A 55703-nucleotide genomic window follows, 5' to 3' on the forward strand; every position below is an offset into this window, starting at 1 on the left:
GGCGGGCATGAGGGTGAGGGCGGCGGTGGCGGCGCCGGTGGTGGCGAGGCCGGTGAGGGCGAGGGTGCGCAGGCGGGCGGTGCGGGTGCGGGTGGTGGTGGTCATGCGGAAGCAACTCCAGTGGGGGACGACGTCGGCGCCGCCGCGTGGGGTGCGGTGGCGGAGGGGCGGGGCCCCGCGCTGGAGTCCGCAAGCGGGTGGGCCGAGGGTGTTCGGCCCGTTCGCTGCGGTGGCTCCTAGCGACGACAGACATGGTTAGCGGGGGCGGGTGGGGGGCGCAATGATGTGGCGTACTACCCGCCTTCGGAGTAATGCCCGTTATGGGATGTTCTGGGATGGTTGTGTGCTGTTCGGGGCGGTGTGGTTCTACGATCCCGGGTAGGACGTGATGTGCGTCCTGTGCGCGGCGTCACCCCTCCAGGCCCCTCCAGCCCCCCTCCACGCCCCCAACAGCCCCCTCCAGGTCCCCGTTCGGTGTCGTCAGGGCGCCGTCCGGAGGCCCGTGCCGGGTGGTGCGGCCGAGGAGAGCCAGGTGATGACCCGGCTGACGTCCGAGCTGGTGACGATGCCGACGGCGTGGCCCTCCGCCAGGACCACCGCCCGGCGGGCGGGGCTGGCGTCCAAGGTGGGCAGGAGCTGGACCAAGGGGTCGTCGGGGGCGGCGGTCGGGATGTCGCCGATGGGGACCATCACGGCGTCGACCGAGGTCGGGGCGCGGTCCTCCGCGGGTACCTGTCCTGCCTGCCGCACGCTGACCAGCCCCACCGGACACCCGTCCGGATCCGTGACCGGGAAGGCGGAGTGGCGATAGCGCCACGACGGACCGCTGAGAAACTCCTGGACGCTCGTACCGGCCGGAACCGTCACCGGATCCGGGGTCATCGCCTGCCGCACCGGCACGGAGCGCAGTAGCTCACGGAGCTTGGCCTGACTGCCCTCCATCGTCGCCATGGCAGCCATGAACCAACCGATGAGCAGCAGCCAGATGCCGTTGACGAACCTGCCGGCCAGAGCCACGTACAGGCCGACGGCGACCAGGATCCAGCCCAGCACGCGCCCGGCGCCGGTGGCGACGTCGGTGGCGCGCAGCCGATTGCCGGTACGCCACCACACCAGTGCGCGCAGCAGCCGTCCGCCGTCCAGGGGGGCGGCGGGCAGCGCGTTGAACAGCGCGAGCAGGATGTTGATCGCCGCCAGCCAGGCCAGCGCCTCGACCATCAGCCCCGGGCCGCGCAGCGCATGGGCCCACCACGTGAACAGGGTGAAGACCCCGCCCAGTACCAGGCTCACCAGCGGCCCGACTCCCGCGATGCGCAGTTCCGCCGCCGGGGTGGGTGCCTCGCTGTGCAGACGTGCCGCACCGCCCAGCAGCCACAGCGTGATCTCGTCAGCGCCGACCCCGTTGCGGCGGGCCACCATCACGTGGCTGATCTCGTGGGCCAGCAGGGACAGCAGGAACACCAGTGCCGTCGCCAGGCCCGTCAGCCAGTAGGCCCAGGCCGGACCGCCCGGGTGGGAACGGGGCAGGCGCCCCTCGGCCAGCCCGAAGGCGATCAGCGCGATGATGACCAGGACACTCCAGTGGACGCCGACGCGGATACCCGCCACGCGGCCGAGCGAGAAGGTCGTGCCCACAGCCGACACCTCCTTCGTCGCCCTGCACGGGTACCCAGAGTCAGGCGTCGTAACTGCGACCGGGCCGCGTGGGCCGGGCTGGTCTCCACGCTCGTCTGCGCGCGGGTCTCGTCGATGGTCCCCTCGCCGGTGCCCTCGCTGGTCTCCGCGCTGGTCTCCTCGTGCGGCAGACCGTGGCTTTATGGTGGGCGTGAGGGACTCTGTCCGTCATTGAGCGGGGCGGCGTGCGCTGCTTCGTCGGCCGCGCTAGTCTGCCCGTCCGCCAGGGGCCGCCATGCGAGTGGAACTGATCCAACGGGCCGCCAACGTGCTCTTCGACGTGCCGGACGAGATGCACGAGGAGATCATCATGCTCATCGACGGGGTCACCAAGGACTCGGAGGCCCATATGCCGGACCTGGCGGCAGCGTTCGGCGAGTGGTGCTGGCTCGTCTACTCGGTGCACGGCGACGTGATCGAGGTGCTGGACGTCGGCTGCGCGCGGTGAGGCCGGATCCGGCGTTCACTCCGACACGGCGGTTCGGTCACCCGGCATCCCCGGCATCCGGCCGGGACTCGTAGCGCAGGCTGTGGAAGCGGCCGTCCTCCTCGATCCCGGCGGGGTCGCGGCCCAGTGCCCGTACGGCCTCGAGCGCGAACCGTCGTTCCCGCTCGTCGTTGAAGAGCCGCTGGGGGTAAGTGCGGGAGACGTCGAGGGTGGTCCGCAGACCGTGCGCGGCCAGGGCCCGGACGATCGGCTGGTAGGACACCGTCCGCAGCACGAACGCGCTGACCCATACGGGTCGGCGGGTACCGTCCAGCAGCGCGGTGAACGTGCGGGCGGTGATGTAGCTGCCGCCGCCCGTCAGCGTGATGAGGCCGACCTCGGCGAGCGCGCGGCTCAGCGCGGGACTGGGTGAGCCCTGTTCCAGGTCGTCGGTGAAGGCGGCGTCCAGAAGTCCCACCTCGACCGCGTAGTGCACGGCGGCGGCCGCGACGTCCAGGCCGAACGCGGGCACCGCGTCGGGCCGGCGCCGCTCGGCATAGAACACCTTGTCCCGCGCCGCCAGCTCGGCCGTCGACAGCGACTGGAGATCGGGCGAGGTGTACCGCTCGTACATCTCCGCCAGCGTCACGTCGTGATTGAGCAGCGCGGCGTTGATGCCGTACGAGCAGCACACGTCCAGCACCGCGGGCGGGTGGGGGTGGCCGTCGTCGAGCGCGGCCCGTTCGGCGGCGACCTGCCGGAAGATCGGCTGGGCGTGGTGCGGGATCTCGTACTCCAGCGGTGCCAGCCGCCGGAAGTAGGCGCGAGGGTCCGGCTGGTCGTAGATGTCGTCGAACCGCGCCTTGCCGCCCGCTGTGCCCTCGGTACCGCCAGAGCCCGACAGCGCCATGCCGTACACCTCCTCGCAGAGCGCACCCGTACATCCATGATGTCCCGTATGTCCTGCCTTCTGTGCCCCAGGATGACCGCCATCCAGGGGCAGCGCATGCGCAGTGAGCTGCTGCGCCTGCGTCGGTTGCGGGCACCGGCCGCGCGTGGTGCACCGCATCGCCACGCAGGCGCGATCGGGGCGCCGGACCTACCGTGGTGGAAGTGACGCCGACCAGCCGAACCGGCGTCGTGGAGGAGGCTGGGATGGAGGAGCACTTCGTGTGGGTGACGGCGCGCCGCATTCGGCCGGGCACCCTGGAGGACTTTGAGAAGGCGTGGCGTCCGGCCCCCGCTCCGCAGGGTCTGCGCCGGGCCTTCGCGTACTGGTCCGAGGACGGACAGGAGATCATCGGGGTGTCGTTCTGGGACTCCCAGGAGGCGTGCGACTCCTGGCGGACGTCCGAGCCCGAGGCGCAGCGCCGTGCCGACATGGCCCCGTACGTCGTCGAGGAACGGGAAAGCTTCTACCGCGGCCGTGAGCTGGCGATCCCCCAGCGGTAGCCATGGGCGAGCGGGGCCGTCGCAGCCGGCCTGGTCGGTCCGCGACCGTCCGCCCGTACGGCGCCTCCACAGCCGTCCGTGTCCGTGTCCGCGTAGCGCCCATGATCATCGGACCCCCTGCCGCCGACGGTATACGGCGCGCGCGGGCCGGCGCATGAGGTGCTCGGTATGGGGCACCCAGTAGCTATGGAAGGCGCGCCAGTCATTGTGCAGCCGCCGGGCACCGACGGTGGCAGGCGGGTCACGATCCGCGGTGAGCACGTGGGCATCGCGTATCACCTGCTCGACGTGGTCGAGTTTCTTCGCCGAGCGGGCCTGCCCGAGGTGAACACGACCGTCGACGACCCGGAACTGATCGAGTGGCGAGGCGGTGGGCCGACGGCGTGGACGGCGGCCGAGTGAGACGCGCCGGGCCGCCGCTGCGGGCGGCTCGCCGCCTCGGCCTCCTCCATCCCGATGCCCGAGAACCGACGGACCGTCGGCCACCTCGCGCCGCGGGCGAGCGGGGGAGACCGGACCAGGGGCTGGTCAACGAGCGTACCGGTGGTCCAGGCTGGCCTCTGCCCGATCACACGTCCGCAGGAGCCATCCATGCCCAAGCCCCGGTTCGCCGTCCTCGGCGCGGGCAGTATCGGCTGTCATCTTGGCGGCCACCTCGTCGCCGCCGGGTACGACGTGGCATTCATCGGCCGGTCCGCCGCCATGGATGTGCTGCGCGAACGCGGGCTCACCCTCAGTACCTCCGTCCGGCCGCCCGTCCACCTCACACCGGACCGGCTGACGCTGGCCACCGGCCCCGAAGCCGCGGCGGGCGCCGACTATGTGCTGATCACCGTGAAGACCGCCGGCACCGAGGCCGCCGCCAAGGAGCTCGCCGCTCATCTCGCCCCCGGCGCCGTCGTGGTCAGCTTCCAGAACGGGCTGCACAACCCCGCCACCCTGCGCGCCGCGCTCCCCGGCCACACCGTGCTGGCCGGGATGGTGCCCTACAACGTGGTGCAGTCCGAGCCGGGCACCGTGCACCAGGGCATGCCGGGCAGGCTCATGACCGAGCCCGACGACGCGCTCCTCGCCGCCTTCCGCGAGGCACACCTGGCCATCGAGGCGCGCACCGACATGTCCGAAGTCCAGCACGCCAAGCTGCTGATGAACCTCAACAACGCGATCAACGCGCTCTCCGGGCTGCCCCTGCGCGACCAGCTCGGCCGGCGGGCGTACCGCCGCTGCCTCGCCCTGTGCCAGCGCGAGGCCCTCGCCGCCTACCGCGCCGCCGGGATCACACCCGCCCGACTCGGTCCCACCGCGCCCGGCGTCACCCCGTACGTGCTGAACCTGCCTGACGCCCTCTTCCGCCGAGTGGCGGCGGCGTCCTTCCGCATCGACGCCCACGCGCGCTCCTCGATGTGGGAGGACCTGCAGCGCGGTCGGCGCACGGAGATCGATTCCCTGCAGGGCGAGATCGTCACCCTCGCCACAGCCCACGGCCGGAGCGCGCCCGCGAACGCGCGTCTGGCCGCTCTGGTCCACGAGGCGGAGTCCACCCCACACACCTGGACGGGACCGGAGCTGTACGCCGAGCTGCGCGCGGCACGCTGAACCTCAGGATTTGCCGCGTCAGGAATCCGCGCCATCGCGCATGCGCTCAGCAGATGGCATGCGTGTGCAGCCACGGCAGAGAGGCCCAACTGCCGTTGCCGCGTGCCGGGTCAGGTGCCGTCGATGCGGTCGAGCAGTGTCCGGGCCTCGGCGGTGCGGCGATGGTCCGGGCCGAAGGTGCTGAGGCAGGCGTCGTGGGCGGCCGCGGCCCGGGTGCGGGCCTCAGTGGCGCGGCCCAGCCCCAGGAGAGCGGTGGCCACGGCCATTTCGGCGGCACCGGTCTCCGCGCGGCGCTGCTCCGCGGGCAGGCCGCGGTGCAGTTCGTCGGCGCGCTCCGCCTCGGTGAGCGCCTCCTCGTGGCGGGCCTGGCCGTTGAGACTGCGGGCCAGCCCGAGCCGTAGGACCAGGGCGAAGCGGTCCTGTTCACCGTGCGCGGCGAGGCCCTCGCGGGCGAGCGTCTCGGCCTCGGGGTGGCGGTCCTGCGCGCAGAGGGCGTAGATCAGCCCGTTGCGGGCGGCCGTCGCTATGAGCGCCAACTCCGGCCCCGAGCCGCGGGCCGCGGCCCGGGCGACGGCGGCGCACTCCGCCTCGCATTCGGCGTGCCGGTCGAGCGCGCTCAGCGCCTGAGCCCGGTCCGAGCGCAGTTTCAGGGTGTGCGGATGCTCGGCGCCGAAGATCCGGCCGAAGACCGGCAGCAGTGCGTCGTACGCGGTGACGGCCTCCCCGTGACGGCCCTGGGCGCCCGTCGCGAGCGCGGCGATGCTCAGCGCCAGCGGTCCGTACCCGTCGTCGCGCGACCGGGACCGGGCCGCGGCCACGGCACGCGCCTCCACCTCCGCTTCGGCGTAACGCCCCGCCAGGTACAGCGCCATGGCCTGGGCCAAGGGGGATCCCGTCAACTGCCCAGCGCCGCTTCGGCCGCGCGATCGGAAGAGTTTCATGCCTGGAGCATACGAATGCTGCACACGCGCGTTGGGGGAGGGGGAGGGGGAGGGGGAGGGCTGGGGAGAAGCGGGCGGGGGACACTCGAAGCCTCGCGGTGCGTCGGGACTTCGCCGAACTCTCCGCCGCCAACGAGCTGGACATCGTCGCCGTCAGCCGCGAGGCCCGCGCCCGCCACGGCGCGGAGCTACGTGACCTGGTCCCCCGATGGCGGCTGCTGCTCTCCGAGCCGGCCTGGGCATACTGACGTGGCGTGCTGGACCAGAGCGGCCACTGACTGCCCCAGACCGGCGACCCAGCAGCCTCGGCCGCCCTCACATCCCGGCCATGCCGCCACCCGTGAGGCCCGGAGCCAGGCCCGGGACCCAGAAGACGGCAATGGCCAGGGCGATCGAGGCGATCCCCGTGGCACGGGCCACCAGGCGGCCGACGGGGGCGAGCTTCTCGGCGGTGATCACGGCGGCCAGGACCACCATGGCCCACAGGTTCATCAGGCCGAACGCCGCCAGCAGGACCATCAGCGACCAGCAGCAGCCCAGGCAGAAGGCTCCGTGGTGGGCCCCGGCGCGCAGATCGCGCGAGGGTCCGGGGCGTGCGGCGCAGTGCAGGATCAGTCCCAGCGGAGAGCGGCACCGGGCCAGACAACGGTCCTTGAGGGGCGTGAGCTGATAGACGCCGCTGATCGCGAACACGGCCGCGGCGACTGCGGTTCCCGCCGTGGCGGGAAGGTGCGCGGCGTGGCCCAGGCCGACGGCCAGCGCGTACGCCGGTAGCCCGGCCACGGCCCAGACGAGAAGGTAGCCGACCGTGAACGCGACCATGCGCGGCGCTCGGTGCGCGGTGATGGTGCGTGCGTAGAGCGAGGCGACGGCCGCTGTGGCGGGCAGCATCATCGCGGCCGTCATCAGCGTCCACACGGCCAGGAACGCCGGCAGCTCCAGGCCCATGGTGCCGGGTTCCGCCCGCATACCGCCCCAGCGCGCCACCATCCAGACCCAGGCGGCGGCCGCCATGACCAGCAGCAGTCCGGCGGGGCCCGCCGTGCCGCGGCGGACGGTGGCCGGTCTGCCGGTCACGCGGACCATGTGAAGGGCGCCGAGTGCCCGTTGCGACCGGTGAAGTCCCAGGACCGGCCGTACACGCCGTTGCCCGTCGCCCGGGTGGACCGGGCGATCGTCAGCGTGCTGTTCGCCGGGTGGAACATGCCGGTCAGGCCCATCACCGGACCGTCCTCGCCGAACTGCGGGGCGACCTGGTCCTCGATCTCGATGTCGATGGCGTCACCCACGCGCGCGGCGTGGCGGCGGCCGTCGTCGCGGTATTCGATGGGGGCACGCTCGACGCCGAGGACCTCGCCGACAAGGGGAGTGAGCGCCGCCATCGGCCCGCCGGCCTGGCCGGAGAAGATCCTGCCCAGCGCCTCCGCCTGGCCGTCGTCGGCCGAGGCGTCGACATACAGCGCCACCTGCCAGCCGCCGTCGGACATCACCTGGGGCGCCTCGATGAAGACGGCGACACTGCGGTCGGAGACGTCCACGCCGTCCACGGTGCCGCTGTCCACATGGAACACGAAGGTCACCTCGCAGCGATCATGGTCGGCCGGCGCGGTGAGGCCCGAGGTGGTGCAGGGACACACGACGTCGCAGTTGCAGCTCTCCAGATACGTGCCGTTCAGATTCCAGGGCATGGCACTGCCTCCCTGCCTCGCGTCCCCCCGGCGAAGGGAATGCATCGGGAGGTCGGTCGCCGTCCCGGTGCCGCTCCCTTTCAGGCTATTCCGACGCCCCCCGTCGCGCAGATCCGCTGCCCACAGCCCACCGACCTGGCCGGTCTGGGCCGGCGAACCGCTGAGCGGGCGGAATCGGTCTAGCCGTTGATGTCCAGGGCCGTTCCGTACAGTCGATCCACTCGCAGCCGGATCACGACGCGGCGCTCGGCGACTTGCTGCGCGAGGAAGGCGTCCTCGTTCTCCGGCCTGGCGGACGGCGCGATCATGGCGAGCAGTTCCCGTCCGACCGCGTCACCGGGCACCGTCGTGATCTCGGAAACCTCGGCGGACCCCTCGGCGACGGCGAACGACCACACGTCACCGCCCTGCACATGCAGCGCCGCCCGCGGATCGCGCCGCAGATGCTTCGCCTTCACACGGTCGGCCGTCGTGGACAGCCGCACGACGCGGGCCTCGGGATCCCAGGCGTAGAGCATGGTGGTCAGGTGGGGGTGGCCACTGTGCTTGACCGTGGCGAAGGTGCCGAACTGCTGCTTCGCCAGCAGATCGGAGAGGGCTTCGTCGGACAGGGGCCGGGGCGCGGGTCCTTGAGTCATGTCGTGATCAACTCCCGTCAGTGCGGCGGGTATTCCGCCGGGCGGACGCGCCGCGACGAGTGCGCTCCCGCCTACCCGGTGGCGGCGGGGGCGGGGCAGGACGCGACCGGAGTGACGGAGTCGGCCTTGGACAGGTCCACGGTCGTGGCGACTCCGTCCACCTTCAGCTCGACCGTTCCCCGGCGGGCCGAGACGACCTCTCCGCACACGGAGGTTCCGCCCTGCCGGATCAGCAGTCCTGGAGGATCTTTGGGCGGGGCGTACCAGGTGACGCCGACCGCCGTCACGAGAAGCGCCGTGCACAGGCAGGTCAGGACGATCCCCGTGCGCAGGAAGCGGGCGCTGGCCAGTGCCTCCTCGTGGTCCTCGACCTCGAGCGGCCGCCCGGTCGCGTCGTCGGTCCCGGACAGCCAACGGGCGTACGGACGACCGTGCGCCGCGCGCAGCAGGCCGAGGGCGCCGGCTCCGCCCACGACCAGCGCAGCCAGGAGCAGCAAGCCGGCGGCGACGGACCAGCCAGGGGCGATCTGCCCGACGTCGCTGCGGCCCTTGATCAGGCTGAACCCGACGAGTCCGGCCAGGATCGCGCCGAGCCCGTTGCGCCAGGCCACGGCGACCTCGCGCACCCGGGGGAGCTCCCGCTCCAGGGCCCGCCGCACCGACCTGGCCCGCCGCAGCTGGGCGGCCGTCGGTGTGGGGCCGGGCTGCAGACCGCCGCTCATCCGCCTGCTCCGGCGGGGAGCGTCAGGCTCCAGAAGGCGCCGCAGCCGGATGTGCCGTCGGGTGCGCCGTCGTACACCGCTTCGGCCGTGCAGTACATCACGACCGGACGGCCGGGCACGGGATCCGCCCCGGTGCCGTCGCCCTCTCCCGTGCCGTCCCGGAACAGCTCCTTCACCAGCATGAAGTCCATCTCCTGGCCGCAGCGCGGGCAGGGCCCGGACAGCATCAGCGCGGAGTCGAAGTCCTCCAGGCTGAAGGTGTCCGCGGCCCGCTGCGCGAACTGCGGGTCTGTGCCGTGCTGGTAGCGCAGGGGCGGGGGTGTGCTCATCGGTGCTCTTCCGTGGTGTCCCGTCGGGGGTGTCCGTGTGGTGGGCCGGGGTCGGCGTGGCCTGTGTAGGTGAACGCCCCCCAGTCGGAGAGGGCTTCGAAGGGGCGGGCGGGGGCCTGCGGGGGAGGGGCGAGCGGTGACTCCGTGGTGAGCGGGCCGCGCATCACCCGCAGCCGCCTGGCCAGTGCGCCGTGCGGCAGATCCCGTAGTCCGGTCTGGGCGGCCCGCAGCGCCTCCGCCGGCGGTGTCCCCTCCGCCCACCGGCCGACGAAGTCGGTCATCACCAGGCAGGCCGCGAGGTCGTTGACCGGCCAGGCCGCCGACACCACGCCCCGCGCCCCCGCCCCGATGAGGGTGCCCGGCAGGCCCACCACCTCGTCGGGCAGCTCCCGGCCGGCCACGGAGGTGGCGCAGGCGGAGAGGATCACCAGGTCGAGTCCGCCTCGCAGGTCCAGCAGATCCCGTACGGCGAGGCGCGCGCCGCCGCCGAGGACGAGCGCGGAGGAGAGGGGCTCGGCGGGGTCCGTCTCGGCGTGGCAGGCGAAGTGAGCGACCCCGCCGCCCTGTTGCAGCCAGCCCAGCACCCGCTCGGGCGTGGCCTCCTCGTCCACCAGCAGCAGGGACTCGGCGAACCGGTCGGCAGCCGCCCGTACCTCCCGCTCGGCAAAGGGCAGTTCGCGCAGGCCCGTGCCGTGCCCCACCGCCACTCCCAGATACCGAGGTGCCCCGGCGGTGCCGCCCCTGGGCAGCACGCGCAGACAGGGCGCGAATCCGACCGCGTGGCCGTCGAGCAGGAACCGGGACGGTCGGCCGGGGCCCGGTGCGTACGCCGTCTGCCAGGGCAGGTGCACCAGCTCGCCCACGGGGATCAGCGTGAACGGCGTGCCCTGTGTCGGCACCACCCCGGTCAGGACGTGCTCCCACGCCCACCGGGCGAACCGGTCGAGTCGGTCGAGCTGTCCGGAGTCATTCCATGTCCCGTCCTGCCACGGGGCGAGTGCGGTCGCCCCCAGGCCGTCGAGGGGCGTGGCCCGGATCGCTGAGCCGGTGACCGAGAAGGCGACGCCTGCGTCGGGGCCTGGGACGAGGTAGATGACCGTGCCGCTGCCGGTGCCGATACCAGTGGGCGTGGGAGCGGGGGAGTCTCCCGTGCCGTCCATGTCATTCGCGCCGGTCGCACCGTCGGCCACCGCCGTTTCGCCCAGCCCGAGGCGCTCGGCCAGCAGCAGTGCGCGGGTGCGTTCCAGGCGGGTGACCGCGCCCGCCGCGTCGCCGGCCCGCCACGCCGCCACGGCCACCGCCGCGGGCAGGCCGCGTGAGGTGCGCAGCCACGTCTCCTTGGCCGCGCGCTGACCCTGCTCGGCGACGAGCCGCCCCACGGCCCGCTCGGCGAGGTCGAAGGCGGCCACCGCCTGCGGATGCCGCTCCAGCCGGGACTGCCACAGCCCCCACTCCATGGCGCCCTCGGCCGCCGCGGCCGGATGCCGGTCGCGGGCCACTTCGTAGCCTTGCCGGTACAACTCCTCGGCCTCTCGCAGCAGTTCCGGGGCGGCGGTCAGCGCATGGCGCAGCCGGGCCAGTCCGGCCAGCACGAACACGGCCGACACCCAGGACCGTGACGCCGGGTCGGAATCCGCTCGGGCCGCTTCAGCGTGCTCGGTCGCCTCCTCCGCCAGCGCCGTCGAACCGGTGCGTTCCGCCTGCGCGCCCAGTGCGAGTGCCAGTCCGATACGGGCGTTCACAGCGGAGCCCGCCTCCGGCTCAGGCTCGGCGAGGGCCTCCCGCTGGGCGGCCACGGCGCGGGCCAGGTCCCGTTGATCGTCGGTGGCCTCGTAGCGCGCCTGGTGGGCATGGCCGAGGTTGCTCAGGACGGCTCGGCGTTCGGCCGGGTCCGCCGGCAGCACGGCAGCGGCCGTCAGCCGCTCCACGGCCTCGTCCAGGTCGGCGGCCGTACCACGCCGCTCGTATCGCTGGTGCAGGGCCACGCCCAGCCCGCTGTGCGCGGTGACGGTGTGCGGCGATCCCGGGCGGCGCCGGTCGACGGCCTCCTGCCACAGCTCGATGGCCTCGTCCAGGTCGGTCATCGAGCCGCGGGCGAGGAACCGCTCGTACAGACCGGCCGCGAGATTCCCCGCCGTCCTGGGCCGGTCGGGGAGTCCGCCCGGGCCGGCCAGCGCGCGGCGCAGTCGGTCCACGCCCTGGTCGAGGGCATCCGCGTCGGAGGTGAGGCTCGCGAGCCGGACCAGGGCGCTGCCCCAGGCGTCGTGGAAGGAGGCGACCAGCAAGCCGTCCCCGGCCGGCAGATGCGGCGCCGCGGCCTCCAGCCGCCGGCAGGCCGCCTCCAGTTCCGCCGCGCCGCCGCCCCCACCCTGTGCCTGGCGGGCGATCCGCGCCTCGGCCGCGGCGGCGACGGCCACGGCGGACAGCGGAGACCGAGGCAGCAACGTCGCGGCCGCCTCCTCGGCCAACTCGACCGCATGGCCGAGGAGTTCCAGCCCATCGGCCGTACGGGCGGCGGTTTCCCGGAGTACGACGGCGAGATTGAGCTGTGCGCCGGCACGTGCCGCCGAGCCCTGCGGCAGGTCCTCCAGGGCCCGTTCGAGCGCCGTACGGGCCCGCACCAGGTCGTCGGGGGCGCCCAGCAGGCGGTACCGCTCGAAGTGGGCGATGCCCAGGTTCACCGCGCGCGCCGCCGGGTTCTCCGCCTGGGCGACCGGCGCCGAGGGGTCGAGCAGCCGGATGACCTCGTCGAAGTCCTTCTCCGACTTCCGCCACATGGCGCGCACGAGCAGGGTGCGGGCGAGTCCCTTCTCCGGCGCCGCGCGCAGGCCAGGGTCCTCCTGGGCGAGGCACAGCGCCTGGCGGGCACGGTCCAGGGCCTGCGCCAGCAGCTGTTCGTCGTGGTCGAGTTCGGCCTGCTCGCGCAGGCATTCGCCGAGCACGTCGAGGGCGGAGATCCAGGTGTGGAGCTCCTCTAGATCACCGTCCGCACCAGCACCGTCCTCACCGACACTGGCGTCGGCGTCACCGTCCTCGGCCTCACCGGCCGCGGACGGCGCTTCGCCCGCCACATCGAGTTCCCTCTCCAACAGCGCCCTGGCCGCCTCCAGATCGCCCGGATCCCCGCCGGCCGCGAACCGGTCGACCAGGCACCGCCCGAGATGCCCGGCGGCCATGAGACGCGGCCAGGTGCCCTCGTCCGCCACGGCCAGCACCGCCCGGAACAGCCCGATCGCCGCCCGGGCATCTTCGAGGTCCCCGCGTTCGCTGAACCGGGAGTGCAGGGCGACACCGAGCCGGAACTCCGCGTCCGGCCGGTCCTCGCTGTCGTCGTCGAGTTCCGCCAGACCGGCGCCGAAGTGGTGCACGGTGCCGTCCAGGTCGCCCAGCCGCTCGCAGACCGCGCCCACCATCGCGTACCACAACTGCCGTTCCTGCGGCGCGAGATCCTCGGGCGGACCCTCCGCGGCCCGGTCCCGTACGGGACCCAGCACCCGTTCGGCGAGTTCCGGGGGCGGAACCCGCAGCTCCATCAACTCCCCCAGCGACAACCGCACTTCGCTCCCCCTGCGACGCTCGCACCCGGCCCACGTCCGTGCCGCGATCCTACGGCGCCGGGTAGGCCCGTACCGGCGGTCGATCACAAACTCGTCCCTCCGAGTGGCCTGTCGGAGGCGACCACTACCGTTCCTGTGACGTCGTACCGCGACGGCGGCTGACTCGGAGGGGTGCAGGGTGGGCGCTTCGGCCTGGGACTACTACGTGCCGTACCAGGAGGATCTCGGCGCCGCGCTGGAGGAGCTGCGGCACGAGGTGTTCCGCGCAGGTGACTACTACTGGGTGCGCGGCGGCGACTGGCTGCCCGAGGAGGAGCGCCGCCCCCGACCGGTGACCCTGGACGAACTATGGGCTGACGAATGGACGCAGCACTCCGGCACGCACTCCATCCTCGACGTCTTCCAGGTCCAGCACGAAGACGAGGAACCCGAGGCGTGCGCGGTACAACCGGTGACCGCCGAAGAAGCCCGCATGGCCACCGGCACCGAGCGTCTGACCCGCGCACACGTTCCAGCGATCCAGAACCTCGCCAGCGAGCGCTGGTACGGCCGCTGCGCGGTACTCCATGACAACCACGGCACGCCACAGGAGATCTACTTCTGGGGCTGGTCCGGAGACTGAGCCCTCTGCTGGAACTCGAAGGGAGCGAAGCGGAGGGGGACGTAAATTACTGAGAGTCGCGAAAGCGTCGCACATCGCATCCAAGGGGGCCGGTTGGGCAGGCACGGAATTGTTCGGAACCCTCGCGTGCTGATGTACCCGGAGGGTGTGGGAGGCGGACAGTGTGCGCGCTGAACAGCCCGAATGAACGAGGCGACAGATATTGGAGGGGCCGAGATGGCAACGCAGACGCAGAGGGCCGTGCTGGCGGGCGGATGCTTCTGGGGGATGCAGGACCTGATCCGTCGGCTCCCGGGCGTGACGGCGACCCGGGTCGGCTACACCGGAGGTGATGTGCCGAACGCGACGTACCGCAACCACGGGACCCACGCGGAGGCCATCGAGATCCTTTTCGACCCCGAGAAGACCGACTACCGCACGATCCTGGAGTTCTTCTTCCAGATCCACGACCCGAGCACCAAGAACCGCCAGGGCAACGACATCGGCCTCAGCTACCGCTCCGCGATCTACTACGTGGACGACGAGCAGAAGCGGATCGCCGAGGACACCATCGCGGATGTGGACGCCTCCGGACTGTGGCCCGGCAAGGTCGTGACCGAGGTCGAGCCGGTCGGCCCCTTCTGGGAGGCCGAGCCCGAGCACCAGGACTACCTGGAGCGCTACCCGGACGGCTACACGTGCCACTTCCCGCGCCCGGGATGGCGCCTGCCCGCCCGCGCCAAGGACTGACCGCTCGGCCGACCCGTCCCTGGAACGACGGGTGCCATGCCCCAGGTGTGCTGTTCGGGCAGGTTGCCCGACAGCGCCGGCTGGGGTGTGGCCGACCATTCGGCGCGGGCTGGTGGTGGTCGTACCGCGTCGGCGTCGACGAGCACGCTCCGTACCGTGACGTCCGAATGCCGCGCGTGTGGCATGGTGTCGGCCATGACATCTGAGCCGAGCGGTCCGGCGCGTCACATCGACCACGGACGGTGGCTGGCGCAGTTCGCGGGACGCATCCTGGTGGTGTGCCCGCGGTGCGCGGGCCGTGCGCTCGTCGTGCTCAGGCCAGATCTCGAGGCACCCAGATATTTCAGTCAGCTGATGTTCATGCCGCGCCGTCTCGTGTGCGCGGCATGCGGGGCCGTCGGCGAATGGGAAGCCCGGGTCAGGGGCACCGCTCGTGTGGGCGTGGCGCTGGGCGGCACCGAGGATCCGTTCTTCCGGCAACCCCTGTGGCTGCAGACCCGGTGCGTCGGGCACATCCTGTGGGCGTACAACGAGCAGCACATCGATGAGCTGGCGGCCTACGTCGGCGCCGTACTGCGGGAACGGGACGCCTCGCCGACGATGGCGATGTTCGCACGGCTTCCCGTGTGGATGAAGCGGGCCGACAACCGTGCCGAAGTCCTGGCAGGCCTGGGGAGGTTGCGGGCACTCGCTGAACGCTCGGCACCGGACGAGCGCTCTGATGCCGCGCATCCGAGAGACGGCGGGCCGCGTATACGCGGGGGCCTGTACTTCCGGTGATCAAGTATCACCAGGCACCGATGAACCACACATAGCCGCCCGTCGCTGCCCCGCACTCTTCAAGAAGTTCGGCGAGGTCAAGAAGTGCGGCAAGGTCACGCGAGCAGCCGCCGCGATGGCGGCGCACATGGTCCTCGCAGGCCTGTCTCACCCCTCCGGCACCCCGCGGCGACGGCCACTGGGGTGGTCCGCGGCGGCTACGGCATCTCTGAGCGGCGCGGGTGCGGGGAACCCGCCCCGGATCGGCGTTGAATCGCGCCGGAGATCCAGAACGCCGACGCGGCGCGCCGACGGGCGGGGATCTCCGCGCCACGCGCCGCATCGCTTGAGGGAGATTGCCATGAGCGGCATCACGACCTTGCCGACACCGTCCGGTCCCTACCTCGGTGAAGGGCTGCTGCCTGCCGACTTCTACGCCTACGAGGAACTGCTGTCGGACCGGGAACGGGAGAGGATCGAATCCGCCCGCGAGTTCCTCCGCACGCAGGTCGCTCCGGTCGTCGACGACTACTGGGTCCGGGCAGCGTTTCCCTTCCAACTCGTCGAGGGCTTCGGAAGGCTGGGTCTGCTGGACTGGGCCGACCCGAAGTCCCCGGAGTCGGAATCCAGGCCCAGCAACCTTCTCGCGGGCTTCATGGCGCTGGAGTTCGGGCATGCCGACGCCTCCATCGCGACGTTCTTCGGCGTGCACGCGGGTCTGGCCATGGGCACCATCCTCACCTGCGGTTCCGACGAGCAGAAGCACCGGTGGCTGCCGGCGATGAGCCGCTTCGAGAAGATCGGCGCCTTCGCCCTGACCGAGCCGCACGGCGGCTCCGACGTGGCCGGCGGACTGCGGACGACCGCGCGCCGGGACGGCGACGAATGGATCCTCGACGGAGCCAAGCGATGGATCGGCAACGCGACGTTCGCCGACCTGGTCGTCGTCTGGGCCCGCGATGTGGACACGAAGCAGGTACTGGGCTTCGTCGTGGAGAAGGGCACCCCCGGGTTCACGGCGACGAAGATCGAGAACAAGATGGCGCTGCGCATCGTCCAGAACGCCGACATCGTGCTCGACGGCTGCCGCGTCCCGGAGGCCAACCGGCTGCAGAACGCGAACTCCTTCAAGGACACCGCCAAGATCCTGCGCCAGACGCGCAGCGGGGTGGCCTGGCAGGCGGTGGGAGTGATGTTCGGCGCCTACGAGATCGCCCTGAGTTACGCGAAGGAGCGCGAGCAGTTCGGGCGGCCCATCGGGGGCTTCCAGCTCGTGCAGGACCTCCTGGTGAAGATGCTCGGCAACGCCACGGCGTCGTGCGGCATGGTGCTGCGCCTGGCCCAGTTGCAGGACGCCGGGGTCTACCGGGACGAACAGTCCGCACTGGCCAAGGCCTACTGCACCGCGCGCATGCGCGAGAACGTCGGATGGGCGCGTGAGCTGATGGCCGGCAACGGCATCATCCTCGACTACAAGGTCGGCCGCTTCGTCGCCGACGCGGAGGCTCTCTACTCGTATGAGGGCACGCGGGAGATCCAGACCCTCATCGTCGGACGCGCCGTGACCGGCGGCCTGAGCGCCTTCGTGAGGTGACGACGACGACCACCGAATCCACGTCAACCGCTACGCGCCTCCGGCGGGCGCGGACGTGTTCGGGATCCTTGCCCGACGTCACGTACGCGCCCTGCCCGAGGCGAGGAGGTCAGCGTTCGTCGCCCCCGTGGTCCCGGGGGCGGGCGGAGGCGCCGGGGCGGGTGTAGGCCTGCCGGGGAGTGAGCGGGTCGCGCCCGCCGGAGCAGACGACCACCGCCTCGACGGCTTCGCCGCAGTCGCGGTGGCGGACCTCCAGGGGCGGGCCCTCCGGATCCGCGGTGTAGCGGTCGCCCCACTGCTTGAGGGCGATCATCGCGGGCCACAGGTCCCAGCCCTTGGGCGTGAGCCGGTACTCGTTACGGGTACGGCTGCCCGGTTCCTGGTACGGCACGGTGTCCAGGATCCCGGCGGCGACCAGCTTGCGCAGCCGGTCCGACAGCACCGCCTCGGACATGCCCATGTGGCGGCGGAAGTCGTCGAAACGGCGCACTCCGTTCATCGCGTCGCGCAGGACCAGCAGCGTCCACTTCTCGCCGACGAGGTCGAGGGTGCGCCGCACCGTGCAGTTCTCGGTACTGGTCTCCAGCCAGGTCATACGGCCATCGTAGGCTGACTTCGGCATTGACAGCCAGAGAAGAGGGCAGCTAGCTTCGAATGTCGTAGTCAGCACATCCGGAGGGAACGTCGAATGCCGAGGTCACGCACATACGAGTGGGGGGACCCCAAGGTCTCCGCGGCCGCGGTCGGACGGGCGAGCGGTCTGGAGTTCCTCCGGGACGTGCTGGCCGGCCGTATGCCCGCGCCGCCCATCGCCGCGACCCTCGGATTCGCCCTGGAGGAGGTCGAGTCGGGCCGCGCGGTCTTCGCGATGGAACCGGGGGAGGAGCACTACAACCCCATCGGCAGCGTCCACGGCGGCGTCTACGCCACCCTGCTCGACTCCGCGGCCGGCTGCGCCGTGCAATCCGTCCTCCCGGCCGGCATGGGGTATACCTCGCTCGACCTGAACGTGAAGTTCCTGCGCCCGATCACCGTCGACACCGGCAAGGTCCGCGCCGTCGGCACCGTCCTCAGCCAGGGCCGCCGCACCGCCCTCGCCCAGGCCGAGCTGTTCGACGCGACGGACCGCCTGCTCGCCCACGCCACGAGCAGCTGCATGATCTTCCCGGTCCCCGCCCGCTAGGACCCGGAGCGGCCGCGCCGGGCACTAGCGTGACCGGGGTGACTGAAGCCAACAACGCAAACAGCGACGACGAGACAGTGATACTGCGTCCCGTGCGAGAGGGCGACCTTCCCGTACTGGAAACGTTCCTGACGAATCCGGAGGCCGGTGGGCCTTTTCAGTGGTACGGCTGGACGGACGTGAAGCGCTACCGGCGTCGCTGGTCGGAGAACGGACTGCTGGCCGATGACGGCGGACAGCTCATGGTGACCACGGGCACTGAAGGTCATGGAGTGGTGGCGTGGCGGAAGATCACCGTCTCGGCCACCTCGTACCACTGGAACATCGGAATCCAGTTGCTGCCGCAGGCCCGGGGCCGGGGGATCGGTACCCAGGCCCAACGGCTGCTCGTCCGCTACCTGTTCGCCCACACGCCCGTGGTCAGGATCGAGGCGGACACCGAGCGCGAGAACGTCGCGGAACAGCGCGCGCTCGAGAAGGCCGGTTTCCGGCGCGAGGGGGTACTGCGCAGCGTCACATTCCGGGACGGGCGCTGGCGGGACGGCGTGCTCTACAGCGTGCTCCGCGACGAGTTCCCCCTCACCTGAGAGACCGGCGGTGGAACCCACAGGCGCCGTCCGGATGGACGGCGCCTGCGACTTCGGGCGGCATCCCGCCACGGGGTGGGCCGCGGCGCAGCCGGCGGCCCCGGCCCCGGCCCCGGCCCCGGTCACATGGCGGACAGACTCCACTCCCCGGCCGAGCGCACCTGGTAGTAGCCACGGCCCGGCCACTGGAACGTGTGCTCCCCGGCGCGGACCTCGGCCAGCGTCACCCGGTAGGCGAGGCCCTCGTCGAGAGCCTCGAGCTGGAGCAGACTGGGGCCCGTGTACCGCAGGATGCCGGGGCCGGGTTCGCCTCGGTAGTGCACGACATCGGATCCTGCGCCGCTGATCCGGTCGTGGAATCGGGGGACTTCCCGCAGCGGTGCGGTCGTTGCCGTCCACGATTCAGGGCCGTCGGCGACCAGCGACAGCCGGAAGGCGGCCGACCTGTTCTTCACCGGCAGCGGAATCCGGGCGGTGACCGGAGCGGCGCCGCCGCCGGAGCCGCCACCGGACAGTCGGTAGAGGCGTGAGGAGCGCCCCTTGCCCCCTTCGAGGCGCAGGTGGACCTGTGCGGGCCCGCTGGTCCGGAGGACGAGCACGGCAGGGTGGTACGGCGGCATCGCCAGCTGGTGCAGCTGGTCCAGTTGGTCGCCGCCTCCCTCCCCGCTGACCTGCGCTTGGGGGACAGTGCCCGGCGTGGCCCAGCGAGGCTTGGCCCTGCGCGGCCGAGCGCGGACTGTGCTGTCTCCGTTGCTTCCGCTGCTTCCGCTGCCCGGGCCCGGCCCCGAAGGCCCGGCGCCCGTCCCCGAAGTGCCCGGGCTCGGTCCACGTGTGATCCGGTCCGGCACCGGCTCTGGCCCCGGAATGATCGTCCCGGAGCCCTCCGCCAGGCGTACCGCGTCCGCCGCGCACACGGCGATGTTGCGTACGACGCCCCCGGGAGGCGCCCAGCTGACCTGCTCGGTGGCCCGCCCGTGCCGGGCGTCGAAAAAGCACAGCGGCATGCGCTTCGGCAGGGGCCGGCCGGCGAGCAGGGCGTCCAGACAGGCCAGTGCGTGCCTGCCCTCGTCCAGTGCGCGCAGGACATCGAGTACGTCCGTCCGCATCCGGGCACCGGCGAAGTCCCGCTTCGCCTGCTCGTACGCGTCGAGGGCACGCGCCAGCTCGGCCCGCATCCCGTCCGTGGCGCCGGGCTGACCGGGCCTGAACGGGTGGACGTTCAGAGCCTCACCGAACGCGGTGATCTCGGCCTCGATCTCGGCGAGCGCCGACTCGTCGCGCTCACGCCCGCTCCACCGCCACAGTCGCCGGAACCCCCCACCCACCCCGCTCCGCATGGTCGCCATCATGCCCTACGACCCGGCAGGCACCACCTCAAGTCCGCCGACGCGACGGACCGTTGATCACACAGTGAGTCGCGCCGGGGGAGAGGATGTCGTGCCGACGCCGACGGGTCGGCGTCGGTGCTGGTCAGGCACGGTGGTACTGGATCGGAGAGGCGACTTCGCCGCCGAGTTCGTGGGCGGCGCGCTGTGCCCAGAACGGGTTGCGGAGGAGCTCGCGGCCCAGGAGGACGGCATCGGCCTGACCGGTGGCGAGGATGTCCTGTGCCTGGGCCGGCTCGGTGATCAGGCCCACCGCCGCGACGGGCAGGTCCGTCTCGCGGCGGACCCGTTCGGCGAAGGGCACCTGGTAACCCGGGCCGGTCTCGATCTTCGCGTCGGGCAGGTTGCCGCCGGTGGAGACGTCCAGCAGGTCCACGCCGCGGGCGTGGAGCTCCTTCGCGAAGAGCACCGTGTCGTCCGCGGTCCAGCCCGCCCGGTCGTCCTCAGGGTTCTCGTCGACCCAGTCCGTCGCGGAGATACGGAAGAAGACCGGCAGTTCCTCGGGCCACACGGCCCGCACGGCGTCGACGACCTCCAGGGCGAAGCGCGCCCGGCCCTCGAAGGAACCGCCGTACTCGTCGGTGCGGTGGTTGCTGTAGGGGGAGAGGAACTGGTGGATGAGGTAGCCGTGGGCGCCGTGGATCTCGGCGACTTCGAAGCCGGCGGCGAGCGCGCGCCGGGCGGCGTCGGCGAACTGCTGGACGATCTCGGCGATCTGATCCCGGGTGAGCTCCCTGGGCGTCGTCGACTGCTCGCTGTAGGCGACGGCACTGGGGCCGACGGGGATCCAGCCGTAGGGCTCGTCGGGGGCGATCGGGCGTCCGCGGTCCACCCAGGTGCGCTCGGTCGAAGCCTTCCGTCCGGCGTGGGCCAGCTGGATGGCGGGCACGGTGCCCTGCGTCTTCAGGAACGCGGTGATGCGCCGGAACGCGGCGACCTGGGTGTCGTTCCAGATGCCGAGGTCGTAGGGGGAGATGCGTCCCTCGGGGCTGACGGCCGTGGCCTCGGTGACGATCAGTCCGGTGCCGCCGGAGGCACGGGCCGCGAGGTGCGTGAAGTGCCAGTCCGTCGGAGCGCCGACGGCATCCCCTTCCGGGGCGGCACTGTACTGGCACATGGCCGCCATCCAGATGCGGTTGGGAATGGTCAGCGACCTGAGGGCATAGGGAGCGAAGAGAGAGCTCAACGGAAAGACTCCTAGTACGTGCCTGAGGCGGTCCTGCGACCGGGAGGTGGAGATCAACCTGTGCCGGCCTGCCGTACACGGAGAGATAGTTGCACACGCCTTATATTTGCGCAAGCTCCTAGTTGTGTGTGAATGCATCGACGCCCCGCCGACGAAAGCCGCACCAGCGCTCACCCAGGCCCCTCCACGAGATCCCAAAAAATCTTGGACGGCGATGTCGAGAACCTGTGATCGGCTCCGTCCCCGCTGTGAACGCGACAACAATGGGTCGCACCAGCACCGAGGAGAAGCACGATGGCCAAGTACCTGCTGCTCAAGCACTACCGCGGCGCTCCGGCTGCGGTGAACGACGTGCCGATGGACCAGTGGACGCCGGAGGAGATCTCGGCGCACATGCAGTACATGCACGACTTCGCGGCCCGGCTGGAGAAGACCGGCGAGTTCGTCGACGGCCAGGCGCTCGCGCCAGAGGGGACGTGGGTCCGGTACGACGGCGAGGGGCGCCCGCCGGTCACCGACGGACCGTTCGCCGAGACGAAGGACCTCATCGCCGGCTGGATGGTGATCGACGTCGACAGCCACGAGCGCGCCGTCGAGCTGGCCGGGGAACTGTCGGCCGCCCCTGGCGCGGGCGGCAAGCCGATCCACGAGTGGCTCGAGCTGCGCCCGTTCCTGACCGCGTCGCCCACCGTCACCGAATGCCATTGATGAACGAGGCCCTGCTGAGGAGCCTCACGCCGAGCGTGCTCGCCGTCCTCGTCCGCCGCGGAGCCGACTTCGCGGCGGCCGAGGACGCGGTGCAGGACGCGCTGGTCGAGGCGGTCCGCGTCTGGCCGGCCGACCCGCCGCGGGACCCGAAGGGCTGGCTGGTCACCGTGGCCTGGCGCCGCTTCCTCGACGCCACCCGGTCGGACGCGGCCCGGCGCCGGCGAGAGGACGTCGTCGACCAGGAGCCGGCGCCCGGGCCCGCGCCCGCAGCGGACGACACGCTCCAGCTCTATTTCCTGTGCGCCCACCCCTCGCTGACACCGTCGTCCGCGGTCGCGCTCACGCTGCGCGCCGTGGGCGGTCTCACCACCCGCCAGATCGCCGAGGCCTACCTGGTGCCCGAGGCGACCATGGCGCAGCGCATCAGCCGTGCCAAGCGCACCGTCTCCGGCGTCCGCTTCGACCAGCCCGGCGACGTCGCCACCGTGCTGCGCGTCCTCTACCTGGTCTTCAACGAGGGCTACTCCGGCGACGTCGACCTCGCCGCCGAGGCCATCCGGCTCACCCGGCAGCTCGCGGCCGCGCTCGACCACCCCGAGGTGGCGGGGCTGCTCGCCCTCATGCTGCTCCACCACGCCCGGCGCGCCGCCCGGACCGCGCCCGACGGCAGCCTCGTACCGCTCGCCGAGCAGGACCGCGCCCGGTGGGACACGCGCCTGATCGCCGAGGGTGTCGCCATCCTTCAGGCGGCCCTCGCCCGCGACCGGCTGGGCGAATTCCAGGCCCAGGCCGCCATCGCGGCACTCCACGCCGACGCTCCCACCGCCGACGAGACCGACTGGGTACAGATCGTCGAGTGGTACGACGAGCTCGTGCGCCTGACCGACAGCCCGGTCGTCCGGCTCAACCGCGCAGTCGCCGTCGGCGAGGCCGACGGCCCGCGCGCCGGCCTGGCGGCACTGGCGGAACTGGACGACTCGCTGCCCCGCCACGCCGCGGTGGCAGCCTACCTCCACGAACGCGACGGCGATCTGGCCACAGCGGCACGCCTCTACTCCGAGGCGGCCCAGAAGGCATCCAACCTCGCCGAACGCGACCACCTGACACGCCAGGCCGCCCGCCTCAACTCCCGCCGGCGTCGCTGACCGCTTGCGCCGCCCGGTGGCGGGAGCGGTCCCCAGCGGTCCCCTCGAAGTGAGGAGGCGGGACGTGCTCACCAGGCATGCCGTCGCGGGCACGACGTGGCACGTCGTCGCGTCCTACCGCTCCGGATCCCAGGCCACGAGCTGGTCGAAGAGACGTCGGTTGCCGTCGAGCTTCAGGGAGTCCAACGGAATACGGCCGACGAAGGGAGGACCAGCTCGTTGGCCGTGCCTCGGGCGGAGGCGTCAGCGGCGTCCGGGTCCTCATCGGCGGCGGGTGCGGGGGCGGGCACGGTGCCGGGTATGGGCAGGCGGGCGAACCGTGCGCTCGTCGGAGAGCCAGTGGCGCCAGGAGCGGCCCTCGGTGGCGTGGTAATCGACGGCAGCGGGCTCGTGCGGCCAGGCCTCCGTCGTCGTGCAGAAGGTGGACGGGAACTCCTCGACGCCGTCGAGCGCCACCTCGTCCGGCAGCGGCTGCGGGGCGCCCGGAGCGAGCTGGGCGTCGTAGGTGTGCACCGCGATCTCGTGGAGCTGGCGCCGGGCGACGGCGCCGCAGGTCCGCGGCGACTACGACTTACTCCACCACGCCCAGCAACCGCGATCCGGGCCGGCCTCCCACAGCGCGTCCAGGAGCCGCTGCGTCGACGCGGCCAACCAGGCCAGCAGGGCCTCGCGCTCCCGAGGTGCTGCCGGCTCGCCCTGCGGTGCGGCCTTGGCCGTGGCGTCAGGCCCCGCGGCGATGGTGGCGGCCCAGGCGCGGCGCCCGATCGATCGTCGATCAGCCGCAGCAGATCGGGAAACCCCAGAGGCTTTGGCACGGGGCGCCGAACCCCCAGCGGCTCCCAGCGGCATCCAGCGGGCGCAGGCGGCGGAAAGCAGCGGGCGACGACGGGTCGCGGTGCGCCACGGCCGCACCAACTGAGGCGACGGCATATTGGTTTGCCGCCGAACGACCCGGTCGGATAGGAAGCTTGCATGCTAAAGGGCAGCAAAGTTGGGCTCAGGGCCCGGCACGAGGACGACATCCCGATCCTGCGGGCCGAGCTCTATGACGACGTGGTCAACTCCTCGCGGGCCGAAGGCGGGCCGTGGCGGCCGATCTCGCCCGGCTCGAAGGATCCGCGGCTCGTCGTGGACGACAGCGAACAGGGGCGCGTCTCGTTCTCCGTGGTGGAACTGGAGGGCGGCACGCTGGTCGGCACCGCGGCGCTGTGGGGCATCGACAACCACAACCGTTGCGCGCACATCGGGCTGGGGCTGCTGCCGTCCTCCCGCGGCAAGGGCTACGGCACCGACGTGGTCGCGGTGCTGTGCCACTACGGTTTCGTCGTGCGCGGCCTGCAGCGACTGCAGATCGAGACGCTGGCGGACAATGACGCGATGCTGCGCGCCGCCGAGCGCAACGGCTTCGTCCGCGAGGGCGTGCTGCGCTCCTCGGCCTGGGTGATGGGCGAGTTCCTGGACGAGGTACTGCTCGGACTCCTCGCCCAGGAATGGAAGCCGGACTCGAAGGGCTAGGTCGCCGTCCGAACGCAAGCGCACGCGGTCAGGTCGCGTACGCGGCCGTCCTGGGCCGATTCTCGGCAGCCCCCGGACCGCTAGCAGGCCCCCGGACTACCGGTCCGGGGGCCTGCTCACTCATGTGCGAAGAAAGGACGGGACCTGCGGGTCAGGGCCTCAGGGCCGGCCTACCTCGAGCTGGCGAAGATCGTTTCCCGAGAGAAACTTGATCGCTTCCCGCCGCTCGGATGAGCTGACGCGGACTGGGCACTCTGCGCGCGTGCAGGCGTCCCTGAACGCAGGAGAGGAACCAATGCCGGTGCTCCCTGGGGACTGAGGTAGCCGAGCCGGACGTCCCAGCAGCCGTCTCGCCAGGTGAGGGAGACCGCGGACAGCGGTGGCACGGCGAGATGCCAGAAGGCTCGTGCCGGCACGGCCAGCGCATGTATGAGCGCGGCCCGGATCACGGCTGCTTCGGTGATGGCCACGGTGTGGCTCGTTCCGGGCGCCATGCTGCTCAGCCAGTCCGCCGTCCGGTGGCAGAGCCGGCGTACGGACTCACCGTCGTGTGGCGCGGCATCCGGGTCGGTGAGCCAGGCGGTGAAGCCGTCGGGGTCGGTTACGGCGACGTCGTCGACGGTACGACCGCGCCATGTGCCGAGGTCGAGATCGCGCAGCTCAGGCTCGGACACAGCTACCAGGCCCAGGGCGTCGGCGGTCTGCGAGCAGCGGAGCGACGGCGCCCGTACGGCCGACCCGCGGGGAGCGAGGGCTGCGCCCGCGGCACCCACCATATTCAGGCTGCGCCGGCTCAGGGGGGCGTCGCCGAGGAGCGGGTCCAGGGTGGGGTCACCACCGGGAGCGCACAGAAACGTCAGGTTGATCGTCATAAGACCGACCTCCTTCTTGACCCGGCATGACTCCGGAGAGGAGTGAAACCACGCGACGATCGCTTGATCAGCTGGGCCGGCGACCTGGTCGGCAGGGCGACCAGGGCAGCGGAGCGGCTTCGAGCCGGCACCCGGGCCAGCGGATCATCCCCACGACGGCGTGGGAGCGACATGCGCCACGAACCTGCCCAGGACTGGCCGACCCGTGCCGGACAAGCACTGGTCAGCCGCCCTCCCACAGAGCAGTCGGCCCCGGCAGCGGATGAAGCGGCCGCAGCCACGTCGTGACCCATGTGCTCCAGAGTCGGCGAGAGCCCTTCGCTGCAACATCCATCAGGTGACCGGAACCACCCCGCCGACCGGCCGACGCGGCCCGGCCACCCGGCCGAAGGGCGCGCCGACGTGCACGCAGAGGATCCGTACGACTACGCCCACCGCGGGCTCGACGACGTCGTCATCGTCGAAACAGGCCCGGCACGGAGGACCCCACGCACCTTGACCATCATCGTCGAGTGCTGGTCACCGGCCTGCCGCCGGCCTACCGCAAGGAGCCCGCGCGGGCGGATATCGACCTCGTGACCGGCACCAGCGGCCGCTTCCCGGGACACGGCCGCTGGGTGCACGGCCTCTGCCGCGACCGGTCGGCCGCCACCCGACCCTACGGCTCATCGACTGCGACCCCTCGCCGCACCTGCTGCGCCGCCTGGCCCGTCCCCACCAGGGAAGGGCGACCACCTGGCGCTCTGTCTCCCCGACCGGACGGATCGTCCGCCCCCGGTCCAGGAGCAAGTGAGAATTTCATCCGGCGGACGCCCCGCGGGGCGATCTCGTGTGGGCAGGGGGCAGGGGGCAGGGGGCAGGGGGCAGACGGTGTGCGTAGTGGATGCGGCGGCAAAAAGGCTGTCGTCCCTCACGTGATTCGTCTGGCAGCCGTCCCTCACACCGCGGTGCGCCCAAGGCATTGACGGCAGCCGGCCCTCTGGGACCGGGCCGGACTCTCACGACATGTAGACGCTCCAAAACCCTGCCGTTAACCTGCATGAGTCACGTCGGGGGGCATGCCAGGGGGCTGGCTGTATGGACATTGATGGTCGCATCGACTCGTTCATCGGCCGTGACCCTTTACGAGCCGTGGTGCTGTCATCCCTGCGCGGGAGAGACCTCTGCGTTCACCGCAACGCCCACCAGGTGTTCCCCGCCGCCAGCCTGATGAAGGTACCCCTGGCCGTCACCGTGCTGGAGCGCGCGGACGCCTCACGCGTAGTCAGACGGTCCGACTTGGAGCGCACCGCCTACCCGTCGCTGCTTGAGGTGTTCGACCCGCAGCACGAGTTCACGCTGGCAGAACTGTGCGGTCTGATGCTGGCCACGAGTGACAACCCCGTCGGCGCCTTCCTGACCGAACTGGTCGGCATGGATGCGGTGACGGACACGGCCGCACGAGCAGGCGCACAACAGACATACATGCGTACGGGATTTACCGACGTCGAGCTGGGCCCGACGTCCAGAGACAGCACCACGACAGCCCACGACATGGCCGCCATCCTGCGCTATGCGGCTACTCAGCCTCGACTGCACGGCATGATCAAGGCCATGCGCAACAGCATGCGCAACTTCCGTCTGCCGCTACGCCTTCCTGACGACATGCACGTCGCTCACAAGACCGGCAGCCTGCGTGGCCTCGCCCATGATGCCGGCATCCTCTATGGACTCAACAGTGACGTGATCGCCGTGTTCCTCACCGACAACCAGCAGGACACCGCCACCGTGGGCATCCAGATCGGTGACTGCATCGCCGATGTGTGGCGTCTGCTCGGCGAAATGGCGTAACTGGACTTGCGGACGGGAGTCCTTGGATGACTGACCAGCGCAACGTCATCGCGGAAGTCCGGCGCACGGTGCGCATCTATAACCTTCTGATACTTGTCATGGGAACGATCGCTCTCGTCATCTCGGTGAACCGCGCCCACGACGACGTGATCGTCAAGTGTTTGGAGGTGATCGGCAGCACACTTGTCTCGGCAGCCGTGGTCAGCATCATCTTCGGCCAGATCACGATCCGCGACACAACGCTTCAGGTTGATCAGGCCATCGACCACGCTCTGCGTGAAGTCCTCGAACCCATAAGGGAAAACCTCTTCGCGGGCGCCCTCGCCCGCTATCGGTGGGACTGTCACCTGGACGGCCTCGCAACCGACGGATACGCCGTTCAGGCCATGCGCGTCTCCTACCAAGTCTCAAATCTGCCCACGGAACTCCGCTTCGTCTGTGTTTCGTCACTGTCTGACGAACCCTTCAGCACACTGGCCGGCGACAACAGATACGTGTTCCGCTGGCAGATCGACGAGGGACTCGCGCTGACAGACCGAAACTGCTTCCGCGTCGATCACGTCCGCATCAACGGCCAGGAACTCCGGCAAGTGCCACCGCGTCAGACGGCCCTGCGCGGATCTCCCGCGATCGAATACCGATTTCCGCTGTCCGAGCAGCGCCGACATCACGGTCTCCACTACGTCGAATTCCACGTCGTTGCCCGAAAGTACCTCGGATCCGACCGCGAAATCCGGGTCCAGGCCACCACCTTCAGGCCCATCCTGGACGCGGAGTACCGCCTCACCGTGGGCGAGACCATCGGCTCTCAGATCCTGAACACGCAGGTGTCCGGACTGAGCCGACTCGGTGCGAGCGGACTGACCCAGCACGGCCGGACCTATCCCGAAGCGTTCGGTCAGGTTGCCGGCTACGCCATCTTCACCACGCCGCTGCAGACGGGAAGTACCGTCGTATTCACCGTCGACCGCGGCAACCGGCGTCGGACAAGCCCCACGGGCGGAACGAACTGAGTTACAGCCATCAACGGCGCCGGCGTCGGATCGCACTCGGTGGCCACCGACCGATCAGCCGCGTGAACAATGCTGCAGGCCGATGCACCTAGACGCGGCGGGCGATCACCTCCATGCATACGCGGTACCGCTCGCTGACCGAGTAGTGCAGGGGCTTGACGCCGTGCTCGTCCAGCAGGTCTAGAGACGCTGACGGCTGAAGTTGTGGAAGTGCTCGAGCTCTCCCCAGTAGGGGTTGGCGTTGCCCGCGTCGAGCAGCCGCCAGGCCGCGCAGTCGTAGCTGGGCATCGACGCGAAGATCACGCCGTCCTCACGCAGCAGGCGGTGCGCGGCGACCAGCCCGTTACCGAGGCCGACATCCAGCCAGCGGCCGTCCGCGACGTACTGCGCCACGCGCTCCACGATGCGTGCCGAGACATGGCGGTTCTGCTCGAACGACGCGCCCGGCAGCTGGCCCGGGTTGGTCGAGGAGAAGACCTCCGCGCAGACCTCACCGGAGAAGTAGCCGTCGGTGAAGACATGTTCGCAGGCGGCACAGCGCATCCACGTCATGATCGGCCCGACCACCGGCTTGTACAGCGGGTGTTGGGAGCAGTCCTCCGTCCGAAGCGTGGAGTTGCTCGGGGCGGAGCAGAGCGGACAGGCGTCGTACAGCACGCGCGGCTTGGGGATGGCCGGTGCCGTGACCTGGGGAGCCGTGAAGGATGAATCGAGGAGCATGCCCGGAAAAATATCCATTGTCCCAGTTCATGGCATGGCGACGCGCTCACGTCCTCATGGGCGACCGCCGAACTGCCAGTGGTGGACCTCGATCTCGGCATACCGGTCCGGGGTCAGAACGGCACGTGCCGTGTCCGGGTCGGGCGCCCTCACCAGGGCTGCCGTGCCCAGCCAGGTGGTGGCGTCGTCGGACAGCAGTGGCCCGTAGGCGATCAGTTCGTCCCGGTCGGCCGGCACGGTGAGGTCGGCGGCCGTTCCGTGGGCGTGGCCGAGGCCGAGGACCAGGTAGCGCCGGCCCACGGTCGGGCCGCCGGGGAAGTCCCACATGGTGCGCCCCAGCAGGTTGCGCCACCGGCGCAGCAGCACGTCCCGGTAGACGCCGGCCTGGTAGCCCGGCTCGTCGAACGCGAACGCGCGAGCGGCGGCGGGATCGGGCAGGTCGAGGATGTGGACGCTGCCGGTCGGTGTGTCGCCGTCGTCGGCGAGGGTCGGGCCGCGGGCGATCATTTCCTTCTGGTACTGGTCCATGTAGGACCAGTGCGCTTCCAGCAACTCCATGCGCAGCGCCAGGGAGCCTTGCCGATCGCGGTGATAACAGAGGAATTCCATACCGGCAGTCTCCCGGCCCTGGGTGCCTGGGCACAGCGGTTATTCGACGGGATCGATCTTGATGGCCCGCAGCGCGCGCCCCGCAGATCGGCTACCTGACTCAACGGGGCCGACGCCGCCACCTCAGCACCGGACCGCTGGGCCACCAGGACACCGGTCCACCACCTCACTGGGTCACCGGCCCGACCGCGGTTGATCGTGACCGGAGCCAGTCGGGACCCTCCTCGAAATCCCATACGCCACAGGCGTTTCAAAGGTCGGCGATTCGGCCAATCCGCGCCACCCGAGGGCGGCCCCATCACGGCGGCCACGCGTGCGACTCCTTGTGATTCAAGGGCTCAAGTGCGTCCGGAATCGAGTGCGTTCGAATCCCGTGGCGCGTCGTTATGCCGTGCACCGCCGAGCCATCCAGGTACGGCACCGACCCCACGGAGGGATGCAGGTGACTGTGACCGACGCCTCGACCGCAAACGCGGAGACGCCGCCGCCTCCACTCCCGGCCACCATCACCTTCGAGGGGAAGCACGGGAAGAATCCCCTGGCGGATGCCAGCTTCCGGGCCATGTGCCGACGCCTTCCCTCCGTGCTCGGGCACACGGCGCGGATGGCCTGGGCCGTCGACAGGACCGGCGTCGTACTGCTCCTCGCCTGCCAGTTGCTCACCGGCGTCGCGGCCGCCGTCGTCCTCGCGTTCACCGCGCAAGCGATGACCCGCATCCTCGCCACCGGCACCGTGTCCGAACGCCTGCACGCCGCACTGCCCGCACTGCTCGTCGTGACGACGGCCGCGGGCATCGGCCGGATCAGCAGCGCCCTGTCGTCCTACGCCGACGGGCGCATCACACCTCTGCTGATGACCGAAGCGGACATCGCCCTCGTCGCCGCCGTGTGCCGCGTGGAGTCCGCGGCGTACGGCGAGGACGGATTCGCCGACCGGCAGGAGGCCGCCGAAGTCGGGGTCACCCGGACCCGGATGATGGTGCAGGACGCTCAGCGGTTCATGTCCGCCCTGATCCGTATGATCGCGGCGAGTGGGGTCGTTACGGCGCTGCACCCCTTGATGCTGCCCCTGCTTCTGCTGGCCGTGCTCCCGGCCGGCGCCGGCGCCGTGCTCTCCGCCCGCGTCGACTACGAGACGCACTACCTGAACGTCGGCGACCGCAACGTACGCTCCATGATGCGCTGGTGGGCCACCTACTCCCGCTACGGCGACGAGGTCCGCGCCAACGGGATGACGAGCTACCTGATCTACTGGTACCGCGCCCTGTCCGACCGGATCGACCAACGCACCCTCACCGCGGCCCCGCGCATGCTGCGCATCGTCCTCGCCACCAGCGCCCTCGGCGGGATTTTCCTGCTGTGCACCTGGGGCACCCTCGCCTGGCTGGCCACGACCGGCCGGGTCGCCCTGCCCGTGGCGGCCACCGCCGTGGTCGCCGTCCAGACCACACTGGGCGCGCTCTCCCAGTTCGTCATCCACGGTGCCGCGATGTTCCACACCTCGCTCTACCTGGCCGACATGCGCTCCTTCCTCGACATGGCCGGCGAACGCGCGCCCAGACGAGGGGAATCGACCATCCCTGACCGCGTGGACGAGATCCGCCTCGACGAGGTCGTGTACCAGTACCCCGGCAAGGAGGAACCCGCCGTCGCGGGGGTGTCGCTCACACTGCGTCGCGGCGAGATCCTGGCCGTCGTCGGCGAGAACGGCTCGGGCAAGTCGACCCTCACCAAGCTCATCACCGGCATCCTCCTCGCCGACAAGGGGCGAGTCCTGTGGGACGACGTCGACCTCGCCCAAGCCGATCCCGACGCCGTGTGGAAGCGCACCGCACTCGTCCCGCAGGGCTTCGCGTGCTGGCCGGTGCGCGCCCGCGAGAACATCACCCTCGGCCAGCCGAAGACGTACGACGACGGACCGGTGTGGGACGTCGTCGACGCCATCGGTATGCGCGAGGTGATCGAGAAGCTGCCCCAGCAGCTCGACACCCTCCTCGCCAGGGAGCTGTGGGGTGGCGCCGAACTGTCCGGAGGACAGTGGCAGCGACTCGTGTGCGGACGAGCGTTGTACCGGCGGACGCCCCTACTCATCCTGGACGAGCCGACCTCGCAGATGGACGCCCGTGGGGAACACGGCATCTTCCTGGCGATCAAGCGGATCGCCGCCGAACGCATGACGATCGTCGTCACCCATCAGCTCGAGAACGCCCGGCTCGCCGACCGCATCGTGGTCATGGACAAGGGACGCATCATCGAACAGGGCAGGTACGAGGAACTGGCGAACGCCGGTGGCCTGTTCGCGGAACTCGTCGCCCTGGCCAAGGACCGGTGACCCGGTGACACCCATGGACGTCGCCACCTGGAGGCGCGTGCGCCGCTGGGCACCGCGTGGTTCGCGCCCCACCACACCACACGACACAGAATCGAGACCCACGTGACTGATACCTGGCAGACGATCACCCGCCTCGCCGTCCGCCTGGAGGACCATTCCACGCTCCCGCACGAACAGCGCATCCTCCTGCAACTGCTCAAGATCCAGGAGGAGGCCGGCGAGGTCGCCGAGGCCGTGATCGGCGCCATGGGGCAGAACCCCCGGAAGGGCCACTCGCACACCTGGGAGGACGTCGAGGCCGAGGTCTGCGACGTCATCGTCACCGGCATGGTCGCGCTGGCCCGCATGAATCCCGACGCCGCGACCGTGTTCGCACGGCACATGGAGCGCATCGCCGCGCGAGACCTGGGCGAGGCCACTCAGTGCACTCCGCAGTGAATCGGCTTGAACAAGAGGACCTTGGAGGGTTCCGGTGACCACACACGATTCATCCGGCAGCGCCACGACTTACCTGCCCCGCGAGGAGTGGATCAAGACACAGCCCCAGGCTCTCATCGCCTCCTGCGTTCTCGTGCACGACAGCAGGAGCCGGATCCTCCTGCTCCGCTACGGCCCGGGCGAGGCGAACGCCGGCACATGGTGGCTGCCGGGCGGGATGCTTGACCACGGCGAGGACCCCAGCAGCGCGGCGGTCCGCGAGATGCGCGAGGAGACGGGCGTCGACTTGGAGACCACGCTGCAACTGATCGGCATCGACCACCGCGTCGACGTCGGCGGCACAGGACCGGTGCTCGACTGCTATTTCTACGGCGGCACCCTCGACGAGTCCACCGCACTCCGCCTGAGCCCTGAGCACGACGACCACGGCTTCTTCGGTCTCGGCGAGTTGCACGAGGTGCTGGAACCCTCCCACGCACGCACTCTGCGCGCCCTGCACGCCGCCGCCATGGCCGGGAGGGCGGTCTGCCTCCGGGAGGGCCAGATGTCATAACGGATCCGCCGCCGGTGACGGTCCGCGCGGTGACGAGGGGGCCGGTCCTCTGCCAACTCGCAGCGCTCAGCGCGGAGGAGCGGGTAATGACGCTTGCCGCGCCACCCCTCTCGCCGGCACCGGCGGAGGGTGCCACGCCTGGCGGGAACGAAGTGAACTCGGTCGTGCAAGGCCGTTGACTCCGCGGACGCGTATTGGTTGAGTGGCTCATCCACTGAGCCACTGGAGGACGGCGTGGAGGCACTGCCCCGCGAGACCATCGTCGATGTCCTGGAAAACCGTCTGCGTGAGGACATCCTCACCGGACGCCACCCCGCAGGGAGTTACCTGCCGCCCGAGCGCACGCTCGCCGACGGGTACGGCGTCACCCGCACCACCCTCAAGCACGCCTTCGGCCGGCTTATGCAGGCCGGCCTGCTGGAGACCCGGCACGGCGTCGGCACCCGTGTGCGGGACTATCTGCGCCTGGGCGGCGCCGACTTGCTCCCCATGCTGGTACGGCACAGCCCCGACTGGATCGGTGAGGTCTTCGAAGTGCGGCGTAGCATCGGCGCGTTGATCGCCGAGCGGGCAGCGGCGCGGGCGACCGACCGGCAGCGAGCGGAGCTGCGTACGCTTCTGACGGCCGTGGGGGACGCGGCGGACCCCGATGCCGTACAGCTCGCGGACGTCGAGGTCCACCGGGCTCTCGCCCGCGCCACCGGCAACCGCGTCTACGTCCTGCTGACCAACACCCTCTTCAACGCCTATCTGCCGGTGCGTGCCGCGCTCAGAGGCCCGTTCATGGACGCGGCGGTCGCCCGCGGGCGCCTGGAGCCGGTGGTGGACGCGGTGGCGGCCGGTGACGAGGCCGGCGCCCGGCGAGCGGCCGAGCACTATCTGACGGCGACCGAGCGGATCATGCTGGAGGGTCTCGCATGAGCGCGGCAAAGACCTCGCGCAAGACCTCACGCGAGACCTCACGCAAGACCTCACGCACGGCCACGCGCACCGGCGCGGCCCCTCGTGGCACCACCTTCCGAGAGACGATGCTCGGCACGCTGCGACTCGACGACGAGGACCGCACCCGCCGGGTCCGCCTCGACCTGACGGTCTCCGCCAGCCACTTCCTGCGGCTCCTCGGTACGACCGAGGCCCGCGCCACCGGCCGGATACGCATCGCGGACATGACCGACGACCCGTACGCCGAGGGCGAGTTGGAGATCTCGCCGCTCGCCCGCCGCCGTATCCGCTACCGCATCACCTTCACCGCCGACGGCCGCACGCTCACCCTCGACGGCTGGAAGTCCGTCACCCCGCGCAGCCCCGTGGCCTCGATGACCGTGCTCCCGTACACCCTTCACGAGGACGGCGTGCGCATCGGCACCGGCACCCTTCGCTTCCCCCTCGGCACGCAACTCCTCCCCTTCCTGGCCAGTTTCCGCTTCCCGCGGCAGGAGGATCCCGCGGCGTTCCTCGCACCCCGCTGGCACGGCGAGCCGGGCCGAACCGAGGTCTGGTACACCACCCTCACCGACCCGGCCACCGGCACCGGACTGTGGCTGCACCACGAACTGACCGCGCCGGCCGACGGATCCGAGCTGTACGCCCACGGCTGGGCCGCGGTGTTCCCCAAGGACGGCCCCGTGCGGCACGCCCGGTTCGGCCCGGCCACGTGGACGCCCGACGAGTCCGGCTTCAACGCGGACGGGGTCGACGTTCGCGCCGGACGCCTGTCCGGAGGGGCCGAGGGCGGCGCCCTGCACTGGGACCTCGCCGAACGACCCGTCGGCGAGCCACTGTTCACCTTCCCCCGCTGGTCCTGGCGCCGGCCCCTGCTGCCCGCCGCCCAGATGCTCCCCGCAGCCCGGGCCCTGTACGACGGCACGTTCACCCATGACGACACGACGCTCACGCTCACCGCCGCCCCGGGGGCATCCGCCCGGATCTACGGTCACGGCAACGCCCGACGCTGGGCCTGGCTGCACGCCGATCTCGGCGGGGGAGACGTCCTGGAGATCGTCGCCGCCGTCTCGATGCGCCCGGGCCTGCGCAAGCTTCCCCCGTTGGTCTTCCTCCAGTTGCGTCGGCAGGGCCGCAGCTGGCCGCGCCGCCCCGAACGGTCGGCGGTCGGATGGGCCGGAGTCGGGCGTTTCCGTGCCGGCATCGCCCTGCCCACCTGGACGGTCACCGGGCGCACCGGCCTGCGCCGGATCCGGGTCGAGGTCACCCAGCCGGCGGACCGCACCCTCGCCCTCGACTACACCGATCCCGACGGCGGACACGCGACGTGCCGCAACAGCGAACGCGCCGACGCCCACGTCCTGTTGGAGCGGTGGTGGTTCGGCGGCTGGCGCACCGAGGCCGAGTGGACGCTGGACGGTACGGCCCACGCGGAGGTGGGCACACGATGACGCTCACCGGCCTCGTGTCCGCCCTCATCGCCGACGACGGCAGCACCGACTGGCCCCGCCGCGTCCCCGCCAGGCTGGAGACGGTGCTCACCACGATGCCTCTCGCCGCCCGGGCCGGTTTACGAGCAGCAGCGCGCGGCGTCGACGCATACGCCCTGGCGCGCACCGGACGCACCCTGAGCGCGCTCGCCGCACCCGAACGGGAGTCTGTACTGGGCGACTTGGCCGCTCGGCCCGCCCTCCTCCCGCTCCTGGACGTACTCAAGGTGCCCGTCCTTCTGGCGGCCGGAACGGAGCTGATGCTCGAGGACGGCCCCACACCGCGCGGCCTCACGCGCCCGGACCCGCCGCTCGACCTGACACCCGCACACAGCTGGCCTGCTCGCTCCACCGCCGATGCCGTGGTCATCGGCTCGGGGGCGGGCGGCGCGACGGCCGCGCGGAGCCTGGCCCGGGCGGGGCTCGACGTCGTCGTCCTCGAAGAAGGCCGGCACCACTCCACCGAGTCGTTCGGCCGGCGCACGCCCCTGGAGCGGTTCACCGAGCTCTACCGGGACGGCGGAGCGACCGTCGCCGTCGGCAATCCACCGCTGCTGCTGCCGACGGGCCGAGCCGTCGGAGGCACCACGGTCGTCAACTCCGGTACCTGCTACCGCACTCCGGACCACGTCCTGTCCCGTTGGAGCAAGAACTTCGGATTCACCCCCGCCGACGGCTTCGACCAGTACCTGGACGAGGTCGAACGCACCCTACGGGTCGCCACCCAACCCCTCGACGTCCTCGGCAACAACGGCCGTATCGCGCTCAGGGGCGCGAGCGAACTCGGCTGGCAGTCCGCGCCCCTGCGCCGCAACGCGCCCGGCTGCCAAGGCTCTTGTCAGTGCGTGGTGGGCTGTCCGACGGGCGCCAAACAGAGCGTGCAGCTCTCGGTGCTGCCCGACGCCTGTGCCGCGGGCGCCCGCATCGTCACCGGAGCGCGGGTCGAGCGGATCCTCGTCGACACGGACGGGCCCGGAGGTCCGCGCGCTTCAGGGGTGCGCGTACACCGGGGGAGCGGCGGGTTCGAGATCCTCGCACCCCTGGTCGTCGTCGCGGCGGGCGCGTTGCAGTCCCCGCCGCTCCTGCGTCGCTCCGGCCTCGGCCGGCATCCTCGCCTCGGCCGCAATCTCAGCGTCCACCCGGCCACGAGCGTCGCCGGACGCTTCGCCGAGCCGGTCACCGCCTGGCAGGGCGTGCTGCAGAGCGTCGGAGTGGAAGAGCACCACGCGCACGGCATCCTGATCGAGGCCACCGCCACCCCGCCCGGCATGGGCTCCTTCATCCTCCCGGGCGTGGGCAGTGAGCTGCGCCGCGAGCTGGAGAGCGCGGGCCACCTCGCCACGCTCGGCGCGATGATCGCCGACCGCCCCTCCGGTCGCGTCCTCGGCCGCGACCGCACACTGCTCCGCTACGACCTGGACCACCGCGACACGGGCCGACTGCTACGCGCCGTTCGCGCCATGGGCGAGCTGCTGTTCGCCGCCGGAGCCGAGGAAGTCCTCACCGGCATCCCCACCACGCCCCGCGTACGCAGCCTCGCGGAACTCGACGCGGCCCTCGCCGGCACGAGCGCGCGCCAACTTCACCTGTCGGCCTACCACCCCACCGGCACGGTCGCCGCGGGCGCCGACCCGCAGCGCTTCCCGGCCGACCCCTGGGGCCGGCTCCGCGGAGTACACGGCGTGCTGGTCACAGACGCCTCGGTGCTGCCCAGCTGCCCTCAGGTGAATCCCCAGCTGAGCATCATGGCGGCGGCACTGGCGCTCACGGAGGCGGCTGTCCGCGCATGAGAACCAGCAGGGCCCGGGGGACCCGGCTGAGGCGGTCATGGCGCTCGCTCATGCGCGAAGCCTCGGCCGGGCGGGGCGGAGGATCGCGAGGGCATCGCGTTCCGCCCCCCGATGGCCACCAATCATCACCGCTCCGGTGGCTCGTACCCGCCGCCGGCCGGATCCGGTCCGAGATGGCGGCGCACCGCACCGGTGCCCAGGTCGATCGTCGCGCGCGTCCGCATGGGGCCGTCACCGCGGCGGGAGAGCAGTACGACGTCGTCCACACGCGCGTGCAGCACACCGAGCCGGGCGGCGCATTCGGCCGCGAGGACGCGCGGGTTGCGGGTACGCCCGAGCGACAGATGCGGGGTGAAGGTGGGAAAGCGGTCCGTGCAGGACGGGAAGGGTTCTGCCAGCGCGCGCTGGAGGTCCGTCCAGGGCGCGGCGCCGGCCGCCGCGGGGTCGAGCCATACAGTGGAGTAGGACCGGTGGCGGAAGGAACGGACCCCGCCGAGCCGGATGTCGAAGGGCTCGCACTCCGCGGCCGCCGCAGCCAGCAGCGGGAGCGCCGCCGGGAGGTCCTCCTCCGGTACGAAGCCGAAGATCAGGTTCACGTGGGGCGGCCAGCGGCGGATCTGCGGGTCGTGCTCGGCGCGGATGGACTGGATGGCGGGCCACAGCCCGGCCGGGGGCAGCCACGCCACGGCGGTCCGGGGCGTAGGGGCCGACTCGAGGCGACCGAGGGCCCCGGCCGGGCCGGAGGCCTCATCCGGGCCGGACGTCGGAGGGCGGGACACACCGCCATCATGCCCCGGCCCGCAGGCGGCCGCCGCCCGATCGGTCGTCGGGCGGCGGGTGCCCGCTGAGCAGGCTGGCCTTCGGGTCGAAGGTCCAGCGACGGCATGCTCGACGCAGGCCGTCGGTAGGAGACGTAGACGTCCGCCTTCCCGGCACGCGCTCGCGGCGGTGCGCGATGACGAGGCCGGGTGCCTCGATGCAGCCGGTGAGCACGGCTTCAGCAGACCCAGGGACCAGGCAGGTCTTGACGCAACGTCTCAAGATCAGCTTCCGTGGCGCAGGTTGCCGGTTACAAGGTGAGCAGCGCGCGGCGGGCCATGTCCGGGCCCTGGAGCGGTCTGAGGACCAGGCGCACCAGGGCGAGTGGGTTGTCGTCGCCCGCGATGCGGTTGGCGCTCAGCTCACCGCAGGTCAGGCACTGGTGGATGAGCATCCACTCGCCGTCGGGGCGCGCGGACATGCCGAGAGCCTCCATGCGCCCCCGGCAGGCGGAGGCCCGGTCGCCCGGGATGCGGGCGTCGACATGCAGGCTGGCCAGGCAGTTGGGGCAGTGGTTGCGGTGCCCGGTGCCAGGCGCGTCGAGGGACACGTCGAGACGGCAGTCGGCGCACTTGAAGTCGTTCGCGCGGTGGCCGCCGTGATCGTGGAGCACGTCCTTGTGCCGCTGCGGACGGCGTCGGGTCTCAGCACGGCGCTGTGTGGTGTTGCGTCGAGGCATCGTCGTCTCCTCCTTCCCGGCCCGGGTCACAGCGTGCCGAACGCTTCGAGCGGGAACGGCGGTTGAGCGAGCGGACGGACGGCCATGCGCATGAGGATGAGCTGGTTGTCGTCCGCGCAGACGGGGTTGGAGGTGAGCTCGTCGCAGCGTACGCAGCGGTGGATGACCATCCAGTCACCGGTGCGCAGCACGGCGATGGCGATCGGCGACATCCGGCCGTGGCAGTCGCTCGGACCGCCCTCGACATGGTCGATGACGTGCAGCGAGTGGAGGCAGGACGGGCAGTGATTGCGACGCGTGCCGTCGGCGCTCGCGGCGGACACGGTCAGGCCGCACCACGCGCAGGCGAAGGTGTCGATCTTGAGAGTGTTGTACGAGTCGCTCTGGCGAGCGTTGGTGTTGCTGGCGTTGCCGGACACCCGGGTGCTCCTTGCTGAGAAGTGTGCGATGACAGCAAGAGCAGGCCGAGCGGCCTCGGTGAGAGGATGCGCGGACACACCACGCCTACGGAACGGGGCGCGGGGTACGGGCGATTCAGGGCACCGGGAAACCCACGTTCGGTTGCCGCGCGAGAACGGCGGCGGGGAAACGGACAGTTACGCGGTGCGGCGAGGCGCGCTCGGCGCGGTCCGGGGCATCAAGACACTCTTTCCAGGGCGCACAGGCCCGTCAATACGGTTCGCGATCTGCGAACTCCGATCACCGTAGCAAGATCACCGCGACGGGTACCAACGATTTTCCGCGGTCGCGTCCGAAGCAGAGCGGGCGCGAGACGCGCGGGGCCACATCGATCGTTCGCGCGCCGCCCTCCTGTCCATGGCGCATCAGGAGCACCCCGCCGCGGGTGACGAGCGGCGAGGGCGGGCCGGAGAGGACCCCACCCGGCCGGAGCGCGGCAACTGCGCCACAACTGATCACCGGCGGCTTTTGAGCGCCCTCCCACGGGGCCCCACGGCGGCGATGGGAGGGCGCGCGTGTCGGGCGCGACCAGTGGTGGGGACCGGGCGGAGGGGTGTCCACGCCCATCCGAACGGCCACCGTCGACTCGCCGGGCGCGGTCTCCGCACGGACGATGAGGGTGATTGGTCGTACATGACGTAGGGGATGACCTATGCTCCCAAGCTCCTCCGCCTGCCTCCGCACCATCGGTCACCGAGCCGCCGTGGCCGCGCTTGGCTGCGCCCTCGGGGCACTCGCCCTGGTGGGTTGCGGCGGTGGCGGTCAGAACACCGGCTCCTCGCCCCCGCCGACACCCAGCAGTCCCAATGCGGCCTCCTTTTCCGGGCTGCCGCCGTCGGCGCTCGCCTCCGCGGCGGCTTCCGCGATCGCCTCCGCCCACGCGTCCGCCTCGGCAGCGGCATCCTCCGCGGCCGCCCGCGCCTCGGAGTTCGAGGCCTCCGTGGACGCCGAGGCCGCCCGGGCCGGCGCCGCCGCCGAGAACGCGCTCAAGAACGTCCAGGGCCGTGGCAACGCCCTGTCCGAAGTCAGCCTGACGGGCATGCCCCGGAGCCAGACGAGCGGGCTGCTCGCCGCCCTGGTCACGATCACGAACAAGACGCACCAGAAGGCGTCCTACGCTGTGCAGGTCGACTTCGCGGACTCCGCCGGCAAGGTCGTCGAGACCAGGTTCGTGGGAGCGGAGAACCTGGAGCCCGGTCACACGGAACAGCCCATCGCCTTCAGCAGACACCCGCAGAGCGCCCATCTGACGGCGCGTCTCGCCAAGGCCCAGAGGTACTGACGTGCGTGAGGAAGCGCTGTGAGCAGCTTGGTCGTCGTAGGAGTGGACGGCTCGTCGTCGAGCCATGCCGCGGTGGTCCAGGCCGCCCGGGAGGCCCAGCGGCGCCGTGCGGAGCTGCGTGTGGTGCACGCCTTCAGCTGGCCGGTCGCGCCCATGTACGCGCCGCTGGACCCGTCGCCGCTCAACGGCCTCGCGCACGACGCGGCACAGGACGCCCGGCGCCTGGCGCCCGAGGTGGAGGTCGGCGAGGCAGTGATGATCGGCGGGGCGGTGTCGGTGCTGACGGCCGAGTCGCGCGCCGCGGACCTCGTGGTCGTCGGCCGCCGGGGCATCGGGGGCTTCGTCGGGATGCTGCTGGGTTCGACAGCGGCGTCCCTCGCCGCCCACAGCCACTGTCCGGTGCTGGTGGTCCGCGAGGAGACGGACGATGCCGGGCCGATCGTGCTGGCCGTCGACGGCTCCCCCGAAGGCGAGGCGGCGGTCGACTTCGCCTTCGCCGAGGCAGAGTTGCGAGGAGCCGAGATCGTCGCCGCGCACGCGTGGCTGCCGGACCACGCGTCGGCCGGTACGGGCGTGGAGAGCGTGGAGCGGCTGCTGGCCCACGCGGTCGCGGGCCGTGCCGAGCGGCATCCGGACGTGACGGTCAGACAGGAAGTGCTGAGCGGCGAAACCCGCGAGGTCCTGATCGAGGCGAGCAGGAAAGCCCAGTTGACGGTGGTCGGAGCCAGAGGGCGCGGCGGCTTTTCCGGGATGCTCCTGGGTTCGGTGAGCCAGGCGCTGCTGCACCACGCGCACTGCCCGGTCGCCGTCGTACGCGGCAGGGCCTGACCAGAGCTGTGTGCGCGGCCCTCAGGCGAAGACGACGCTGGATGCCGCCGGTACCGGCAGCGAACCGGCGCGGTGCGGGATGCCGGTCGCGGGGTCCACGTCCAGCCAGGTGACGTCGCCCGAGCGCTCGTTGGCCGCGTACAGGCGCGTGCCGGACGGGTGCAGGACCAGATCGCGCGGCCATCGACCCCCGCACGGCACCGTCGCGACCGGCTCCGCCTGCTCCCCGGCCGCGTCGAGGGCCAGGACAGTGATGGTGTCGGTGCCCCGTACCGCTGCCCACAGGTGGCGGCCGTCGGGCGAGACGACCGGCGCCGAGGGGGAGACGGCCGCGTCGGCGCCGTCCGGGAACAGCGGCGCCGTCCCCACCGGCTCGAGCACGCCGGCATCGGTGTCCCAGCGGCACACGATGACGGTCGGCTCGAGCTCTCCGAGAACGTATGCGTGGCTTCCGGACGGGTGGAAGGCGAGGTGACGCGGACCCGTGCCGGGCCGCAACGAAGTCTCCCCGTTCGGCGCCAGCCGGCCCTGCTGCGGGTCCAGGGAGAAGATCCTCACCTTGTCGGCGCCGAGGTCGACGCTGAGCACCCACCGTCCCGAGGGGTCGGGCAGCACCTGGTGCGCATGGGGACCGGACTGGCGGGCACGGTCCGGTCCGCTGCCCGCGTTGTGCCGCACGTCTGAGGCAGCCCGCGGGCCGCCGTCGGCGGCGAGAGGCAGCACGGTGACGCTGCCGGAGCCGTAGTTGGCGGTCAGCAGGTGGCCGCGGACCACCGAGAGATGCGTGGGGGACTCCCCTTGCACGGCCACGGGGGCACCGATCGGGCGGGGCCGCGGACCGGAGATGTCGTACGCGGCGACCGAACCGTGCGCCGTTTCGGAGACGGCGTAGAGGACCGGGCCCACCGCGGTGTGACCGACGGTCAGGTAGGACGGGTCGGGTACGGCATCGATGACGCCGGTTTCGGTCAGTGCTCCCGTCGCCGGTTCCACGGCGGCCACGACGATGCCGCGGCCGCCGTACGAGGTGAACGAACCGATGAAGGCCCGCTCCGTGTCCTTGCCATCCACAGCGTCCTCCGCCCTCGTCCTCCGCCCTCGCGCGCACGAAGCCCGACGCTAACGGGTTGTCCGCGCCGCCGGGGGCAGGCGGTGCGGGCGTGCCCGCGGCTTCAGCAAGATGGCCCCGGGCGACCTCCGGCCCGGATGACACGCCGGTTCCGGCAGCAGCCGGGGTCCACGGTGCGGTCGGGTCGCGAGCGGCCTCGGGCCTTGCGACAGTGGTAGGAGTGCCCGGCTGATGCCGGATGCCGGAGCCGATTCGGCCGACACGGGTGGCCCCGGCCGGGAGGAGGGACAGGCGCATGAAGGCGTTCGTGATGAAGGAGATCGGCCGGGTGGGCTTCATGGAGAAGCCGGTTCCGGAGCCGGGTCCGGTCGACGCCGTGGTGAAGACGACGAGGGCCCTGATCTGCACCTCCGATTCCCACACGGTTCACGGTGGTATCGGCCCGAGGCAGAACCTGACGCTGGGCCACGAGGCGGTGGGCATCGTGCACGCCGTGGGCAGCGAGGTGAAGGACTTCCGGCCCGGAGACCGGGTGCTGGTCGGCGCCATCACCCCCGACTGGGGCGACCTGGCCTCCCAGAACGGGTTCCCGTCGCAGTCGGGCGGACCGCTCGGGGGGTTCAAGTTCGCCAACCGCAAGGACGGGGTCTTCGCCGACTACTTCCACGTCAACGACGCCGACGCCAACCTGGCGAAGATCCCCGACGCCATCAGCGAAGAGGCGGCGGTCTACTGCGCCGACATGATGTCGACAGGCTTCATGGGAGCGGAGAAGGGAGACATCCCGGTCGGCGGGACCGTGGCCGTCCTCGCGCAGGGCCCGGTGGGCATGATGGCGACGGCGGGTGCCAGGCTCCGCGGCGCCGGCCGGGTCATCGGGGTCGAGTCGGTCACCGACCGGCAGAAACTGGCGCGGGAGTACGGCGCCGACGAGATCGTGGACTTCACCAGTGAGGACGTCGTCGAGCGGATCAACGAGCTGACCGAGGGGCATGGGGTCGACACCGCCATCGAGGCACTGGGCGCCGACATCACCTTCCAGACCGCCGTGAAGATCACCAAGCCCGGCGGCACCATCTCCGTGATCGGCTACTTCGGCGAGGGCGAGTTCATCCGCATCCCCCGCGTCGAGTGGGGCGTCGGCATGGCGGACAAGACGATCGCGACCGGGCTCTGCCCCGGCGGCCGGCTCCGCATGGAACGGCTGCTGCGGGTGCTGGAGGCGAAGCGCCTCGACCCGACCCACATGACCACCCACACGTTCTCCTTCGACGACATGGAGCGGGCCTTCGAGGTCTCGGACAAGAAGCTCGAAGACGTGGTGAAGGTGCTGATCACCTTCTAGCTGTGTCCTTCGGACCTGTGCAGCGCGCCGGACGGTGGTGTGCGGCGCCGCGAAGCGAGGAGCCATGTACGATCCCGAGCCTCCCTTCCGCGCGGTCCGCAGGCGGGAGGGCTACCTGCCGCTGGAGGACCTGGGCCTCATCGGGGACGGTTCGACCACCGCGCTGGTCGGCCTGGACGGCTCGATCCCTTGGATGTGCCTGCCCCGCTTCGACTCCGACCCCCTGTTCTGCGGCCTCCTGGACCACGCACGAGGCGGGCACTTCACCCTCGCGCCGGAGGACCTGGTGGAGGCCCGGCAGCGCTACGAGCCCGACACCGGTGTGCTGACCACCGAGATGCGCGGTGCCACCGGTCTGGTGCGGGTCACCGATGCGCTGACCGTGCGGCCCGGCGCCGACCTCACCGACGACGCTCCCGCCGCGCGGTGCGAGCTCGTCCGGTCGGCCGTCGTCCTGTCCGGGCGGGTCCGCCTCCGGGTGGACCTTGAGCCCCGCGGCGGCGGCACGGCGCAGGCACTGTTCAGCGGCCTGGAACTGCGGCCCGCGCGGCGACCGGATCTGCGCCTGCACCTGCGCTCCAACCGCCCCCTGTCCGGCCTGCACAGCACCCACGAGCTGAGCCAGGGCGAACGCCTCGACCTCGTGCTGTCCTGGGGCCGCTTCCACCGCCACCACCGGTTCGAGGCCGAGGCGATGCTGGCCGACACCGCCGACGCGTGGCGGCGCTGGATGCGGCACTTCGACTACTCCGGTCCCCAGGAGGCACTGGTCCGGCGTGCCGCCATCACCTTGAAGCTGTGCGACGACTGGGCCAACGGCGCCGTGGTCGCGGCGCCCACCTCCTCCCTGCCCGCGCCGATCGGCGGAGTCCGCAACTGGGACTACCGCTACGCCTGGATCCGGGACGCCGCCTACGCCGTGTTCGCCCTGCGGCGCATCGGCTTCACCGGTGAGGCGGACGCCTTCCTGGGCTGGGTCCTCGACGCCGTCGAGCAGAGCCGCAGCCCCCGGATCATGTACAACCTCGACGGCGGCCCCGTACCCGACGAGATCGAGGACACCGAACTGGCGGGCTATCGCCGCTCCGCCCCGGTGCGGTGGGGCAACGGCGCGGCCGACCAGCGCCAGCACGACGTCTACGGCGAGATCCTGGACTGCGCCGACCAGTGGCTGCGCACCGACCATTGGCTGGGCACGGGCAGACAGGTGCAGCCCGCGCTGTGGGCGGGCCTGGCGGGACTGGCCGACGCCGCGGAGCAGGCATGGCGCCAGCCCGACCAGGGGATCTGGGAGGTGCGCAGCGACGGCCGGGTGTTCACCTACTCGGCCGGAATGTGCCAGGTGGCCCTGGACCGGGCGGCGGCCGTCGGCGAACGGCTCGCCCTGCCCGGGCCGATCACCGCCTGGCGTGCCGCGGCCGACCGGCTGCGCCGGCTCATCCTGGAGGAGTCCTGGGACGAGGACGCGCAGACACTGAGCGCGCATCTGGACGGTGGCGGCGTGCTGGACGCGAGCCTGCTCGCGCTCCCGCTGCGCCATGTGGTGCCGGCCGACCACCCGCGGATGGCGGCGACCACCACGGCCATCGCCGAGCGTCTGGGGGCCGGTGACGGCCTGCTCTACCGCTATCTCCACGACGAGTCACCCGACGGCCTGCCCGGCGACGAGGGCGCCTTCGTGCTGTGCAGCTTCTGGCTCGCCGACAACCTGACCGCCCAGGGCAGGATCGACGAGGCCGAGAAGGTGTACGCCTCGCTGTGTGCCCGTACCAGCCCGCTCGGACTGCTGCCGGAACAGATCGACCCCACCTCTGGAGAGTTCATGGGCAACTTCCCCCAGGCGTTCAGCCATATCGGAATCATCGCCAGCGGCGTGAACCTCGCCCGGGCGAGGGCGGGCACCCGGTCATGATCAACCGGCTCGCCGTCTTCGGCGCGACAGGCGACCTCACCGCCCGCTATCTGCTGCCGGCCCTGGCCGCCCTGCGGGCCGCGGGACACATCGGCGACGGCTTCCAGCTGACCGGCGCGAGCCGGGAGGACTGGGACACCGGCCACTTCCGCGGATGGTGCGCCGACCGGCTCGACCGCCACGGCGGCTCCTACCCCGCCGATGCCAGGAACGCCGTCGTGGCCTCGGCCCGCTACCGGCAGGCCGACGTCACCGACCCCACGGACGTCGCCGCGGTCGTCGCCGGCGACGAACCGGTCGCCGTGTACCTCGCCCTTCCCCCGGGGCTCTTCCCGAACATGGTCAGCGCCCTGCACGACGTAGGCCTCCCGCCGGGCAGCCGGATCGTGCTGGAGAAGCCGTTCGGCGAGGACCTGACGAGCGCCCGCGAACTGAACCGGCTGCTCGTCGGTCTCGTGCCCGAGCAGGCGGTGTTCCGGGTCGACCACTTCCTCGCCATGACGACCGTCCAGAACGTGCTCGGCAGCCGGCTCGCCAACCGGGTCCTGGAGCCCGTCTGGAACAGCACCCACATCGCGCAGATCGAGATCGTCTGGGACGAGACCCTCGCCCTGGAAGGCCGAGCCGGCTACTACGACGGCGTCGGCGCGCTGAAGGACATGGTGCAGAACCACCTGCTGCAGCTGCTGTGCCTGGTGGCCATGGAACCCCCGATCACCCTCGGCGAGCGGGACCTGCGCGACCGCAAGGTCGACGTGCTGCGGTCCGTCCGGCTCCTCACCGACTACGACGTCCTGCACCGCACGCGCCGCGCCCGCTACCTGTCCGGCCGGATCGGTGACCACGCCGTCCCCGCATACGTCGACGAGGAGGGCGTGGACCCCGGGCGGCGCACGGAGACCTTCGCCGAGGTCGAGCTGGAACTGGACAGCTGGCGCTGGTCCGGGACGACGTTCCGGCTGCGCAGCGGCAAGGCGCTCGGACAGGACCGCAAGGAGGTCGCGGTGCGTTTCCGCGCCGTGCCCCACCTGCCCTTCGGTCACGAGGGAGAGGCCCTGCCCAACGTGCTGCGCTTCGGACTCGAACCGGAAGGGTTGTCCTTCGACCTCACGGGCATCGGCGCGCGCGCCCAGGCCCTCACCCAGCTCTCGCTGGCCGCCCGGATGGAACCGCCCGACCTGCCCGCATACGGCCGGCTCCTGATCGACGTCATGCGGGGTGATCCGGCCCTGTCCATCCGTGCCGACGAGGCCGAGGAGGCATGGCGGGTCCTGACCCCCGTCCTGAGCGCGTGGGAGAACAACCTCGTTCCGCTGGAGGAGTATCCGGCCGGCTCCGACGGACCGCCTCCCCGGCCGCACGAGGCTGCGCAACGGCAGCGCCGCGACCTGCTGCATCCCGAAGCGCTGCCGGATGATGGGCCGTACTGAGCGTCGACCCCCGTGCGTCGTGGTCACGGGCGTCGCAGGGATCGGCAAGACCACGGTGGCCCGCCTGCTGGCGCAGCGGCTGGGCGTCCCCTTCGCGGACGGCGACGACTTCCACTCCGCGGCCGAGATCGCCAAGATGTCAGCCGGCACACCGCTGGATGACGACGCCCGCCGGCCCTGGCTGGAGTCCATCGGCCGCTGGTTGCACGAGCGCGACCTGGCGGGCACCGGTGCGGTGGTCGCCTGCTCCGCGCTCAGGCGACGTTACCGGGACACGTTGCGAGCGGCATGCCCGGGCGCCTTCTTTCTGCACCTGACGGCCGACCGCGCGCTGCTGGCGGACCGCCTCGGCCGGCGCACCGGCCACTTCATGCCGCGCTCGCTCCTCGACTCCCAACTGGCAACGCTCGAACCGCTCGAACCCGACGAGCGAGGAGCCGACCTCGACGCGACCCCGGCACCCGACACCCTGGCCGACCTGGCCGTGGACCTCCTGGAACGACAGCCGTAGCACCGACCTTTCGCGGCTCCATCGCCACCTTCACACGCTTCGACTTCCACCCGGCCCGGCACTCTCCGGCACCCGGCCAACGAGCTGGATGCGGTCCACGACCGATATCCGTACCGTGCGCTGGTCTACCCCGGCGCCGGGCACGGCGTCGGCACCTTCCCCTTCCTCCCGGAAGGCACAGTCGACCCCAACTCCAGCGGCAACACCGAGTCCCTGGGCGGCAACCGCGCCGCCACGGCTGCCGCCGAGGAACGGGGCTGGCCCAAGGTCCTCGCCCTCCTCGCCGGCACCCAGAGGTGAGTGCCACGGCAGCTCTGGCGTTCCTCAGTGTCGCGGTCCGCCGGGCTGCGTTGTCCGACGCCGGCAAGGACCCGTGGGACACCTGGCACCTGCACCTGTGACGCCTCGCCGAGGCACGCACCTCGGCGAGGGACTTCCACAGTCCGACAACGCCACCGCCGACGACCAGAGCGCGCGCGGCGGGTCTGTCAGTCGGGTGGGCAGCCGAACCAGTTCACCGTTCCGTTGCCGGAGGTGTAGCCCAGGCACCTGATGGTCTTGTTGTGCAGGGTCTCGGTGCGGTCGACCTCTCCGTTCAGATGCTCCGTCTTGTGATGGGGCTGTACGAGGGTGTCGATCTCGACGGTGTACCAGCGGCGCTTGGTGTCCGGCAGGCTGCAGCCGTGGCCGGTCATGTTGCGGCTGGGCCCGTCGCTCCAGATCGGGCGTTCGGCGCGGTCGCAGTGCGCGCTGTGCGAGCGGTGCGAGCTGTGGCCGGCAGCTCCGGCGTCGCCGGCGCCAGTGCCGAGCAGGGCTATGGCACTCGTGGCCACTGCCGCGGTGGCGCCGAACATGCGCTTGAGAGTGGGGTTCATCGATTGGCCCTCCTGCCAGCTTTGGTGACGGTCGGGAGTCGCCATGTCACCGTGGAGTGATCGTCACACCGATCCGGGACGTCCCGCTCGGCAGGCGGTGGCGCAGTCCTCCGACCCGGTGACATCGGTGCTGCCAATGCAGCAGGCCGCGGTCACACCCCGGCCGGCCCCGGAGCGCGCCTCGGCCCGTGCCGAGGCGCGTGGCCCCATCCTGATCACCGACGGCGGCCATGGCAGGCCGATGAAAGCCGCGCCCAGGACCTCTCACTTCCGCCAGAACAGGTGGTGCGTCACGCCGCTCGGGCTCGGTACGACCTCCAGGTGGAACCGATCGAGCAGCTCATCCGGGGACTCCCAGAGCCGTAGTCCGGACCCGAGCTTCACCGGCGAGACCGCCACATGCATGGTGTCGACGAGGTCGGCATCGAGGAACTCCCGGACGGTGGTGACCCCGCCGCCGAGTCGGACGTCCTTGCCCTGCGCCGCCTCCCGCGCCTGCGCGAGGACCGTGGCCGGGTCGCCGTCGACGAAGTGGAACGTGGTGTCGGAGAGCGTGAACGACGGACGCTTGTGGTGGGTCAAGACGAACACCGGGGTGCGGAACGGGGGCTCGTCCCCCCACCAGCCGCGCCACTCATGGTCCTGCCACGGCCCGCGCTGGGGCCCGAACTTGTTGCGGCCCATGATCTCGGCACCGATGTTGCGGGCGTAGTCCCGCGTGAAGTAGTCGTCGAGGCCCCGGCTCCCGCCGGGATCGGTGCGCATGGGCCAGCTCGCCGTGGCGCCGGCCCAGGCGAACAGCCTCTCGGGACCGACATGGCCGAACGGATTCTCGAGACTCTGGTCCTCACCGGCACCGATGCCGTCACTCGACACGTTGAAGTTCTGGACTCTCAAGAGCTGAGGCACGTGTTCCTCCAGTGTTTTCGGACAACGGGGGTGAGACTCTCCGGGCCGGGGAAACTCATCGCTGCGTTCATAGTCTCTTCGGCGGATGCCCCCTCATGCGTCGGAAACGGTCCACGGCGCACGCGTTCGCTGGACAATGCGCTACCGGGGGGGTGCCATGACGCAGGCGAATCGTACGGGTGTGTCGCTGCGGGTGGTGGTCGCCGCGGTGGGGGCGGCGGTCGCGGTGGCGGTGCCGGCGGTCCTGGCCGCGGTCGGCGTCACGCTGTGGTGGCTGCTGGGCCTGGGCGCGGTGGTCGCCGCGGTCGCCGGCGTGTTCGCGCCGGGACTCACCGACAGCTACCGGCGGGCCAGAGAGCGGGGGGAGAACACCCGTCTCGCGTTGGCCCGGGATTCTCTCGTCCTTACGGTTCGCGAGGTGACGGACCCGCTGTTGCTGGGTGTGCATCCCGCGCGGCCTGCCGATGGTCCCGGCAACGCGGACGGGGCGAGCGGCCGCGTGCCTCCCTACGTGCCGCGGGACATTCATGAACAGCTGGTCGAGTTGCTGGCGGGCGGCGGGTTCCTCCTGCTGGTGGGGGAGTCGACGGCCGGCAAGTCACGTGCCGCCTACGAGGCGATGCGGGCTGCCCTTCCCGATCACACCCTCATCGTCCCGCGGGACAAGGCGGTGCTGCCCGACGCCGTCGAGCGGGCCGCGGCGCTGTCCCGCTGTGTGCTGTGGCTGGACAACGCCGAACGCTTCCTCGGCTCGGACGGCTTGACCCGGGTCGCTGTCGCCCGACTGATCGGCGGGCCCGGCCATCACCGGGTCGTCCTGGCCACCCTCCGCTCCGCCGAGATGGCCCGCTACACCGACAGCGCGCACCCGTACGCCGCGGACGCCGCGGAAGCCCGCCAGGTGCTGGAACAGGCCACGCGCCTGCGGCTGCGGCGCCCTCTGAGCACGGCGGAGCGCGAGCGGGCCCGCACCCGCGTCTGGGACAGGCGAATCGCCGACGCCCTGGAGCACACCGACGAGTACGGCCTGGCCGAATACCTGGCCGCCGGTCCCGAACTCCTCAATGACTGGGACAACGCCTGGGAAGCGGGCCATCCCCGGGCCGCAGCCCTGGTCGCGGCGGCCGTCGACTGCCGGCGCGCCGGACTGACGCGACCGCTGCCCCGGCCGCTGCTGGAGGCGTTGCACGGGCATTACCTGACGCGCATGGGCGGCGACCGGCTCGGCGCCGAACCCCTCGACGAGGCATGGGCCTGGGCCACCCGGCCGCGGCGCGCCACGACCGCCCTGATCACGGCGAGCGCCGATGCGGCGGCCGTGGAGGTGTTCGACTACCTCGTCGACGCCACCCAGCAGGCCGCCGGCCCCGACAACCAGGTGCCCGAGCAGACCCTGACCGGCGCGCTCGCCGAGAGCGACGCCACCGAGTCCGGCGAGATCGGCGCCGTCGCCTACGGCTACGGGCTCTACGAACTCGCCGCCCGCGCCTTCGCGCGAGCGGCGGACCTGGCGGAGGCCGACCTTGGCGCGGACCATCCCGAGACGCTGACCTTCCGCAGCAACCGTGCGGTGATGCTCAGCCCGCTCAACCGCCACGAGGAAGCCGAGGCGGAGTTCCGCACCGTACTTCAGACACGCATCCGGGCCTTGGGACCCGACCACGCCGACACCCTGGCCACCCGTACCAACCTGGCGATCGCGCTGCGCGGCCGTGGCGAGTACGTACAGGCCGAGACCGAACTGCGGGCCGCGCTGGACGGGTTCACCAGAGTTCTGGGCCCGGATCACGCCAGCACGCTCGCGACCCGCAACGCGCTGCTGGTCACACTGCTGTCTCGGGGGCAGGCCGACGCCGCCGAACCCGAGGCACGTGCCGTGCTCGACGCCCGGATCCAACTGCTGGGCCCGGAGCACCCCGACACCCTCGTCAGCCGCCACAACCTCGGCACGGTGCTGGAATACCTGGGCCGCTACGACGAGGCCGAGGAAGAACTGCGCATGACACTCGAGAGCCGCATCCGCACGATCGGTCCCGACCATCCCGATGCCGCCATGACCCGCCGCTGGTACGCCGACGTCCTGGTCAGCCTGGGGCGGCTTGAGGAAGCCGAACATCAGGCGCGTACCGCGCTCGACGCCGAGACCCGCGCGCTGGGACCCCAGCATCTCGATACTCTGAATGCCCGCAGCGAACTGGGCATCCTGCTGCGCAGGCTGGAGCGGTACGAGGAGGCGGAGGCCGAGCATGCCGCGGTGCTGGAGGCGCGCACCCGGCTGCTGGGACCCGAGCATCCCGCCGCCCTGCAAAGCCGCAACAACCGGGCTGTCGCCCTCTCCCACATGGGGCGCGGCCAAGAGGCGGCTGCCGAGCACCGTCACGTCCTGGCGGCCCGCACCCGGCTGCTGGGCCCCGAGGATGCGGAGACGCTGCGCAGCCACGCCAATCTCGCCGTCACGCTCGGCGAGCTGGGCCGGTTCGAAGAGGCTGAAGCCCACGCACGCATCGCCCTCGAGGCTCGTACGCGCCTCCTCGGCCCCGAACACCCCGACACCGCCATCAGCCGGGACACCCTGGCCGCCTGCTCCGAGATCAGGGCCGGGACGACGAGGCCGACCGCATCGATCACATCCGCTGACCTCACGACCGCCGCACCTGTTCGAGCGCCGCATCTGGTCAGGCGACCCAGCAGTAGACGCCCTGGCTCTGGCGCCGGGCGCTGCTGACGAGTGCAGCCAGATCGCCCAGGATCGCGTCGGCGACGTCCGTGTCGATGACCTCGCCGTCCTCCGCGCGCTCCACGGCCCAGGAGGCCGCGATGTCACGCAATGTGGAGCGGTCGGCGCCGGCGAGCGCGTTGGACAGGCGGGGCGAGATGGCGAAGACCACGCATCCGTCATCGTCCTGCCCGGCGACGATACGAGGCTCACCGGCTTCGACAAGTTCCTCGAAGCTGCCCCCGGCAAGAAGGCATTCCCACTCCACCACGGCCTCTTCGGGATCGAAGTTACCGAAGGAGAGCGACTCGAACGCACGCCCCGGCCCAGTCTGGAGAGCCGAAGCCGCTGACGCGTCATCCGGCGCCGCGAAGAACTTGACGATGATGCTCACCAAGGCATCATGCCCGACCGCCCACGACCGTGACCGGCGAGTTCGACGCGCTGCACACGCTGCTCTGCCGTTCACCAGAGGATCGCCCTCAAGCACAAGGGGGCTCTTCGGCTTGGCTCGCGTCCTTCGGATGGCGTACTGAAAGAACGATTTGGTGGGTGAGATCGGGAGGCGTGCAGTGGATCGGACTTCCGTATGGCCTGGGGGCCAGACTACGAAGCGTGTATGGGCCCTGGCAGGTCTCAGTCGATGACGGTACGGGACACTGTAGCGTCCGCGGGTGCCCGTACCGCGTTGAGGACGACGGCGGCCACCGACTCGGGGCGCAGGAACTGCTCCGGGCGGTACTCGCGGCCGGCCCGTTCGGCCGCCCTGCGTTGCAGCTCGGTGTCGGTCGGCCCCGGGTGGATCGACGTCACTCGGACTCCGTTGGGGCTCTCCTCGGCCTGAAGGGTCTCGGCGAACGCTCGTAGCGCGTATTTGCTGGCGGCGTAGGCGCCGCGATGCGAGGTGATCCGGAGGCCGGACCCGGCGTTGATCAGGACCACATGCCCTCGGCCCCGGCGCAGGGGTGGCAGGAGCAGCCGGGTGAGTTCGGCGGCGGAGAAGAGGTTGACGGCGAAGACGCGCTGCCACACGTCGAGCGAGGTGTCGGCGATGGTGCCGGGTTCCGTAACGGCCGCGTTGTGCACGAGCACGTCCAGTCGGTCGATGTCCGTCGTGGCCCGGGCGAGTGCCCCGGGATCCGCCAGGTCGGCCACCCAGGGGCCGGCGTCTCCGGGCAGCTCGTGGGCGATCGCCTCGAGCGACCGGACATCCCGGCCGCCGAGGAGCACGTCGTGCGTGGGGGCGAGGGCACGGGCGATGGCGGCGCCGATCCCCCGGGAGGCGCCGGTCACGAGGGCGCGCGGTCGTGGGCTGGTCACGTTGGTCACGGTGGGCACGGTGGTCATGGCGTGGCACCTCCTGTAACGGGTCGGAAAGTGACCGGCAGGTTGGTCAGGCCACGCATGAACCGGCTGTACCCCCAGGTCAGTTCGCCGGGGTCGGCCGCGAGGGCCAGTTCGTCGCAGCGTTCCAGAAGGGTGCGCAGCCCGATGGTCGCTTCCGCCTTGCCGAGTGGTGCGCCCAGGCAGTGGTGTATCCCGTGTCCGAAGGCGAGGTGACCCCGGCTGTCGCGGCGGATGTCGAACCGGTCGGGGTCGGTGAAACGGGCGGGATCGCGGTTGCCGGCGCCGTAGGACAGCAGGACGGCCTCTCCGCCGCCGGGAACGGTGACGCCTCCGATCCGTACGTCGCACGTGGTGAACCGCAGGACGGGTGCCATCTTGATGGGGCCGTTCCAGCGGAGGATCTCCTCGATCGCCTGCCCCATGAGGTGCGGCTGGGCGCGGAGCATCGCCAGTTGCCCGGGATGCTCCAGCAGGGCCAGTACGCCGTTGCCGATGAGGTTCGCGGTCGTCTCGAAACCGGCCACCAGGAGGAGGAAGGACATGGCGACCAGCTCGTCCTCCCGCTGATCGCCCGCGAGCAGGCGCCCCAGCAGGCCGTCGGCGCCGGCGGTGGCCTCCCTCTTCTCCTTCAGCAGTCCGATGAGGAAGTCCCGCATCTCACCGGCGGCGCTGGGCATGCGGCTGCGGTCGCCCTCGCTCATCTCCACGTAGACGCTTGCCAGACGCGCGAAGGTGTCGCGCCCTTCGGCCGGTACGCCGAGCACTTCGGAGATGACAGTGAGCGGCAGACGCTTGGCGAAGTCGGTGATGACGTCCAGGCGCCCCAGCGGCAGGACCGGGGCGAGGAGATCGTCGGTGATCTCCTGGATGCGGGGACGCAGGGCCTCGATACGGCCCGGGGCGAACTCGCCTGCCACCAGGGCCCGCAGTCTGGTGTGGTCCGGGGGGTCGGAGCGGAGCATGTTGCGTGTGACGGTGTAGGTCTGGTCGGCGAAGGCCCATGGGGCGGACCGGACGGTCTCGGTGGCGTGCCCCGGATCGTTGCTCAGCCGGGGATCCTTGCCCGCCGTCCGGATGTCCTCGTGGCGCGTGACGAGCCACACCGGAGCGCCGGCGAACATCACGCGCTGTACGGGGCGTTCGGCCCGGCGGGCGGCGAGCAGCTCATAGGGGGCATCGACATAGCTCTGCTGATCCATGAGATCGGCGAGATCGGCGGCATCGTCGAGACCTGCGTGCCGCGCGGTCGCGGGGTGTCCGTTGCCCCGGGCGTGGGCGGGCAGGGCCAGGCGCACCGGCAGCGCGTCGCAACGGGGGTTCGAGGGGTCGGCGGCGTTCGGGGTCCACGCACCCCACGAGTGGTACATGCTGCGGTTGCGTCGCTCCAGGTAGCAGATGAGGTTGACCGGCCATCCCGTGTTGTTGAACACGTACGTGTCCATGCACGTCGGGTGCTCGCTCAGCTGGGGGCTCCCGGCCGGTGAGTCGATGTTGTGCCAGTCGGGGTGGAGGTGGATCGACCCGAGGATGTCCAGGCCGTCCGCCTCGGCGCCCCGCAGGATGCGCAGCAAGTCGGTGGAATCGCACCAGTACCCGCGATGCGGGTTCTCGTAGGCCGTCCCGAAGCAGGGCACGATGCGTTCCGCGAACTCTCCCAGGGCCGTGTTGTCGGTGGCTCGCACGTTGCGGCCGAACTCGACGCGCTCGATACGGGCGTTGTCATCGTGCATACGGCCGACCAGCACGCCGAAGCAGGGGTAGGGGCAGCCCGGTCTGATCGCTTCGTAGACACCGAGTGCGGCGTCGAGGAACGCGGAGCAGGCGGTGCGCTCGAGGAAGACCTGCACGCTCTCCGGAGATGTGCTGGGACTCCTGTGGTTGGTCACGATCAGCGCTCCGTTCGCATGACGGGGAGGGACGTGAACCCGCGCAGCCGCCCGTACCTCTGGGCAGGAGGCTGTGCCTGCGCGAGACCGGGGAGCCGCTGTCGGAGCCGCTGCAACAGCATCGCGATCTCGAGGTGCACCAGTTCGGCGCCGAGGCAGAAGTGGGCGCCTCCACCGAAGCTCAGATGACGTGGCCCGCCCCGTCCCGGCAGGAACTCGTCCGGCCGGGAGTACACGGCGGGATCCCGGTTGGCGGCGCCCAGCACGGGCCAGACCCGCGCCCCGGCCGGTATCGTCACGCCGCCGATGACCACCGTCCTGGCGGGAATGCGCGGGGCGGGGGTGAACTGCACCGGTGCGTCGTAGCGGAGCAGTTCGTCGACGAACAACCGGGCGCGGGCCGGGTCGTCCAGGAACACCGCATGCTCGGGGTGACGGATCATCAGGACGATTCCGGTCTCGATCCCTGCGGCGATCTGCGGGAATCCGGCGACCGTGAGGCCCGTGAGAATGCTGACCAGTTCGTCGTGCGGCAGGGCCTCGGGGCGGGCGGTGTGCACACGCACGAGTTCGGACGTCAGATCGTCGCCGGGCGTACGGCGCCTGCGGG

Annotated in this window: 57 protein-coding genes (1 of these 57 running past the window's edge); 30 read left to right on the forward strand and 27 right to left on the reverse strand. The window is 71.3% G+C overall.

Going from position 1 to position 55703, the window contains the following annotated elements:
- Positions 1–480: 480 nt before the first annotated feature.
- On the reverse strand, positions 481–1635 hold the full coding sequence (locus ABZ865_RS28680; protein WP_361236396.1) for a site-2 protease family protein: 1155 nt from the start codon (positions 1633–1635) through the stop codon (positions 481–483).
- Between the two features lie 274 nt (positions 1636–1909).
- Between ABZ865_RS28680 and ABZ865_RS28685 the strand changes: the two genes are divergently transcribed.
- Positions 1910–2122 carry a hypothetical protein gene (locus ABZ865_RS28685; protein ID WP_361236399.1) on the forward strand — a complete coding sequence of 71 codons (213 nt, stop codon included), beginning with the start codon at positions 1910–1912 and terminating at the stop codon, positions 2120–2122.
- A gap of 37 nt (positions 2123–2159) precedes the next feature.
- On the opposite strand, the gene ABZ865_RS28690 is transcribed toward ABZ865_RS28685, so the two are convergent.
- A complete protein-coding gene (locus tag ABZ865_RS28690; protein ID WP_361236402.1) occupies positions 2160–3011 on the reverse strand; it encodes a hypothetical protein in 852 nt (283 codons plus the stop codon).
- A 245-nt stretch (positions 3012–3256) separates the two neighbouring features.
- Between ABZ865_RS28690 and ABZ865_RS28695 the strand changes: the two genes are divergently transcribed.
- From ABZ865_RS28695 to ABZ865_RS28705, 3 genes are all read left to right on the forward strand, one after another.
- Positions 3257–3553: a hypothetical protein gene (locus ABZ865_RS28695; RefSeq protein WP_361236405.1), complete on the forward strand. Its 297-nt coding sequence runs from the start codon at positions 3257–3259 to the stop codon at positions 3551–3553.
- A gap of 168 nt (positions 3554–3721) precedes the next feature.
- The gene (locus ABZ865_RS28700; protein WP_361236408.1) at positions 3722–3955 is read left to right on the forward strand and encodes a hypothetical protein; all 234 of its coding nucleotides are present in this window, start codon (positions 3722–3724) and stop codon (positions 3953–3955) included.
- A 189-nt stretch (positions 3956–4144) separates the two neighbouring features.
- Positions 4145–5149 carry a 2-dehydropantoate 2-reductase gene (locus ABZ865_RS28705; protein ID WP_361236415.1) on the forward strand — a complete coding sequence of 335 codons (1005 nt, stop codon included), beginning with the start codon at positions 4145–4147 and terminating at the stop codon, positions 5147–5149.
- Positions 5150–5259: 110 nt separating this feature from the next.
- On the opposite strand, the gene ABZ865_RS28710 is transcribed toward ABZ865_RS28705, so the two are convergent.
- Entirely contained in the window at positions 5260–6033 is a 774-nt protein-coding gene (locus ABZ865_RS28710; protein ID WP_361236418.1) for a tetratricopeptide repeat protein, read from the reverse strand.
- Between the two features lie 155 nt (positions 6034–6188).
- On the opposite strand from ABZ865_RS28710, the gene ABZ865_RS28715 reads away from it, so the two are divergent.
- Positions 6189–6338 carry a hypothetical protein gene (locus ABZ865_RS28715; protein ID WP_361236421.1) on the forward strand — a complete coding sequence of 50 codons (150 nt, stop codon included), beginning with the start codon at positions 6189–6191 and terminating at the stop codon, positions 6336–6338.
- A gap of 67 nt (positions 6339–6405) precedes the next feature.
- Here the strand turns inward: ABZ865_RS28715 and ABZ865_RS28720 are convergent, their stop codons facing one another.
- The 6 genes from ABZ865_RS28720 to ABZ865_RS28745 form a co-directional block, all read right to left on the reverse strand.
- The gene (locus tag ABZ865_RS28720; protein WP_361236424.1) at positions 6406–7167 is read right to left on the reverse strand and encodes a DUF2182 domain-containing protein; all 762 of its coding nucleotides are present in this window, start codon (positions 7165–7167) and stop codon (positions 6406–6408) included.
- Positions 7164–7778 (reverse strand): DUF1326 domain-containing protein, encoded by a 615-nt coding sequence (locus ABZ865_RS28725; protein WP_361236427.1) that lies wholly within the window; start codon positions 7776–7778, stop codon positions 7164–7166. The genes ABZ865_RS28720 and ABZ865_RS28725 overlap by 4 nt, the downstream gene beginning before the upstream one ends.
- A gap of 179 nt (positions 7779–7957) precedes the next feature.
- The gene (locus ABZ865_RS28730; RefSeq protein WP_361236430.1) at positions 7958–8416 is read right to left on the reverse strand and encodes a PPOX class F420-dependent oxidoreductase; all 459 of its coding nucleotides are present in this window, start codon (positions 8414–8416) and stop codon (positions 7958–7960) included.
- Positions 8417–8487: 71 nt separating this feature from the next.
- Positions 8488–9138 carry a hypothetical protein gene (locus tag ABZ865_RS28735; protein WP_361236433.1) on the reverse strand — a complete coding sequence of 217 codons (651 nt, stop codon included), beginning with the start codon at positions 9136–9138 and terminating at the stop codon, positions 8488–8490.
- The gene (locus tag ABZ865_RS28740) at positions 9135–9467 is read right to left on the reverse strand and encodes a hypothetical protein (protein ID WP_361236436.1); all 333 of its coding nucleotides are present in this window, start codon (positions 9465–9467) and stop codon (positions 9135–9137) included. Before ABZ865_RS28740 ends, ABZ865_RS28735 begins: the two co-directional genes overlap by 4 nt.
- Positions 9464–13024 (reverse strand): CHAT domain-containing protein, encoded by a 3561-nt coding sequence (locus tag ABZ865_RS28745; RefSeq protein ID WP_361236439.1) that lies wholly within the window; start codon positions 13022–13024, stop codon positions 9464–9466. The genes ABZ865_RS28740 and ABZ865_RS28745 overlap by 4 nt, the downstream gene beginning before the upstream one ends.
- Before the next feature lie 178 nt (positions 13025–13202).
- Here ABZ865_RS28745 and ABZ865_RS28750 point away from each other — a divergent pair, with 178 nt between their 5' ends.
- The 4 genes from ABZ865_RS28750 to ABZ865_RS28765 all read left to right on the forward strand — a co-directional run bounded on the left by ABZ865_RS28750 (position 13203) and on the right by ABZ865_RS28765 (position 16728).
- Positions 13203–13646 carry a hypothetical protein gene (locus ABZ865_RS28750; RefSeq protein WP_361236442.1) on the forward strand — a complete coding sequence of 148 codons (444 nt, stop codon included), beginning with the start codon at positions 13203–13205 and terminating at the stop codon, positions 13644–13646.
- Between the two features lie 216 nt (positions 13647–13862).
- Entirely contained in the window at positions 13863–14375 is a 513-nt protein-coding gene (gene msrA, locus ABZ865_RS28755) for a peptide-methionine (S)-S-oxide reductase MsrA (RefSeq protein WP_361236445.1), read from the forward strand.
- Positions 14376–14570: 195 nt separating this feature from the next.
- Positions 14571–15155 (forward strand): hypothetical protein, encoded by a 585-nt coding sequence (locus ABZ865_RS28760; RefSeq protein ID WP_361236448.1) that lies wholly within the window; start codon positions 14571–14573, stop codon positions 15153–15155.
- Positions 15156–15495: 340 nt separating this feature from the next.
- The gene (locus ABZ865_RS28765) at positions 15496–16728 is read left to right on the forward strand and encodes an acyl-CoA dehydrogenase family protein (RefSeq protein WP_361236451.1); all 1233 of its coding nucleotides are present in this window, start codon (positions 15496–15498) and stop codon (positions 16726–16728) included.
- 109 nt (positions 16729–16837) lie between these two features.
- On the opposite strand, the gene ABZ865_RS28770 is transcribed toward ABZ865_RS28765, so the two are convergent.
- A complete protein-coding gene (locus tag ABZ865_RS28770) occupies positions 16838–17323 on the reverse strand; it encodes a helix-turn-helix domain-containing protein (RefSeq protein ID WP_361236454.1) in 486 nt (161 codons plus the stop codon).
- A 93-nt stretch (positions 17324–17416) separates the two neighbouring features.
- Here ABZ865_RS28770 and ABZ865_RS28775 point away from each other — a divergent pair, with 93 nt between their 5' ends.
- Together ABZ865_RS28775 and ABZ865_RS28780 are read left to right on the forward strand one after the other, a co-directional pair.
- Positions 17417–17911, forward strand: a complete 495-nt coding sequence (locus tag ABZ865_RS28775; protein WP_361236456.1) for a PaaI family thioesterase — start codon at positions 17417–17419, stop codon at positions 17909–17911.
- Between the two features lie 38 nt (positions 17912–17949).
- Positions 17950–18498, forward strand: coding sequence for a GNAT family protein (locus ABZ865_RS28780; protein WP_361236459.1), 549 nt, complete (start codon positions 17950–17952; stop codon positions 18496–18498).
- 122 nt (positions 18499–18620) lie between these two features.
- Here ABZ865_RS28780 and ABZ865_RS28785 read toward each other — a convergent pair whose 3' ends face one another.
- Positions 18621–19835, reverse strand: coding sequence for a hypothetical protein (locus ABZ865_RS28785; RefSeq protein ID WP_361236462.1), 1215 nt, complete (start codon positions 19833–19835; stop codon positions 18621–18623).
- 133 nt (positions 19836–19968) lie between these two features.
- A complete protein-coding gene (locus tag ABZ865_RS28790) occupies positions 19969–21069 on the reverse strand; it encodes an NADH:flavin oxidoreductase/NADH oxidase (protein WP_361236465.1) in 1101 nt (366 codons plus the stop codon).
- Between the two features lie 294 nt (positions 21070–21363).
- On the opposite strand from ABZ865_RS28790, the gene ABZ865_RS28795 reads away from it, so the two are divergent.
- Both ABZ865_RS28795 and ABZ865_RS28800 read left to right on the forward strand, forming a co-directional pair.
- Entirely contained in the window at positions 21364–21777 is a 414-nt protein-coding gene (locus ABZ865_RS28795) for a YciI family protein (RefSeq protein WP_361236468.1), read from the forward strand.
- Entirely contained in the window at positions 21777–22922 is a 1146-nt protein-coding gene (locus ABZ865_RS28800; protein WP_361237279.1) for a DUF6596 domain-containing protein, read from the forward strand. The genes ABZ865_RS28795 and ABZ865_RS28800 overlap by 1 nt, the downstream gene beginning before the upstream one ends.
- A gap of 261 nt (positions 22923–23183) precedes the next feature.
- Here the strand turns inward: ABZ865_RS28800 and ABZ865_RS28805 are convergent, their stop codons facing one another.
- Together ABZ865_RS28805 and ABZ865_RS28810 are read right to left on the reverse strand one after the other, a co-directional pair.
- Positions 23184–23435 (reverse strand): hypothetical protein, encoded by a 252-nt coding sequence (locus tag ABZ865_RS28805; RefSeq protein ID WP_361236471.1) that lies wholly within the window; start codon positions 23433–23435, stop codon positions 23184–23186.
- Between the two features lie 51 nt (positions 23436–23486).
- On the reverse strand, positions 23487–23852 hold the full coding sequence (locus ABZ865_RS28810; protein WP_361236474.1) for a maleylpyruvate isomerase N-terminal domain-containing protein: 366 nt from the start codon (positions 23850–23852) through the stop codon (positions 23487–23489).
- Between the two features lie 42 nt (positions 23853–23894).
- Between ABZ865_RS28810 and ABZ865_RS28815 the strand changes: the two genes are divergently transcribed.
- Entirely contained in the window at positions 23895–24437 is a 543-nt protein-coding gene (locus ABZ865_RS28815) for a GNAT family protein (RefSeq protein WP_361236477.1), read from the forward strand.
- Positions 24438–24607: 170 nt separating this feature from the next.
- On the opposite strand, the gene ABZ865_RS28820 is transcribed toward ABZ865_RS28815, so the two are convergent.
- Positions 24608–25309 (reverse strand): histidine phosphatase family protein, encoded by a 702-nt coding sequence (locus ABZ865_RS28820; protein WP_361236480.1) that lies wholly within the window; start codon positions 25307–25309, stop codon positions 24608–24610.
- 1077 nt (positions 25310–26386) lie between these two features.
- Between ABZ865_RS28820 and ABZ865_RS28825 the strand changes: the two genes are divergently transcribed.
- A complete protein-coding gene (locus tag ABZ865_RS28825) occupies positions 26387–27139 on the forward strand; it encodes a serine hydrolase (protein WP_361236483.1) in 753 nt (250 codons plus the stop codon).
- 26 nt (positions 27140–27165) lie between these two features.
- A complete protein-coding gene (locus tag ABZ865_RS28830; protein WP_361236486.1) occupies positions 27166–28152 on the forward strand; it encodes a hypothetical protein in 987 nt (328 codons plus the stop codon).
- A gap of 180 nt (positions 28153–28332) precedes the next feature.
- Here ABZ865_RS28830 and ABZ865_RS28835 read toward each other — a convergent pair whose 3' ends face one another.
- The gene (locus ABZ865_RS28835) at positions 28333–28872 is read right to left on the reverse strand and encodes a hypothetical protein (protein WP_361236488.1); all 540 of its coding nucleotides are present in this window, start codon (positions 28870–28872) and stop codon (positions 28333–28335) included.
- A gap of 54 nt (positions 28873–28926) precedes the next feature.
- Entirely contained in the window at positions 28927–29481 is a 555-nt protein-coding gene (locus ABZ865_RS28840) for a YciI family protein (RefSeq protein ID WP_361236491.1), read from the reverse strand.
- 436 nt (positions 29482–29917) lie between these two features.
- On the opposite strand from ABZ865_RS28840, the gene ABZ865_RS28845 reads away from it, so the two are divergent.
- The 6 genes from ABZ865_RS28845 to ABZ865_RS28870 all read left to right on the forward strand — a co-directional run bounded on the left by ABZ865_RS28845 (position 29918) and on the right by ABZ865_RS28870 (position 37026).
- Positions 29918–31813 (forward strand): ATP-binding cassette domain-containing protein, encoded by a 1896-nt coding sequence (locus ABZ865_RS28845; RefSeq protein ID WP_361236494.1) that lies wholly within the window; start codon positions 29918–29920, stop codon positions 31811–31813.
- Positions 31814–31915: 102 nt separating this feature from the next.
- Entirely contained in the window at positions 31916–32251 is a 336-nt protein-coding gene (locus ABZ865_RS28850; protein ID WP_361236497.1) for a MazG-like family protein, read from the forward strand.
- A 34-nt stretch (positions 32252–32285) separates the two neighbouring features.
- Positions 32286–32804: an NUDIX hydrolase gene (locus ABZ865_RS28855; protein WP_361236500.1), complete on the forward strand. Its 519-nt coding sequence runs from the start codon at positions 32286–32288 to the stop codon at positions 32802–32804.
- A gap of 234 nt (positions 32805–33038) precedes the next feature.
- The gene (locus tag ABZ865_RS28860; protein WP_361236503.1) at positions 33039–33725 is read left to right on the forward strand and encodes an FCD domain-containing protein; all 687 of its coding nucleotides are present in this window, start codon (positions 33039–33041) and stop codon (positions 33723–33725) included.
- On the forward strand, positions 33722–35197 hold the full coding sequence (locus tag ABZ865_RS28865; protein ID WP_361236506.1) for a hypothetical protein: 1476 nt from the start codon (positions 33722–33724) through the stop codon (positions 35195–35197). The genes ABZ865_RS28860 and ABZ865_RS28865 overlap by 4 nt, the downstream gene beginning before the upstream one ends.
- Positions 35194–37026 (forward strand): GMC family oxidoreductase, encoded by a 1833-nt coding sequence (locus ABZ865_RS28870; protein ID WP_361236509.1) that lies wholly within the window; start codon positions 35194–35196, stop codon positions 37024–37026. The genes ABZ865_RS28865 and ABZ865_RS28870 overlap by 4 nt, the downstream gene beginning before the upstream one ends.
- A 125-nt stretch (positions 37027–37151) precedes the next feature.
- On the opposite strand, the gene ABZ865_RS28875 is transcribed toward ABZ865_RS28870, so the two are convergent.
- From ABZ865_RS28875 to ABZ865_RS28885, 3 genes are all read right to left on the reverse strand, one after another.
- Positions 37152–37712, reverse strand: coding sequence for a 2'-5' RNA ligase family protein (locus ABZ865_RS28875; RefSeq protein WP_361236512.1), 561 nt, complete (start codon positions 37710–37712; stop codon positions 37152–37154).
- 383 nt (positions 37713–38095) lie between these two features.
- On the reverse strand, positions 38096–38524 hold the full coding sequence (locus ABZ865_RS28880) for an RNHCP domain-containing protein (protein ID WP_361236515.1): 429 nt from the start codon (positions 38522–38524) through the stop codon (positions 38096–38098).
- 26 nt (positions 38525–38550) lie between these two features.
- A complete protein-coding gene (locus ABZ865_RS28885) occupies positions 38551–38943 on the reverse strand; it encodes an RNHCP domain-containing protein (RefSeq protein WP_361236518.1) in 393 nt (130 codons plus the stop codon).
- Between the two features lie 743 nt (positions 38944–39686).
- Here ABZ865_RS28885 and ABZ865_RS28890 point away from each other — a divergent pair.
- Together ABZ865_RS28890 and ABZ865_RS28895 are read left to right on the forward strand one after the other, a co-directional pair.
- Positions 39687–40265, forward strand: coding sequence for a hypothetical protein (locus ABZ865_RS28890; RefSeq protein ID WP_361236520.1), 579 nt, complete (start codon positions 39687–39689; stop codon positions 40263–40265).
- 18 nt (positions 40266–40283) lie between these two features.
- Entirely contained in the window at positions 40284–41093 is an 810-nt protein-coding gene (locus tag ABZ865_RS28895; protein WP_361236523.1) for a universal stress protein, read from the forward strand.
- A 21-nt stretch (positions 41094–41114) separates the two neighbouring features.
- On the opposite strand, the gene ABZ865_RS28900 is transcribed toward ABZ865_RS28895, so the two are convergent.
- Entirely contained in the window at positions 41115–42164 is a 1050-nt protein-coding gene (locus tag ABZ865_RS28900; RefSeq protein WP_361236526.1) for a lactonase family protein, read from the reverse strand.
- 293 nt (positions 42165–42457) lie between these two features.
- Between ABZ865_RS28900 and ABZ865_RS28905 the strand changes: the two genes are divergently transcribed.
- The 5 genes from ABZ865_RS28905 to ABZ865_RS28925 all read left to right on the forward strand — a co-directional run bounded on the left by ABZ865_RS28905 (position 42458) and on the right by ABZ865_RS28925 (position 47660).
- Entirely contained in the window at positions 42458–43507 is a 1050-nt protein-coding gene (locus ABZ865_RS28905; protein WP_361236529.1) for an NAD(P)-dependent alcohol dehydrogenase, read from the forward strand.
- A gap of 64 nt (positions 43508–43571) precedes the next feature.
- A complete protein-coding gene (locus tag ABZ865_RS28910) occupies positions 43572–45419 on the forward strand; it encodes a glycoside hydrolase family 15 protein (RefSeq protein ID WP_361236532.1) in 1848 nt (615 codons plus the stop codon).
- Positions 45416–46849 carry a glucose-6-phosphate dehydrogenase gene (locus ABZ865_RS28915; RefSeq protein ID WP_361236535.1) on the forward strand — a complete coding sequence of 478 codons (1434 nt, stop codon included), beginning with the start codon at positions 45416–45418 and terminating at the stop codon, positions 46847–46849. The genes ABZ865_RS28910 and ABZ865_RS28915 overlap by 4 nt, the downstream gene beginning before the upstream one ends.
- A complete protein-coding gene (locus ABZ865_RS28920; protein WP_361236538.1) occupies positions 46833–47360 on the forward strand; it encodes a gluconokinase in 528 nt (175 codons plus the stop codon). Before ABZ865_RS28915 ends, ABZ865_RS28920 begins: the two co-directional genes overlap by 17 nt.
- Before the next feature lie 84 nt (positions 47361–47444).
- Positions 47445–47660: an acyl-CoA thioester hydrolase/BAAT C-terminal domain-containing protein gene (locus tag ABZ865_RS28925; RefSeq protein ID WP_361237280.1), complete on the forward strand. Its 216-nt coding sequence runs from the start codon at positions 47445–47447 to the stop codon at positions 47658–47660.
- Between the two features lie 188 nt (positions 47661–47848).
- Here ABZ865_RS28925 and ABZ865_RS28930 read toward each other — a convergent pair whose 3' ends face one another.
- Positions 47849–48235 carry a hypothetical protein gene (locus ABZ865_RS28930; protein ID WP_361236541.1) on the reverse strand — a complete coding sequence of 129 codons (387 nt, stop codon included), beginning with the start codon at positions 48233–48235 and terminating at the stop codon, positions 47849–47851.
- A 264-nt stretch (positions 48236–48499) separates the two neighbouring features.
- A complete protein-coding gene (locus tag ABZ865_RS28935) occupies positions 48500–49144 on the reverse strand; it encodes a dihydrofolate reductase family protein (protein ID WP_361236544.1) in 645 nt (214 codons plus the stop codon).
- 157 nt (positions 49145–49301) lie between these two features.
- On the opposite strand from ABZ865_RS28935, the gene ABZ865_RS28940 reads away from it, so the two are divergent.
- Positions 49302–51869: a tetratricopeptide repeat protein gene (locus tag ABZ865_RS28940; RefSeq protein WP_361236547.1), complete on the forward strand. Its 2568-nt coding sequence runs from the start codon at positions 49302–49304 to the stop codon at positions 51867–51869.
- Here the strand turns inward: ABZ865_RS28940 and ABZ865_RS28945 are convergent.
- The 4 genes from ABZ865_RS28945 to ABZ865_RS28960 all read right to left on the reverse strand — a co-directional run.
- Entirely contained in the window at positions 51820–52254 is a 435-nt protein-coding gene (locus tag ABZ865_RS28945; RefSeq protein ID WP_361236550.1) for a hypothetical protein, read from the reverse strand. The genes ABZ865_RS28940 and ABZ865_RS28945 overlap by 50 nt on opposite strands.
- Positions 52255–52496: 242 nt before the next feature.
- Entirely contained in the window at positions 52497–53207 is a 711-nt protein-coding gene (locus ABZ865_RS28950; RefSeq protein WP_361236553.1) for an SDR family oxidoreductase, read from the reverse strand.
- Positions 53204–55093, reverse strand: coding sequence for a cytochrome P450 (locus tag ABZ865_RS28955; RefSeq protein ID WP_361236556.1), 1890 nt, complete (start codon positions 55091–55093; stop codon positions 53204–53206). Before ABZ865_RS28955 ends, ABZ865_RS28950 begins: the two co-directional genes overlap by 4 nt.
- 2 nt (positions 55094–55095) lie before the next feature.
- Positions 55096–55703: the 3' portion of a cytochrome P450 gene (locus tag ABZ865_RS28960; protein ID WP_361236559.1), read on the reverse strand. Its footprint extends 223 nt past the window's final position; the window shows 608 of its 831 coding nt (coding positions 224–831); the start codon falls outside the window, past its right edge; it ends in the stop codon at positions 55096–55098.

It is taken from the genome of Streptomyces sp. NPDC047085, assembly GCF_040643735.1.
In the GTDB taxonomy this organism is placed as follows: domain Bacteria; phylum Actinomycetota; class Actinomycetes; order Streptomycetales; family Streptomycetaceae; genus Streptomyces.

Bases quoted from the DNA above. Each gene is read 5' to 3' on its own strand.
- ABZ865_RS28685 (WP_361236399.1), top strand. From the start codon at position 1,910: ATGCGAGTGGAACTGATCCAACGGGCCGCCAACGTGCTCTTCGACGTG.
- ABZ865_RS28690 (WP_361236402.1), bottom strand. From the start codon at position 3,011: ATGGCGCTGTCGGGCTCTGGCGGTACCGAGGGCACAGCGGGCGGCAAG.
- ABZ865_RS28695 (WP_361236405.1), top strand. From the start codon at position 3,257: ATGGAGGAGCACTTCGTGTGGGTGACGGCGCGCCGCATTCGGCCGGGC.
- ABZ865_RS28700 (WP_361236408.1), top strand. From the start codon at position 3,722: ATGGGGCACCCAGTAGCTATGGAAGGCGCGCCAGTCATTGTGCAGCCG.
- ABZ865_RS28705 (WP_361236415.1), top strand. From the start codon at position 4,145: ATGCCCAAGCCCCGGTTCGCCGTCCTCGGCGCGGGCAGTATCGGCTGT.
- ABZ865_RS28725 (WP_361236427.1), bottom strand. From the start codon at position 7,778: ATGCCCTGGAATCTGAACGGCACGTATCTGGAGAGCTGCAACTGCGAC.
- ABZ865_RS28730 (WP_361236430.1), bottom strand. From the start codon at position 8,416: ATGACTCAAGGACCCGCGCCCCGGCCCCTGTCCGACGAAGCCCTCTCC.
- ABZ865_RS28735 (WP_361236433.1), bottom strand. From the start codon at position 9,138: ATGAGCGGCGGTCTGCAGCCCGGCCCCACACCGACGGCCGCCCAGCTG.
- ABZ865_RS28740 (WP_361236436.1), bottom strand. From the start codon at position 9,467: ATGAGCACACCCCCGCCCCTGCGCTACCAGCACGGCACAGACCCGCAG.
- msrA (WP_361236445.1), top strand. From the start codon at position 13,863: ATGGCAACGCAGACGCAGAGGGCCGTGCTGGCGGGCGGATGCTTCTGG.
- ABZ865_RS28760 (WP_361236448.1), top strand. From the start codon at position 14,571: ATGACATCTGAGCCGAGCGGTCCGGCGCGTCACATCGACCACGGACGG.
- ABZ865_RS28765 (WP_361236451.1), top strand. From the start codon at position 15,496: ATGAGCGGCATCACGACCTTGCCGACACCGTCCGGTCCCTACCTCGGT.
- ABZ865_RS28770 (WP_361236454.1), bottom strand. From the start codon at position 17,323: ATGACCTGGCTGGAGACCAGTACCGAGAACTGCACGGTGCGGCGCACC.
- ABZ865_RS28775 (WP_361236456.1), top strand. From the start codon at position 17,417: ATGCCGAGGTCACGCACATACGAGTGGGGGGACCCCAAGGTCTCCGCG.
- ABZ865_RS28785 (WP_361236462.1), bottom strand. From the start codon at position 19,835: ATGCGGAGCGGGGTGGGTGGGGGGTTCCGGCGACTGTGGCGGTGGAGC.
- ABZ865_RS28795 (WP_361236468.1), top strand. From the start codon at position 21,364: ATGGCCAAGTACCTGCTGCTCAAGCACTACCGCGGCGCTCCGGCTGCG.
- ABZ865_RS28800 (WP_361237279.1), top strand. From the start codon at position 21,777: ATGAACGAGGCCCTGCTGAGGAGCCTCACGCCGAGCGTGCTCGCCGTC.
- ABZ865_RS28810 (WP_361236474.1), bottom strand. From the start codon at position 23,852: ATGCCGTCGCCTCAGTTGGTGCGGCCGTGGCGCACCGCGACCCGTCGT.
- ABZ865_RS28815 (WP_361236477.1), top strand. From the start codon at position 23,895: ATGCTAAAGGGCAGCAAAGTTGGGCTCAGGGCCCGGCACGAGGACGAC.
- ABZ865_RS28820 (WP_361236480.1), bottom strand. From the start codon at position 25,309: ATGACGATCAACCTGACGTTTCTGTGCGCTCCCGGTGGTGACCCCACC.
- ABZ865_RS28825 (WP_361236483.1), top strand. From the start codon at position 26,387: ATGGACATTGATGGTCGCATCGACTCGTTCATCGGCCGTGACCCTTTA.
- ABZ865_RS28830 (WP_361236486.1), top strand. From the start codon at position 27,166: ATGACTGACCAGCGCAACGTCATCGCGGAAGTCCGGCGCACGGTGCGC.
- ABZ865_RS28835 (WP_361236488.1), bottom strand. From the start codon at position 28,872: ATGCTCCTCGATTCATCCTTCACGGCTCCCCAGGTCACGGCACCGGCC.
- ABZ865_RS28840 (WP_361236491.1), bottom strand. From the start codon at position 29,481: ATGGAATTCCTCTGTTATCACCGCGATCGGCAAGGCTCCCTGGCGCTG.
- ABZ865_RS28845 (WP_361236494.1), top strand. From the start codon at position 29,918: ATGCAGGTGACTGTGACCGACGCCTCGACCGCAAACGCGGAGACGCCG.
- ABZ865_RS28865 (WP_361236506.1), top strand. From the start codon at position 33,722: ATGAGCGCGGCAAAGACCTCGCGCAAGACCTCACGCGAGACCTCACGC.
- ABZ865_RS28870 (WP_361236509.1), top strand. From the start codon at position 35,194: ATGACGCTCACCGGCCTCGTGTCCGCCCTCATCGCCGACGACGGCAGC.
- ABZ865_RS28880 (WP_361236515.1), bottom strand. From the start codon at position 38,524: ATGCCTCGACGCAACACCACACAGCGCCGTGCTGAGACCCGACGCCGT.
- ABZ865_RS28905 (WP_361236529.1), top strand. From the start codon at position 42,458: ATGAAGGCGTTCGTGATGAAGGAGATCGGCCGGGTGGGCTTCATGGAG.
- ABZ865_RS28910 (WP_361236532.1), top strand. From the start codon at position 43,572: ATGTACGATCCCGAGCCTCCCTTCCGCGCGGTCCGCAGGCGGGAGGGC.
- ABZ865_RS28915 (WP_361236535.1), top strand. From the start codon at position 45,416: ATGATCAACCGGCTCGCCGTCTTCGGCGCGACAGGCGACCTCACCGCC.
- ABZ865_RS28920 (WP_361236538.1), top strand. From the start codon at position 46,833: ATGATGGGCCGTACTGAGCGTCGACCCCCGTGCGTCGTGGTCACGGGC.
- ABZ865_RS28930 (WP_361236541.1), bottom strand. From the start codon at position 48,235: ATGAACCCCACTCTCAAGCGCATGTTCGGCGCCACCGCGGCAGTGGCC.
- ABZ865_RS28940 (WP_361236547.1), top strand. From the start codon at position 49,302: ATGACGCAGGCGAATCGTACGGGTGTGTCGCTGCGGGTGGTGGTCGCC.
- ABZ865_RS28950 (WP_361236553.1), bottom strand. From the start codon at position 53,207: ATGACCACCGTGCCCACCGTGACCAACGTGACCAGCCCACGACCGCGC.